This window comes from Oceanospirillum sediminis, assembly GCF_014164585.1.
Lineage (GTDB): Bacteria > Pseudomonadota > Gammaproteobacteria > Pseudomonadales > Halomonadaceae > Oceanospirillum > Oceanospirillum sediminis.
This window is the reverse complement of record NZ_JACJFM010000034.1, coordinates 1-50468: the sequence shown is the minus strand read 5'-3', so window position 1 is coordinate 50468 and position 50468 is coordinate 1. Positions and strand designations below refer to the sequence as shown.

Here is a 50468-nt window from a genome sequence, read left to right as displayed (position 1 = left end):
CGTTAAAAAGCAAATCCCCTGCACAATCAGCGGCCGTTCAACAGACGGTTATAGCTATGGCTCCGCCATCCGTATAACCGCTTAATAGTTACACGTATAGATGGAGTCCAAGTATTGAAGCTTTATGAGAACGTAGTTATTGGAAATTTTTTGTATGGTTTGGGGCACTCTATTGGGAATGCTATCAAAGGAAAACAGCAGCTATCAGTTATAAATCTGTTACAGCAGACCCCAGCAGACAAGGAGCTTGGGGATATGTTATTGGAGTTTCCTGGGGTGGTAAGGCTAATTGAGTTTAAGAATCGAACAAGCTCACTTAGTAAAGAAAAAGATAGATGTGAGCAGCTCAGCATACAGATTGGTGATAATGATGAACTACAAAAAATATCTAGGGATATCCATTGGTATGTTGAAACTGAGCCATTCAAAGAGTTGTGTTTAAACAACATCAATCCATACTTAGACGCCTTTTCTGGTAATGAATCAAAACATACGATTGAATCTTTTATCGAAAGTATCACAAAGTCGGTAATAGATCCTGAGATAAAAATATCATCCTCCAAACTTGAAGCATATCTTGCACTCGTGTCCACATGTCAAGGTGAAGGAGAAGTAGGTACAGGTGGCCTGATTGTGTCAGTTGGTGAAGAGGGACTGAGGTACCTACAGTTCGCAGATATAATGCAGTTAAGGTTGCAGCATAAAGATTACGTTTTGCAAGTTAAAAATGAGTACGATTCGATAATGCGAAGGCGTCCTGAAAAAGAAAAAAAATTAGATAGAGGACATTCTATGGGGATGAGTAGATAGATGGAAAAATTTCACTGCCTTGTAGATTCCTCCTTCAATCTTTTGAAAGCTAGCGAAAGAAATCAATCGGAACTTCAAGGCGCAATAAAAGAAATTGAAAGTAGCACGAAAAGCTTAAATAGTACCGCACAAGATATCGAGAGTAGGGTTGCTAGTGCAGTGACCGCATCCAGTCGTGAGGCGACCGAATATATCGTAAAAAAAGTACTTTCAAATTTGCGCGAGGCAGAAAAAAACGCAGATAGAGCATCAACTAGATTTGAAAAGGCGGCAAAGTTTTCGGTTCTAAAAATTGGGGTAATGTTCTTCCTCTTCTTCTTAATGGCAGGTGCGCTCCTTTGGTTTATGTTCATAAAAAATATACCGACAATTGATGAGATTAACCGACTAAAAAATGAGAAAAGTATCTTGGTGGGTGAAATAGCTTCATTGAAACAGTACGGTGAAGTTTCCCGCTGTGACGGTAAGCCTTGTATACAAGTTGATAATTCTACCTGGTACGGCGGTGAAGAAATGCCTTACTACATAATTATCCGTAAGCAATAAATGTGTAACAAAGCATTTCAGCGGACAAGCCGCTGAATGCGGCGTTATGCATTGCCAGATCGGACGCAGGCCATCTACAAAGATGATAAAATGACGGCAAAATCCTAGCCAAATGTGGGTTGATATGAAAGCAAGAAGTGTACTACTCGCATCAAGTTTAGATGAATTAAGGGGACTAGGGTCCTATCTCGAAATTAAGAACAGCCTTGAAAAAGAAATTGACAACAAGCTTGGGGTTAGAGGTTGGAAATCGCTTTTTCATAAGATTCAGTTTATTAAAGAATCTGTTCTTACCAATAAAATAATTATAACAAAAATGGATCAAGGGAAATCGTTTAAAGAATCAAAGAGCGATATTTCCAAAGCTCTTGGCATAAACCTTACGGCAAAAGGTTGGGAAGACTTTAATAGAAAGATAAACTTGATAATTTCTGTTTTCTATTCAGAATCATTCGATCCTTACTCGTATTATGAGAAAACAAAGCTAAAAAAATTTAAGGATAGCTCCAAACTTGAAGGTATAGATATCGAACTTTCTGATAAGAGCGCGTCTTTGGAAAGTGTTCTAGAAAAATACAAAAGGTAGTATTATGGATAAGTATGATGCAGTCAATGATATCTACTGCTATCAAGGTACAAGCATATTGAAAAATAAGCTTAATATTAAAAATATGGACGAGCTTGAAGACGCAGAAAGAGAGATTACAGCGATAACAGCCAGAAATATAGATTTCAGTCACCCTCCATATGACCTGGAGTACATGAAGAGTCTGCATTATAAGCTTTTCTCGGAGCTATATGATTGGGCTGGTGACATACGCAGCATAGATATCTCGAAAGGTGGTACGCGATTTTGTAACTGTGGCAGAGTTGTACCAGAGTCAGAAAAATTATTCGGCCACTTGGAGAATGAGAATTGGCTGCGGAATCTTCACCAAGAGGAGTTTTGCAATAAGCTTGCTGAGTATTATTGTGAAATCAATATGATACACCCCTTCCGTGAGGGTAATGGTAGGGTCCAAAGGCTGTTATTCGAGCATCTTTCTCTTGCGGCTGGTTACGACCTTGACTGGGGTGATGTAGCACAGGATGAATGGATTCAGGCTAACATTGATGGCGTTAACGTGAACTACGAGCCGATGTCAGAAATATTCAAACGTATAGTCATCCGTTGTGCTTGATAAGCATAACAATCGGCTGCACAGCGACCGATTTTCCGCCGCTTCGCGGCTCCAAACCGGCGCGTGAGCCGGGCGTTATAAGGCATAGAAATGGACAGTAGATATTCTAAGCTTGAAGAAGAACTAAAAGAACTCGTGACGCAAGGTGAGGTGTTGCAAATATCCATTGCTCTCGATCTAGGTCTTTTGAATGACAAGCAAACCGAAGAATTTAAAGATTTAAAATTGCCCAACATCAAGGATTCTTATCAGAAGTGGTACTCACTCGCTCTTCAAGTTGTAAGACAAATTCTTCCAGATCGTTTAGATGATTTCGTACTTCAATATAAAAATGAAAAGCGAAAGAATACTGATTTTCTTACATATACGATTTCCGACTATCTTATAGGCTTGAGAACTACAAGGGGATACGAAACGGTAGTCGATGGCTCAGCAGCTTATCCTAAATTTGAAACGCAACTAGGAATTCTAAAATCTGCAAAAACAAGATTTAAAAACGCGATATTTGATATTTCCGAGGTTTTACAAGCTGACATATTCGATTCCGAGATTGAAGCCGCAAAAGAGCTAAACAAAAAAGGTTTTGTACGTGCCTCTGGAGCCATTGGGGGAGTTGTTCTAGAAAAGCATTTGGGTAAGGTATGCGCGCACCACGGCCTAAAATCTAGGAAAAAGAACCCATCCATCAGTGATTTTTATCAGCTTCTTAAAGAAAATGGCACCATCGATACGGCGCAATGGAGGTTTATCCAGCACTTGGGTGATATTCGTAACCTATGTGATCACCCTAAAGAAAAAGAGCCTACTAAAGATGAAATAGTGGATTTTTTAGTTGGTGTAGAAAAGGTAATCAAAACGGTGTACTAGATGCCTTATAACAAGCCGCTCAAATTCGTTCCGGCCACAAAAGACGTGGCCTCCACCGGACTCGCTAACGCTCGCCGTTTAGCGGAGCGTCATACAATAGAAAAACTCAAAACAACCAATAAAAATCGAAACCGCTAAAGCCTCAGATACTCCGTCCTATATTGCCTATTTGAATTCTTATTCAGTCAGGAAGCTGAATTTAAATCTGATCGGGACGGGGATATTTTAGTCACTCGGGATAGCGGTTCTGATCTTTCTACTGTAATGTTTTTTGCCAATCGCGACAAATAATGTCAGATGATCATTTATCTTCAACAAGATCCCCACAAAAACATCAGTTAGCGATTGCTTTAAGCCGCTGACTGATGTTTCAATATTCGCTAATTAACCAGATCAAAAAGAAGGAGGTGTCTATCGTAATCATTTAAATCATAAATTAAGTCGCTACCCCTGAGTGTTTCCGACGCACCCAGAGGCAGCTAACCATCACCGATATCAGAGGTATCAATAAATGGCTGACACCGATTTTACGCCAGAGCTTCGCTCGGCTAAAGAAAAATTTCTTTATTTTCATGATCTTACGGCCTGTAATCGCGTTTGCGGCGCCAGGTTTTTTTACGCCTTCAATTCTTTCCAGCTTTCGGGCTTGGACCTTCATTTTCCGACGTTTTTTCATTATCGGGGTATTTTATCCCGAGGTGTTTTGACGTCCGGATGCTTGTCTCGTATCTCTGAACAGGTTCTTGTTTTATCCGATTCGCGGTGTGCTTCGCCTTTAATGCACGGGGCTTTCACCCGGCTTAAATCAGTCGTGGTGAATACTGCCGTCAATCTGTTTAAACCCATGAATCTTTCAGTAAACAAGATAACTATCTTGAAAACTACCGGAGGTTTACGTTATGAACCCGACTCACAATGTCTCTGATATTAAAGACGGAGAGAAAAAAGAAGGTGTTGATCCACTGGATATGCATCAGCTCAGCCAGGCCTTTGAGTGTTTCAGGCATCGCAGCGCATTTGTGATGACGGCACTGGAGCATATGGCCTTTAAAAATGAGCGCTCTTTGCATCAGAAAGATGTGGCTTATGGCGCGGGCTATTTTGTCTCTGACCTGATGGATGAGCTGCAGCTGATCCAGAAAATGGTGGATAAAGATCTGAAAACTGGCGATTAAACTTTAACCCTGTTTCTGAATGGCAGGGTATTGAGTGATTTAAATGCTTTGCCGGTAGAGACGTCACCGGTGCCGTATTCTGTGGAGGGAATACGGCATGCCCGGTGTAGTGCGTCGCTATCGGAATGATATGACAACCACCCATCCGATAGAACAGGTCGGGTCGATTCAGCCATCTGTATCAGGCTGATCGTATCCTTTGGTTCTGTGATGTGGTGAACTGGTAACGAGGGATTGTATGATGTTACCCAGAGGCTGGTATAAAACCAGTGAGATTAGCGTCTGGTTACTGAGCGATAAATTAGACCAGGCCATAGGAAAAAATCACGTCTTATACGGTCGATCACTTCGGATTATTGCCCACGAGGATCTGGTCAACAGTGGTCGGTTACTATGCTGGCACCCGGATGAAGAGAATCTGTATACATTGCTGCAACTCAGCTGGGTGCGAACCTCATCTGAGCTGTGTCATGCCCCGCCTATTGTAGAAATGCAGGGCAGTTTTCAGGATTTTCTGGATTATACCGAAGCAGAACAACTGAGCGACTGAGCCGATTTGGCAGATTGGCATCCGCGGTAGTTTTAAATCTGCTGTGTCAGGATAGCCCGCTGTGTCAGGATAGTTGTCCAGCACATTATCCGGGGCCGGGCTGGTTTCAGGCTGAGCCTGGTCTTTATCGCGAATAACCGATCGCTGCTGGCCGGAGAGGAAAATGGTATAAATACCGAACAAAGTTTGTGCAGGTGCTTACTATATGTCAAAAAACTTAATCATCGATCATCTGGATCAGCCTGAAACGCTGGAGGCTTTGTATCGCCAGTCGCCGGACGAGTTTTATCCTATGCTCCAGCAGGCAATGGAAAAGAAAGTCGATTCTGAAACATTAAAAGTCTGGCATGCAAGGTTAACGTATTCAGCGCCGGAAACGGTGGCAAAAATATCAATTGTTACGCTGGTTCTGTTGTGCCTTGCTACCGGTTTTTTTACCAAAATACCGGCATTTTTCTCTGTAGAAGATGAGTGGTTTTACCCCAGGTTTATGCCTTTAATTGTGGTTTATGCGCTGACAGCGTATTTTTTGTTATCAACCACGGTAAAATCAAAAATTAAAACGACCATTCTGGCCGCGATTGCAGGCGGTACGGTTGTCGCGTTTGCTTTGCCGGATAGCTCTGATTCTGATTCAGTTACGATGGCATTGATCCATTTGCCATTAGCGTCATTGAGTTTATTAGCGCTCAGTTTTATGTCTGATCGTTGGCAAAGTACAAAAGAGCGCCTGAACTTCATTCGCTATATTGGTGAGATGGGGATATATACTGCCCTGATTCTGCTGGGCGGAATGGTTCTGACAGGTATTACTCTAAGCTTGTTTGATCTGATTGGCCTCTCGATTGAGAGGTGGTATACGGATTATATCGTGGTGTTGGGTCTGGTATCTGCTCCGATTGTTGCGACGTATTTATTCGATACAGTACAAAACCGTCAGAGTAAGTTCGCACCGATTTTATCTAATGTGTTCAGCCCATTATTTCTGATCACTGTACTGGCGTATCTGGTTGCAACCTTTTATCAGGGGCGTAGTCCTTATACCGACAGAGAGTTTCTTATCCTGTTTAATGGCCTGCTGCTGATTATTCTCGCGCTGACCATTTTTTCTATATCTGGTAAGAAGCAGCGACCGGGCGTTCAGCTATCAGACTATATTAATGTTTCTTTAGTCAGTGCAACGCTATTTGTTAATGTTATTGCTCTGTCAGCAATAATATTTCGATGGGCAGAGTATGGCATAACCCTGAATCGCCTGGTTGTGACCGGAGCAAATCTGCTGATTTTTGCTCATCTTATTTTGTTACTCCGGCAATATATCAGACACCTGCGACAAGGAGAGGGTATAGACAATCTGGAAGCCATTATTGGAAAGTATTTACCTGTTTATACTGGATGGTCTCTGATCGTGGTTGTTATTTTGCCTCTGATCTTCCAGTTCAGATAGGTGATCATGGAAGTAGCCGCGACTCTGAATGATTCATCTCCTGACTTTGTTCGAAGTACTGGAATTTTTTCACAAGAAAATCAACCAATAGTCTGATCCTGCCAGGTTGCAATTGTTTCTGAACATAGATCAGTTGCAGAGGTGCGTTCAGGCTGCTCCATTCCGGTAAAACCCGGATTAGTTTTTTTGTCTGAATATCCTGGCAGACATCCGTCCATGACTTCAAAGCAATACCAGCGCCTTGCAAAGCCCATAAACGAATCAGATTGCCGTCGTCTGATTGCAGAGAGTTTCTGATAGCCACTTTTCTTTTACCATGCTCCGGGTGTTGCAGTTGCCAGTGTTGATTAAAGCTGCTTTTAGCAGAAATGGTCAGGCATTGATGATTAATCAATTCATCCGGTGTGGTGGGGATGCCATGGTGTTGCAGATAATCTGCTGACGCACAAAGCACCCTTTGATTATGCAGTAACAAGCGACTGATAAGAGAAGAGTCTGATAATTGTCCATAGCGAATGGCTAAATCAATACTGTCATCGATCAGATCTACAGGCCGGTCACTTACTGACAGATGCAGGCGAATATCAGGGTATTGCTGATGAAACTCCATAATCCATAGGGCTATCAGGCTGCGTCCCAGATCTGATGGAATACTGAGGCGAATATCACCTTTAGGCGTATTTTGCTGTTCCTGAATATAAAGTCTGGCTTCATCCAGTTGCTCCAGTGCCGGAGCAATCATCGACAGGTATTCTTCACCAGCCGAGGTCAGACTAAGAGAACGTGTTGATCGTTCAAGCAGACGTACGCCCAGATTTTTTTCCAGGCGTTTAATGGCTGCAGAGGCCGCAGCAGGGCTGAGTCCAAGCACACGGCCACCTGCGGAAATAGATCCCCGGTGGGCACTTTCGACAAAAAGTGTTAGTAATTCATGTTGCATATTGTGTCTGTTTTGTCTGCGTTGCCATTCTCTTATATATGGCAACAGTCTATCTGTAACCAATCTATATTCAAATTTAATTTGAATCTGATTGAATACTCAGGCTAATTATCAAAATTCTACAATAAAAAGATAATGATGTGGTCAACGACTTAACTGAAGAGGCTTTGTCATGTCATTACCTGACTTATTTACAAACTACACACTGGCAGAGAAAACCCTGAAAAACAGAATAGTGTTACCTCCCATGACCCGGTCGAGAACCGATCAACCCGGTGATATTCCCGGAACACTGATGAAAGAATATTACCGGCAGCGTTCAGGAGCAGGGTTATTGATTACTGAAGCCACTCAGATCTCTCAGCAAGGTAAGGGTTATGCCGCTACACCAGGAATTTATACTCAGGAGCAAATTCAGGGCTGGCGAAATATTACCGATGCCGTTCATGAAGAGAATAGCGTGATTTATGTCCAGTTATGGCATGTCGGGCGAGTCTCTGCTGCGCGTTTTCAACCCGATTTGCAAGCTCCGGTAGCACCTTCAGCCGTAGTGGCCAAAGATACTTGGGTTTATGATCGAACCGCATCGGGCGTAGTTGAAAAGATTCCGGCAGAGCAACCACGGGCACTGACAGAGTCCGACATAAAACAGATTATTCTGGATTACCGGCAAGCCGCGTTAAATGCTGTTGAAGCAGGTTTCGATGGTGTAGAAATACATGCTGCTAATGGCTACTTACTGGATCAATTTTTCAGAACCGGGAGTAATCAACGCAATGATCAGTGGGGAGGTAATCTGACTAATCGAAGCCGTTTATTAAGAGATATTTTGCTGGCTGTGTCTGAAGTAATCCCTCCAGGGAAGATTGGCGTACGTATTTCTCCCTTTAATGATCTGAAAGATATGCAGGATGACGATCCACTGATGACATTCAGTTATATCATTTCTGTGTTGCAGGAGTTGGGAATTGGTTATCTGCATCTGGCCGAGGCCGATTGGGATAATGCACCAGAATACAGTGACAATTTCCGAGCCCTGGTCAGACAGCTGTATAAAGGGACGATTATCTGTGCCGGTGGTTATGATGGTAAAAAAACCGAGCATGTGTTGATGAATCATTATGCTGATCTGATTGGTTTCGGCCGAGCATTTATTGCCAACCCGGATTTACCTGAAAGAATGAAGCAGGGGTATCCGATAAACACTTTTGACGCAGAGACCCTGTTTTCCTCAGATAAAACCGGGTATACCGATTATCCGGTATACCCGGAATAAATATTCTGTGGGCAGGAAGCAGGAAGCAGGAAGCAGGAAGCAGGAAGCAGGAAGCAGGAAGCGTATTGTTGCTGTTAACATGTTTTATACAATTCTTCATTGACATAAAATGCTCTATCCTTCACTGTAATCTGATGAATATGAATCCTGCACATCAGAACCAGATCGTACGAATTATCATCATTCCTTAGGAATGGTGGGATTTCTGATGTTTATAATCTGATCAAACCCGCCGACAGGCGGGTTTTTTCGTTTCCGCCTCCCGGGTTTTAGTTTCCATTCATGGAGGTAATATGAAAAAAGTGGCTGTATTCGGCAAGCCTGGCAGTGGTAAATCTACTCTGAGTAAAAAACTGGCAGCGGTTTCCGGTATACCTTTGCATCAATTAGACTCGATTGTATTTAAGGCAAACGGTGAGCGAGTTGAGCGGGAGGTATATGACCAGGCGCATGATGAAATACTGATGTCCGATCATTGGATCATAGATGGTTTTGGCCCAATCGGTTCTTTTTACAAGCGGTTAAACGCTGCTGATACCCTGATCTATATTGATCTGCCATATTCAACCAGCTATTGGCTAGTGACCAAAAGATTGGTGAAGGGCTTATTTGTAAAACCAGAAGGCTGGCCGGATGGTAGCTCTGTCATAAAAGGCAGTATCGAAAGCTATAAAACCTTAAAGCTTTGCCCTCAATTCTGGAATGATGATTTCTCTGAAAAATTACAAGAGTTGTCAGCAGGGAAAGAGCTACATGTTATCCGCTCTGTTGCCGAGCTGAATAATTTTGTCTTATCCAGAAAAAGCGATCTATCATAACAGCATATGGCATGCGGGTAGGGGACTTGTTTTCTCTGTACTAATCCAGGCTTGATCTGGCAGTTACCGGTTTTTCAGGACGGTGTCTGTCAGATCCGATTCAGTTTATAAAACTCTTCAGTTACGAAGAGTTAATACCGAAACAGCATTGTGCCAATATACTCGCTCAGATGTATTAGCTCAGATATATCTGGTGATTTACTGTAAGGATACTCTCAAAATGAAAAAGCCGCTGCTTGGCATTCTGATCTCGGTCATTTTTGCCATGGCCCCATTATTACTGACTGCACTGGCTACTTTGATAGCAGACGCGAACGGCTGCAGGCTTCATGAAGGTTTTACATATCCCTGTGAGGTTTCAGGATATGATATTGGTGAACTACTGCACCGCCTGGGGATTCTTTTCTGGTTTGCTTTTTTTACTATACCAGTAGGAGCGTTGGCTTGTGTGGGTTGTATTATATGGCTGGCGGTTATTTTCTTCAGACAAAAAAAGAACAAGTAAAACTTCAGGCCACAATCGGGGTGGAATAAGGCATTCAATATATTGCCCGTTTATGAACCAGAGCCGATGGTTATCAATTTCCCGCACAGAATCAGGTTAGGTCTGGATTAGTACCTTGAAAACTACCGATACAGCTGAGCCAATAAATAAAATAAGCTAATATGCGCAGTTTAAGGTAATTTTTTCATTGAAAGCCTCTATTTTCGAGAGCTTAAGCATCATTCGACACTTTTTTCCCTGGCGGCAGGCAAATAACCCTGCTGAATGGTCTTCAGGATAGCCTTTTGGCCGGTCTTTTCTGATCAAAAAACAACCAGCTTGCTGTCTCTATGTAAAATCTGCAGAGCTACCACCCTGATAAATTCTCAGATTTAAATGTCAGCGCTATCTCTTGATATTTAAAGTTCTTATTTTATAGGGTTTTAATGAATTTTAATTATATTTTCTAAGATTTTGACTGATTTTTTTGAAATCAATACTCTTGTATCTGATATTTTAAAGCCTCTCAAGGGCATGCTTTATCCTGTTTATGGTTGCTATTCGCTCTGCAGGCTGGACAAGTATCCTGAAAACTATCGATCGGGCATCAACAAGCATTTCAGTTTCAGATGACACTTTATATCCAGCCTGCATTTTCTCAAAGGGGCTGACTCTGTATTTTAAATCGTTTTAATTATCCGATTTTGTTTGCCAGTTTACTGACCACAGCCAGTGGGGTTTCTGCTGTATATCCGTTAATTGATGCTGCATCAGTTGTAACTGATTATCCAGCGTTCCGGTTAGTTCTTGCTGAGCTGTCATTTGATTCTGCAGCTGTGTTTCCAGTTCGGATACAGATTCAGTCAGGTTTTTACCATTTTTCTCTATAGCTGTATTTATATACAGTTCTTGATCTTGCTTTAACTGTTGCAGTTGTTTTTCCAGTTTATCGCCAAATCCTGCCAGTTTTTGCTGGATATCTTTGGTTGAACTCAGCAGATCGGTGAGTTGCTTGTTTTTCTGTCGTTCGCTATCTAACTGAGATAACCAGTGTTGCTCGCTTTGCTCAGAGCGCTTTCTCTCTTCAGAGAGTTGTTGCTGGAATCCTTTGCTGATTTCTGCAACAGCATCTTTTTGTTCATCCAGAGCTTGTTGTAATTCAGATTCTTTTTCCAGATGAGCATCCTGCTGCTCTTTGGCTGTTTTCTTAACGGCTTCCAGTTGCTTTCCGGCTAACTCAACTTCTTCTGTTAATGCCTGATTCTGCTCCTGCAGTTGTCCGGTCAGGCGTTCTGATTCTGAGATGCGATTTTGCAGTTCAGTATTTTTATCTTCCAGCCAGCTATTTTTCTTCTCGGTTTCTAATGCTGACTCCAGCGCTTTTTGTTTTTCTTCCAGAGCAGACTTCACTTCCTGGTCGATTTTTTCTTTGTACTGTTCCAGTTCTTTATTGGCTTCTTCCCGGGCTTGTTGCCAGAGACTTTGCATCATTCCACTCAATGTTTCCGGAGCAGGGGTGCCCGTGGCGGCAACCGGTTTTTCCTGCCTTTCGCCACGCCAGCGTTTCAGATGTTCCGAGATTGTAGTAAAGCTGCCGGTCCCCAGTTTTTCTCGCAGACCTGCGATAGTTGGGTTCAGCCCTTCCGCCAGCATCTCGTCGATCGCCAGCTTCACCTCGTCATAACTAATGCCACTTCTCGCCATTTTCAGCTTGTCCCACTTATTACAGGTTTAGGATATTACGTCGTTTATTATATTACATAAAACGTAATACGTTAAATAAAATATCGTAAGATGTAATAATTCACGGTAACGGATATAACCATGAATTTTTGAAATTACAGTGTTACACTATAGGCCAAGATAGCCCTCTATGCAGGAAACAAGCTCTGTAAGCTTCAAAATCAGTCTGAGAGATAGGAAAAGAGGCAAAAAGCGAGGTAATAGGGTTTTAAAATGTCAGTCAGCGACATCCATCGTTCAATAAAAGCGGCTTATTTCTAATAAAATATAGTTATTAAGCTGCTATTTTCTTAAAAAATAAAAATATTGAAAAAATGAAGTATCGCTGAGATTAAAATCTGAAACCTGATCAGGGTAATACCCCTGAATATTTCACACAGAGACGCCTGGTTGATCGTTTTTTGATCAGCAGAGTACCGCTATGACGGACCATCAGTTGCAGAATAATGCCAATAAAGGCCTGAAAAGTCACTTTTTAAGAGGATTGAGCGCTATGAGCTCCGGAAGGGACCTGGTTTTACCGGAAAATGAAGCTCCGCAACAAGAATTAAGCTCAGAAATCAGTATTGCGGATCTTCGCCCAATAGAATACATGCCCGCGATTATTCAGGATCTGCCCGAACAGCTCTCCGGTCGCTGGGGTGTTAATCGTCTGGATCATGAACCTCAGATTCGGGCGGATAATGATCTTGAAGCCGTTCAATCCTGGTTGATGGAATTTCAGAATTCAGATGAAACATTCCGCAGTTACCGAAGGGAAGCGGAGCGCTTGTTACTCTGGTGCTGGCATCAGCAAGGCAAAGCCTTATCTGATCTGAATCGTCAGGATATTGCGGATTATCAGAATTTTATCAAAGATCCGCAACCCGCCAGTTTCTGGTGTGGTGGCAGGGCTCCAAGGCATTCCGAAAAATGGAAGCCTTTCCAGAAAGGTTTAAGTCAGGCAAGCCAGAAGCAGACACTGACCATTCTTAAAGGCTTATTCAATTATCTGAGAGATGCTGATTATCTGAGAGGAAATCCTCTGGCTCTGATTAAAGCCGTCAAAAAAGAAAGCACCCCTCAAAAAACGGAACGCTATCTGGAGCTGGAAGATATACAGTTACTATTCAATCAGTTACCAGAAGGTTATGATGATCAGCGTAGCCATGATGAATGGATGAGACAGCATACTTTGCTGTATTTTCTCTATTATCTGGCCCCTCGTGCTAGTGAAGTCGCTCAATGCCGGATGAATGACTTTTTTCAGAGGCGAGGGCGCTGGTGGTGGCGGGTACTGGGTAAAGGGAAAAAATATGCAGAGGTTCCTGTGCCAGATCCTTTAATGGAGAAAGTCACAGAATATCGCAGACACCTGGGGTTATCAGCCTTGCCGGAAGCGGATGATGATTCTCCTTTTATTCGTTCGGTAAAAGGTAAGCGCGGTATCAGTCCGAATATGGTTTACCGACTTAGTAAAAAAATGCTACAGGATGCCGCAGAAAAAGTGGCAAACGAAAACCCGGAACAGGCCTGGCGCTTACGAACAGCATCCACTCACTGGTTTCGACATACGGCCATTACTCACCTGGCCGATCAGGGAGTGGATCTCCGACTGGTCAGTAAAACGGCCAGACATAGTAAGCTTGAAACAACAGCGATTTATTTCCACGCTGAAGATGAAGCCTGGCATGATGCTGTTAATCAAAGATCGACAAAGGATACAGACAGATGAGCCAAACTGCAGAACAATTTATAGCGAATCAATCGGAGCGTCATCTGGAAATGATTGGTTGGCGAAGACAAATTCATGCTCATCCTGAGCTGGCATTTATGGAGAAAATGACATCAGACCTGGTAGCCAATAAGCTGGAAGAATGGGGGATTCCTTTTACCAGAAACTGGGCCGAAACCGGAGTTGTTGGAAAAATCAAAGGCAACAAAGGTTCTGGACCCGTTATTGCCTTAAGGGCGGACATGGATGCATTAGCACTGGATGAGCAGAATTGCTTTGAGCATAAATCAAAGCATCCGGGAAAAATGCATGCTTGTGGCCATGACGGTCACACCACTATGTTATTGGGAGCCGCACGTTACCTGGCTGAAAACCCGAATTTTGCCGGTGAAGTGGTACTGTTATTCCAGCCAGCGGAAGAAGGGGAAGGCGGGGCCAGGGAAATGGTCGAACAGGGCGTTTTTAAAGAATATCCTGTTGATTATGTTTACGGTCTGCACAACTGGCCCGGCCTGAATGCTGGCGAAGTTGCTGTTCATGATGGCCCGGTAATGGCTGGAATGGATACCTTTGAAATCGAAATTACAGGCGAAGGTACGCACGGCGCCATGCCTCATATGGGGGTTGATCCAATGATCGCCGCGGCCCATATGATTACGGCATTTCAGAGTATCATCAGCCGGAACCTGAGTCCGCTGGAATCTGGTGTTGTTAGTGTCACGCAGATGGATGCCGGAACTATGGCTACCATCATTCCGGATAAAGTGACATTAAAAGGTACAACCAGAGCATTGGACAATGATACCCATCAGTACCTTCATGATCGTATGACTGCCATTGTTGAGCATATATCTGCCTCCTTTGAAGTAAAAGGAAATATCCGTTTTTCAGGTCGCTATCCGGCAACCGTCAATGATGAAAAAGCGACAAAAATAATGGAAACTGTCGCTAAAAGCATGCTTGGAGGCGGTAAAGTACACAATAAACTTCCACCCAGTATGGGCGCGGAAGACTTCTCATTTTTCCTGACCGAAGTACCAGGTTGTTATTTCTGGCTGGGGAATGGCTCAACGGAAGGCAGCTGTACTTTACATAGCCCGCACTATGATTTTAATGATGATATTCTGGCTGTCGGTGCCAGCTTATGGATTAACCTGGTATATCAGCACGCCTGAAAAAGTGCGCCGTTTCAGGTACCGGCTGCTGAAAATATAGCGGGCCTTTGTTAACTAACCACTGGTATTGAGAGAATCAAAGCAGGCTGTGATTATAAGTTTGCTTTGCAAAGCGCAGGTCAGAAAAGTAATGACCTGCTATAATTGCCTGAAGTTTAAACATTTTTTGGAGCGTATCTTGTTATGTCTATTGAAAATGCTCAGCAGGAACTGGTAGAAGAGTTTGATTTTTTCGATGACTGGATGGACAAATATCAGTACATCATCGACCTGGGTAAGCAACTGCCAGAGTTTCCTGAAGAGTGGAAAACAGACGAAAATAAGATTAATGGTTGTCAGTCTCAGGTCTGGATTCACCATGAATTTGCCGACGGTGAACTGAAACTGAATGCGATCAGTGATGCTGCAATTGTGTCGGGCCTGATTGCTCTGCTGATGAAAATTTACAATCAGCGTACTCCAGCTGAGATCCTGACCACTCAGCCAACTTTCCTGGCAGATCTGGGGTTGGATAAGCACCTGAGTCCGACTCGTAGCAATGGTTTACATGCCATGCTGAAGCGTATTTCTGAGTTAGCGGTTAAATATTCTTAATCTGCTTAACGTTGCCTGATTAATATTTTCATCAGATCAGCTGAGTTAACTATAAGCTTGTTCTGGAAACCAGTTTTCTGCTGGTTTCCTTTATTTTCCCCTGTTTTATCTGCATAATGGCTACATTTCAAGCCTATTCAATCTCTATAAAGTCTGATGATACCAGCTGATAAAACAGACATAGCCTTACAGCCAGACTGAGTAAACTCTTTACACCAGTTATGCCAATCATGGTCAGAAAGAGCGTGAAAATTATGCCATCAAAGGGGTAGCGGCTATCTGCAATAACTATTTCTACTGAATTATATTCAGATAATTTAAGGAAAAAATATTTCTTAAATATCAGGGAAATATTTCAGCATCACTGTTTTAATTTTGCCCTGGGACTCCAGATGTTCATACGCGGTTTTAAATTTAAAAACCAGCTTGTCATCCGTTTCTGCCCCAAAACCAAACCACCTTACCGTTTCTTCTGTCAGGTCAGCGTATTTAGTGATATCAGAGAACCTGATTTCATGGCCATGATTTTGTTTATTAAATAGCCTGATGGAGTGATAGAAAACACCCACATCATCTACAACAAACTGAACACGTCCCTTATTCAGAAGCCTTATGGCATGTATGGGGGTATCTGTTTCAATGATTTTTTTAAAACCCTGGCGTTCAAGATTTTTAACATATGCTGCGCCTCTTAAACCGGCAATAACATGCTCTTTAAGGCTATCTGAATTTCCGTCATATTTTGCTATCTTATTCGATGAGGCCAGTTTAAACAGGCTGATCTGCCGCGGGCCTGCACTTCCCAGCCAATGAAACTTGTTCTCGCGCTCTTTACTTCTGGAAAAAGGATACAAAAGAGTATTCTTTTTGCTTTCAGCACTCAGGAAAGCGCGTTTCCAGGGTAAATATATGACCTCATAATTCTGATAGTTGATTTCATTAAGTACCAGATTCAGTATATCCGTTGCCATTCCAGAAGGTTCGCCATTCTCTAAGTAGGAAAATGGAGGGTAGTGGTGAGTTAAAATAGTCAGCTTTTCCTGATCAGACTCAGCAAAACTAACAGGACTGATGCCCATCAGTATGTAAAGTAAGAACCATGTCCATGAACGATTTTGCTTTAGAGATGGAATAACTGTCATGATGAAATCCATAATTCTTAGAACAAAGGTACTTGAACAAAAGCATTCTGCTATACGCCAGCAGCTTGCCGGATAATACGGCAAAATTGTTAGATAAAGCTTTTGTTCAAAGGCTTAGTTGTCAGGATAGCATAAGCGCCATCTGATGCTTATTTTACGTTGAATTCCTTAGCAGAAACGGTTTCTCCTTTCGCTCAACAAAAACCTGAACACTCCTTGCTCTATGTAACAGCGGGGTTACTGCTCGTCGATATACAATGGCTGTAGATTAAAGAGGTATTAATCATTAGTAATGCATAATGCGAGTTAATAAAAGCCCATATATTATGCTGTTCTGAACTATTACAGATATACAAGGGCCTTCTTAGCTCAATAATCAACAGTCAGAATATGAACACACCCTATCAGCAGGGTTGTTCAGCAGAATCCACTGAAGTCTGAATACAACTATAAACGTCGTTATAAACCGGAATAGCGCGATTTATTCTTAATAGTGTCGTCAGCTCTTTTGGCTGGCCATTTAATCCTGCCAGGATCAGCTTACGATTTTGTTCTCTCAAGCGTTTGAACAGAAACACAAGAGCACCAATACCGGATGAATCCATAAAGGTCACTTTACTCAGGTCACAGAGGATGTGTTGCTGGAATTTTTCAGGAATACGTTCCATTTTGTCTTTGTTTTCAGCAATCGTCACGCAATCCAGTTCACCGGAAATTTCCAGGACTTCAAATTCATTCAGTGTGTAATGTGATTGATACATGGTCATTCTCCTTGAGGAATAAATCTCTTACCAGTACATATACACTTAACGTGCCAGATAATTTTATTACTATTTTTCAATGAGTTATTGGATTATTGATAGCTTTCGGCGCTGTTTCTTATTTATTTTTTTGCAATTTGCTAATCCAGTCAGGCAAATTGCATGATCTGAATTCTGAAAGTGCAAAAAACGGAACCATAAACTAAGAGCAGAGGAAGCCCACTGCAGAGTCATTTCACCTGACCGATATACAAATAGCCTCACGATACCGTTTATGCTGATATAACTGGCTTCTTCACCAGCCTTCAGACTTGACAGGTTTCCCTCTGGCATCAATTCTGCTTACTCTTTATTAACGCCAGAGATAATGGAGGGCTGCATCATGAACAGAATCTTTTCTCTTTCTTTTACCTTTAAGCCGGAACTGCCCAGAGTCGCAAGAAGATCAGTGGAGAATGTTCTGATGCACAGCCCGTTATCACTGAGTCAGAGAAATAAAGTTGCACTGGCAGTTTCTGAATTAACGGCCAATATGATCCGTCACAGCAATCCTAAGCCCGAGAAGGTTGATATAGAGTGCAGCTGGTGTGATCAGCATTTTAATCTGAAGTTACGGGATAATGGCTCTGTTTATACTGCCAGCCACCCCCTGGATACTCTGGAATCTCTGCTTGAATCTGAGCCTGATTGCAGTGGCTACGGGATGGCTTTGCTGGAAAATCAGTTTGATTATTTCAATCATAGCCTGACACCAGCAGGCTGGAATCAATGGTTGTTGCGGCTGTATCTGGAACAGCTGCAAACCAGATACCGGATTCTGATTGTCGATGACGACGCCATTCAACTGCAAATGCTGCAGATGTACCTTGATCCCCACGAATCCATCACATTTTCCTCTGCTATTGAAGCTGTCGACTGGCTGAAGCATGAACAACCTGACCTGATTATATCTGACATCTGTATGCCGGATATGGATGGCCTGCGCTTCAGGGAAAGAATCCGCGAGTTTAAACACCTTCAGTTAACGCCCTTTATTTTTATCACCGGAGATAGTGACGAGGGACTGGCCCGACAAGCCACAGATAATGACATTGATGATTTTGTGCTGAAGCCAGTGACCAAAAGTCAGGTTAGTCATATCACTGAACGGGTTATGCAAAGAAGCCAGGGTCTGCTTAGCAGGGCCAGGGCGATGATCGATCAGGAGCTGCGTCATCATCTGCGAAAGATACCTTCTGAAGAGATTATTCCGGGTTACAGGGTACAAACGTTATCACGCAGTGCCACACTGGGAGGAGGGGATTACTGGTTGTTTGAGGCTTCAGAAAAGTCAGTAAGTCATCTGGTTCTGGGGGACGTAATGGGACATGATATCTCATCCTGCTTTATGGCCGGAAGGCAACAGGGCGTTATACAAACACTGTTTGAAACGACAACAAACAGTCACTCATCGTTATCTCAGAGTCAGGCATTTTTGACCGGATTCAGTCATTGGCTGGACAAGCGACACCCGGATATCCTGACCACATTGCAACTGTTCTCGTTTAGTCATGACAGCATCCTGTTTCAGAATGCGGGGGCCATTCCCCCCTGGATCATTCATACCGATGGCACGTGCGCCTCTGTACCTCACACGGGTCCCTTACCGGGTATGGGAGGGATGACAACGGATCAGCCTTTTGAAATAGTACTGAACCCCGGAGAACAGTTGCTGATTTTCTCTGATGGCCTGATCGAAGTGGATAGCCGCAGTCATATCCAGACCGAACGCATAATCAATTTACTGGAGATGATCCGGGATATGAGCCTGGAGAATTCAGGCTCACTGATCGATGGTTTGCAAGAAGCGGTTAATTGCTATCCGGTGAATGATGATATCAGTATCATCCTTATCAAAAAGCAATAGAACCTACAACAGGTTTCGATAAATTAGAAAGATGTCAGTGCGTGAGAGAAAGCAGCATTACCACTTCCCAGTAAAGAACAATCGGGACAGATATTATCCCCACGGGTCTATTGCACTTAGGAATGACCAATCATCTACCCCCGTCAGCCGGAGATCTGGTGAGTCAATTGTATGAGACATTTGTTTCTTTGCATGATCATCAGGCCTGGATATATTTTGCTGGAAACTATTGGCCGAAAAAGTGGTTACGGAGCCATCAGAGTTGACATTGGCTGAGCCACCTTCACTCGTGCCGGAGGTGGGTACATCTACACCTAATACATCCGAAACAAAGCTGGCAAAGCTTTTATCGACACCTTCCGTTCCGCTAAGCGGATCACCGCCCAGTCTATAAGACATATCGCTGGCTCCCAGTATCGTCACAACAGCATCATTGCTTAGTGTCAACAAGAGGGCATCAGAGGCGACAGTTGAACTACTGATACTTAAACCTCCGGCAAACTGGAGACTATTACTGCCTTGAGTATCTGTGATAGTAATTTGCGCGTTATTATCTATCAGGTTTGTGGAGAATATGTAAACGTCATCTCCTTTCCCTTTGCTGATAAAGCCTCGCTGTACCAGGTAAGTATCATTGTTCTCGAAATCACCTGTCGTATTATCTGTGGTATTAGTGGTGTTGCTGTCTGGAGAAGTACCGGCAATATCATCAATCCAGTCAGCAAAGTAAGACACCCGCGTATCATGAGAGACTTCGCCAAAAGAAGAGTTGATACCTGTAATGGCGTCGTAACTTGCTCCCAGATTATTACCACCGGTAACAATGCCTGCAATCTGTAACTGGCCATCGACGGTGATAAAGTTAGGCCCACCGCTATCACCGCCCGTAGAAGTCACTTCTAAAGCACCTAATCCTGTGTCAACTTTGCCAATCAGCCCTCCCAAAGCATCCCGTTTCTGAGTACCATTATCAAAATCGTAAAATAGCATGGAGCCATCAGGAGTATCTCCGAACGAAAAGTTAAAATCTTCATCCAGAGCTTCATAGGTATTCATACCGGTGCGTTTGATTAAGCCCAGTTCCGGATCATAATCCCATACCCCGGTATTGCCTGTTCCTTTTATGCCATAACCCACCAGGCGGAAATCACTATCAATCTCTGAGTTACCCCGATAAATCTCATAACCGGTTGTCGGTGCATCTTCAGCCAGCTCAATAATGGCAATGTCGTAGCCCCAGTCTTCGTTCCAATTGGAATGAATATGGACCTGGCTTGCCGAGAGCGTCTGACGGCCTGAGGTAAGATCGAAAGAAATGGCTATATCAGACAGCTTCATATCATCAACAACATGAGCTGCCGTTAAAATATGGCGCCCGGTACTCAGTAATGCCCCTGTTCCCGTATAATAACCATCTTCAATTTGCACCACTCCATCATATTGCCCTCCGGGGCTAACAATGTAGTCGGCGTCATTTGGATTTGATGACGGTACGGCCACTTTAGGAGTGTAAGTTACAGTAGCCGTGTCATGAATCTTCATTGTATTTTCCTTATTGCTCCAGGGCGGCCATTGCCATGAAAGAGCAAACAATATCTGTTAGAGCTTTGCTGGATATCTGCACTGAGAATCCTGAATTATGACTTTCGATAAAAAGTATTATTCACAGAATACAGAGATATTAAATAGCATATTAATCGCGGCTATAGACCTGGTCAGCAAGATTACTCCCAGTCCTGCAATTGCTGAAAATCCTTAATACGATCCCGTTGAAGAAGAACGGCCTGGAATACATCATCAAAACTGTCGTTTTGCGACGATAAAGAGGGCAAGGCAAGGTTTGCCTGAGTAAAAAATTCTCGACGTTCTTTATCCCAGGCCTGTTCCCACCAATGGATAATTTCCTCTTTAGAATCTGTTAGCTTTTTATTGGTTGGTAGTCTGTCTGATTTCTGGAAGTTTATTTTGTCTTTTACTGGCAGCAGATTCCACAAGTCATTATTTGGCCAACGCGCAAAAGGAAAGGTGTGATCAACAGCCATTTCTTTTTCGATCAATTTCTTAGCGGACCAACAGCACAGCATATCATTATCAACTGCTAACTCTTTAAATCGTTTACGTACCTGATCGGTCTTATGCACTGGATCATCCCACTGCAGAGCAGATAAGTAGCACAGCTTGTTAAACTTTTTTTCCTTATTAAGTTTGTAGCTGCTCATAATGCTTGCCCATTCATTGATCAGTACAGGCTCAATCCAGATGCTATAACGAAATAACGAGTCCCAAATTGCTCTTGGCACATAGAAGCTTCCGAAAGATTGGAAAAATGCCATATCCAGACAAATTGTATCGTCTGGCCTGGATTGTCTCTGCAGATCTACAAAAAACACCCGTTCTTTACTATTGGGAAGGGAGATATGCTTCACAGGCATATCTCGTATTGTTCTCGAAATGTCTTTTAACGCCTGAAACAGATAATCCGCTTTTTCTTCCTGGGTAAAAACAGCACCGATAGAAATATCCATCAAAGACATATCTGTTAATTGCCCCCAACCTTCGGGTTTAACGAACCCCAGCCCTATGCGACCATTATTACTTTGCTGCATGCCATAGGTATCAAGCAGTGGCTTATAAAGTTTCAGCCAATATAGTGCTACCAGCCCTAAGGGCAAAACAACATAATCATCATCCTGATCACAAACGGCTCCGGGATGGCCTTCTGCAATCCGAAGTAAGGAGCGGAGCAATGCTATTTTATAGGTTGATGACTTACTGTCATTAACGATGATGTTGCGAATTAACGGGAAGGAGCCTTTACCATCATCTGGAAATGTGAAGGCAACGGTATCCCATGAAACATCTTGCCTACCTAATTGATCCTGCTGTTTTTGCTCTGTCAGGACTTCAAATAATAAGCCGAATTTTCGGGCATATTGCGATAGTTCCGCAACGGAGGTTTCGTAAGCTGACCGGCCATCTGAAAAGTTACCATAACGCAACGTAAAAATAGCTTTACCACCTGGTTTTAGCAGGTTTGATATTTTTCTGAAAGCCCTTTCTCGATTCGATAGAGGAATGTGCATCCATACGGCACTAAGTAAAATCAGATCGAACTTAATATGCAGTGAAAAGACTTTGCTCAGTTCTGGGAGCTGATCATTTATCCAGTGAATATTGAAAGGCAAGCTATTATTTCTGGCAATATTAAGAAGTGCTTTTGATGGCTCTACAGCAACAACTTTTAAGCCTTTTTCAGCTAAAAAACGAGCATCACGGCCTGAACCTGCACCAATATCCAGAACAACACCATCATCAGGGAGCATTGATAACCAGCTATGATGGACAGCTTTAAAATCCAAGGCATCGTATTGTTTCGAGAAAATTTCAGCATTATCTGAATAAAATTTAATGTCGTCCTGATCCATTATTCATTTTTCCCGAAAACGGCTACTCAGTTGGTAACTCTATGTATTGCGGGAAATTATAGCAGGATAAAGGCATTTGAGTTTAGCCTGAATATTGTAAATAACGACAGTAATCATCTGTTGAAGGATTCAGAGCACCTATAAGACACTCTGAGTCCATTCTGGCTGGTTGTGCTCTTTAAGCTTTTTGCGCCATCATAATCCGTTAGTTTTCAGGATAGCTGTCCAATAACCTGGTTCAGCCATTCAGTTGTGACGTATTGGTATAATTCAAAAAATCCTGAAAACTGCCCTGCATTTCCACGATAGGTGGAGCATGGCAAAGCTCAGATGAAGTTCGCACCCAGCTGAGTTGTAGTAGGGTATACAGGTTTTCTTCATGCGGGTGCCAGCACAGTAATCGGCCGCTGGTCACCAGATCCTCATGAGCAATAATCCGAAGTGACTGGCCATACAAGACATGATTTTTTCCTATGGCCTGGTCTAACTTATCGCTCAGTAACCAAACGCTTATTTCACTGGTTTTATACCAGCCTCTGGGCAACATCATACAATCCCTCGTTAACTGACACCGCATAACAAAACGATAAGACTCGACCCGTTCAATACCGTCAAATCAATCTGTTTTGTTCAAATCGGTGGTTTTAATATCAATCCGATAGCGACGTATCTCACCGGGAGTGCCGTATTTCCTCCACAGAATACGGCACCGGTGACGTCTCTACCGGCAAAGCATTTAAATCACTCAATACCCTGCCATTCAGAAACAGGGTTGAGTTTTAATCGCCAGTTTTCAGATCTTTATCCACCATTTTTTGGATCAGTGTCAGCTCATCCATCAGGTCAGAGATAAAATAGCCTGCACCATAAGACGCATCTTTCTGATGTAAAGAGGACTCATTTTTAAAGGCTATATGTTCCAGTGCAGTCATCACAAACGCGCTGCGATGCCGGAAACATTCAAAGGCCTGACTGAGCTGGTACATATCCAGTGGATCGACACCTTCTTTTTTCTCTCCGTCTTTAATGTCAGAGATATTGTTACTCTGGCTCATAGCGCAAATCTCCCTATTGTCCCGCGTGATAAATCTGAAAAGGGCAGGTTCAGCCGCTGCTTCGACAGACGAACGACCTGTTCAGAGATACGAGAAAATATTTCAGACGTTAAAACATTCCGGAAGACAGTATTCCGGTAGTGAAAAAACGACAGAAAGTGAAGATTAAAGCCCGTGGAAGAGAGAAAATTAAGGGCGTAAAAAACCCTGGCGCCGCAAATGCGATTACAGGCCGTAAGATCATGAAAATAAAGAAATTTTTCTTTAGCCGAGCGAAGCTCTGGCGTAATATTGTTCGAAGCCATAATTGATATCCTACTTATCAGTGATGGTTAGCTGCCTCTGGGTGGGTCTCAAGCACTCAGGGGTAGCGACTTTGTTTAAGATTTAAATGCCTTTCAGATAGACACCTCCTGTTTCTGGTTAATTAGCAAGTATTGAAACATTAGTAAGCGGTTTAAAGCAATCGTTAACTGGTGCGTATTCCGGGTTGTCGGGTTTGTCTTTTTCCTGTCGTGGATGAGCAGCAGATTATTGAGTCTGTTACCTGTGTGGAAACCCCTGTCGCTTTTGTTATCCCTTGCGGCTGTTCTGGCGAAGCAGGATAATCAGTGCAAATCGCTAGTTAATGGCCTGACAATGAAAGATAAGTACATCAACCTGTTTACCGATTTTGGCTTTAAGAAAGCTTTTGGTGAAGAGGCCAGCAAGGAACATCTGATCAGTTTTCTGAATACTCTGTTGCCCGAACGTCATCAGATTCAGGAGCTGCAGTTCAGCGCTAACGAGCATCAGGGTGCAACAGCGCTGGATCGTAAAGCGATTTTTGATCTGAACTGCGTCAGTTCGACCGGTGAGTTTTTTGTGGTTGAGCTGCAAAAAGCAAAACAGAACTTTTTTAAAGACCGTAGTGTGTTTTATGCCACCTTTCCTATCCAGCAACAGGCCCAGCGGGGTGAATGGAACTTTAAACTGTCTGCTGTTTATACCATCGGCATTCTGGACTTTGTGTTTGATGATGAAGATAGCAGCACCCGTCAGGATGTGGTTCATCAGGTTCAGTTAAAGAATCAGTGCAATCAGGTCTTTTATGACAAGCTGACGTTTATTTATCTTACTCTGCCAAATTTTGCTAAATCGGAAGATGAGCTGGAAACCCTACAGGACAAATGGTTCTTTCTGTTTCGGCACCTGCATGAACTGGATGATATTCCGCCGCGTTTGCGTGAGAGAGTTTTTTTAAGTCTGTTTGAAAAAGCCAGTATTGCCCGTTTCCAGCCTGAAGAACGCCAGGCGTATGAATCCAGTCTTAAATATTATCGTGATCTGAAAAATGTCATTGATACCGCCAGAGAAGAGGGCATTGAGGAAGGGATTGAGGTTGGTCTGGAACAAGGGCGAGAGCAAGGTTATCAGCAGGCAAAAGCGGAGGCCGTGGTAAAAATGCTCGGTCGGGGTATGACTGTGGAGGATATATCGGAACTTCTGGGACTCACTGTTGAACAGGTCCGGTATATTCAGGCAGACCATAAAATCAGTCAGTAGCGTTCTGACTTAACAGGTTTTGTGGCTAGGTTCCACTTCTGGCTTGTACGATTGAGCAATTCTCTTGCGGCTGTTCTGGCGAAGCAGGATAATCAGTGCAAATCGCTAGTTAATGGCCTGACAATGAAAGATAAGTACATCAACCTGTTTACCGATTTTGGCTTTAAGAAAGCTTTTGGTGAAGAGGCCAGCAAGGAGCATCTGATCAGCTTTCTGAATACTCTGTTGCCCGAACGTCATCAGATTCAGGAGCTGCAGTTCAGCGCTAACGAGCATCAGGGTGCAACAGCGCTGGATCGTAAAGCGATTTTTGATCTGAACTGTGTCAGTTCGACCGGTGAGTTTTTTGTGGTTGAGCTGCAAAAAGCAAAACAGAACTTTTTCAAAGATCGCAGTGTATTTTATGCCACCTTTCCTATCCAGCAACAGGCCCAGCGGGGTGAATGGAACTTTAAACTGTCTGCTGTTTATACCATCGGCATTCTGGACTTTGTGTTTGATGATGAAGATAGCAGCACCCGTCAGGATGTGGTTCATCAGGTTCAGTTAAAGAATCAGTGCAATCAGGTCTTTTATGACAAACTGACGTTTATTTATCTTACCCTGCCTAACTTTGCCAAGTCGGAAAATGAGCTGGAAACCCTACAGGATAAATGGTTCTTTCTGTTTCGGCACCTGCATGAACTGGATGATATTCCGCCGCGCTTGCGTGAGCGAGTTTTTTTAAGCCTGTTTGAAAAAGCCAGTATTGCTCGTTTCCAGCCTGAAGAACGTCAGGCGTATGAATCCAGCCTTAAATATTATCGTGACCTGAAAAATGTCATTGATACCGCCAGAGAAGAGGGCGTTGAGGAAGGGATTGAGGTTGGTCGGGAACAAGGGCGAGAAGAGGGACGAGAACAAGGCTATCAGCAGGCAAAAGCGGAGGCCGTGGTAAAAATGCTCGGTCGGGGTATGACTGTGGAGGATATATCGGAACTTCTGGGACTCACTGTTGAACAGGTCCGGTATATTCAGGCAGACCATAAAGCCAGTCAGTAGCGTTCTGACTTAACAGGTTTTGTGGCTAGGTTCCACTTCTGGCTTGTACGATTGAGCAATTCTCTTGCGGCTGTTCTGGCGAAGCAGGATAATCAGTGCAAATCGCTAGTTAATGGCCTGACAATGAAAGATAAGTACATCAACCTGTTTACCGATTTTGGCTTTAAGAAAGCTTTTGGTGAAGAGGCCAGCAGGGAGCATCTGATCAGCTTTCTGAATACTTTGTTGCCTGAACGCCATCAGATTCAGGAGCTGCAGTTCAGCGCTAACGAGCATCAGGGCGCAACAGCGCTGGATCGTAAAGCGATTTTTGATCTGAACTGTGTCAGTTCGACCGGTGAGTTTTTTGTGGTTGAGCTGCAAAAAGCAAAACAGAACTTTTTTAAAGATCGCAGTGTGTTTTATGCCACCTTTCCTATCCAGCAGCAGGCCCAGCGGGGTGAATGGAACTTTAAACTGTCTGCTGTTTATACCATCGGCATTCTGGACTTTGTGTTTGATGATGAAGATAGCAGCACCCGTCAGGATGTGGTTCATCAGGTTCAGTTAAAGAATCAGTGCAATCAGGTCTTTTATGACAAACTGACGTTTATTTATCTTACCCTGCCTAACTTTGCCAAGTCGGAAGATGAGCTGGAAACCCTACAGGATAAATGGTTCTTTCTGTTTCGGCACCTGCATGAACTGGATGATATTCCGCCGCGCTTGCGTGAGCGAGTTTTTTTAAGCCTGTTTGAAAAAGCCAGTATTGCCCGTTTCCAGCCTGAAGAACGCCAGGCGTATGAATCCAGTCTTAAATATTATCGTGATCTGAAAAATGTCATTGCTACCGCCAGAGAAGAGGGCGTTGAGGAAGGGATTGAGGTTGGTCTGGAACAAGGGCGAGAAGAGGGGCGAGAAGAAGGCTATCAGCAGGCTAAAGCCGAAGCTGATAAAAGGGATATTCTGACGGTGATTAAAATGCTGGAAAGGGGCATGAACGCAGAAGAAATATCAGATATTCTGGGTTTAACAATCACGCAGGTTCAGGCTATTCAGAAAGGTTATTAGCACCGCCGTTGCAGTATCTGGATGTTAAATGGCCATTCCTATTCATAATTAGCTGCCTGCTTTCTTCAGGGATGATCACACCAAAACAGTTGAAACTCTGTTAAAAGGGCTTCTGCTCAATGATGCGTTTTTAACAGACAGCTAAAAAAACAGCCTTTGGCTTTCTGAAACCAAAGGCCGTTTTATTTCACCCTGGGCAGAGGGTGATAAGCTGTACTCTGATGGACCTGTTGACATAAATGCCATCATCAGAATACACACTTTCTGTATCCGTCAGATCTGGTCAGGCCAGATCATTCAGCAATAAATATATCACTGAGCCTGACGGATAAAATTCACAATCCAGCGGGTTGCCGTCAGATCATCCACATCTGCATTCAGGGAATTAAACGCTTCACGAACACGATTTGCGGGAATACGATCCCGACGTGTCTCTGTCAGTGCAGCAGAATAAGCCCGTGAAAACTCCGGATGCCCCTGAATGCCCAGCATGTGCTGGCCGACCTGAATCATGTACTGAGGGCAGAACTGACTTGCAGCGAGCACTTCAGCATCTTCTGGTAGCTTACAGATCTGATCCTGATGGCTCACCACCAGGTCCAGTGCTGTTTGCTCTGGCTGCATCCAGCTTTTCTGTTCTTTTACTTCGTTAAAAGAAACACCGGCCCCCCAGCCTTTGGGCGACTTTTCAACCGCACCGCCCAGCGCTTTTGCCAATAACTGATGGCCAAAGCAGATACCGACGAAAGGTTTGCCTGCTTTGTAGAGTTCTCGAACAAACTCTTCCAGCCGGTCGACCCAGGCCAGGCCATCGTTGACACCATATCGGCTACCGGTTGTGATGTAGCCGTCGCATTCATTGATATTTTCAGGATACTGACCAATGCGGACATCATAAGTCTGATAACTCAGATCATCTGCCACCTGATCCAGCAGTTGCTGAAACATCTGCGGATAGTTACCAAACTCAGGTTGCAGTTGCTCCAGTACATCGTCACATTGCAGAATGCCTATTTTCATATGTCTGCCCTCCATGGGAATCAGAGCACACCCTGTACAGCATTAGTGAAGATGTTGCTGTACTCCTGTGCTGTAAACGGAATAGGGTTTCCACCCGCACTTGGATCTTCTGTGGCCATAACACCGACTTTTTCGGCCTGACTGGCATCAATACTGATCTCTGCCAGGGTATGAGGAATGCCCAGTTCTTCACGCAGTGCCAGAACCCAGTTCAGGAAGCCATCAAAACTGCTGTCTTCCAGACCGATATAACGTGCTGTGCGTTCGATACGTTCGCTGATTACTTCTCGATTGGCTTTAAGCACGTAAGGCATCAGGATGGCATTCAGCAGACCGTGATGAGCGTCATACAATGCACCCAGAGGGTGGGCCAGAGCGTGCATACCTCCAAGGCCTTTCTGGAAAGCTGTCGCGCCCATTGCAGAGGCCACAATCATCTGCATACGGGCATCAATGTTATTGCCGTCGGCAACCGCTGTTGGCAGGTACTCTTTTACCAGGCGAATACCTTCAACGGCGATACCTTCACCCATCGGGTGATAAAAAGGTGAGCACAACGCCTCCAGGTTATGAGACAGCGCATCCATACCCGTGGCTGCCGTCACTTTAGCAGGCAGACCGGTGGTCAGTTCCGGGTCCAGAATGACCAGTGCTGGCAGCATTTTCGGATGGAAAATAATTTTCTTAACATGGTTGGCTTCGTCGGTAATCACCGAGGCACGACCCACTTCGGAACCCGTTCCTGCCGTTGTCGGCACCGCAACGATAGGGGCGACACCTGCTTCGTTGACACGGGTCCAGTTATCACCCACATCTTCAAAGTCCCACAGAGGACGATCCTGACCCACCATCAGAGCAACGGCTTTAGCCGCATCCAGACCTGAACCGCCGCCAAAGGCGATCACGCCATCATGGCTGCCTTCTTTATAGGCCGCTACGCCATCCATTACGTTGTCGCCGTTCGGATTGCCTTTAATATTGCTGAACAGACCGCAATTCAGACCGGCATCATTACAGGATTGTACGGCTTCACTCACCATAGGTAGTTCCGCCAGTCCCGGATCGGTGATCAGCAGAGGTGCCTTCATACCCAGCTGCTTACAGCAATCCGCCAGTTCACGGATACGGCCTGCACCGGCACGGATGCTGTTCGGGTAATTCCAGTTGCCTGTCAGATTTTCATAGGCCATCGGTGGTTCTCCTCAAAGGCCTGCCTCACAGGGCAGGCTCTGGTTATTCATTATTCGTTGTCAGATAAAGGGGTTTGCTGCCATCAAAGCTCAGTTTTCAGGTGGAATGACTTAGCACGGGTCAGTTGCTCGTAACCCAACGCTGACAGCGTGCAGCCACGACCGGAGTTTTTAACACCCACCCAGGCCAGCGCCGGATCCAGGTAATCACAGCGGTTAAGGAAGAAAGTACCGGTTTCAACCTGCTCTCCGATAGTCAGACCGGTCTCGATATCTTTTGTGAATACGGAAGCCGTCAGACCAAACTCTGAATCATTCATCAGCTCGATCGCTTCTTCGTCACTGCTGACTTTCTGAATACCTACAACAGGGCCAAAGCTTTCTTCCGTCATCACGCGCATGCTGTGATTCACATTGGTCAGAACCTGAGGCGCCAGGTAGGCGGTTCCTGCTTCATTCATCGGGAAGCTGGCCGGATCAATATGCGCAATAGCACCTTGTTCTACTGCTTCTGCAACCTGACCACGAACAAACTCTGCCGCAGAGGCCCGTACGACCGGCCCCAGAGTGGTTTCAGGATCATCAGAGCGGCCCAGTTGATACTGACTGACCAGGGCAACGGCTTTTTCGACAAAGGCATCATGAACAGACTCATGAACATAGATACGCTCAATACCGCAGCAGGACTGACCTGAGTTGAAGAAGGCACCATCAATGGTGGTTTCTACCGCATGATCCAGATCTGCATCGGCGCGAACGTAAGCCGGGTCCTTACCACCCAGTTCCAGACCGATACCGATAAAGCGACCGGCGGCCGCTTTTTCAACCATCTCTCCGCCAGGTACAGAACCTGTGAAGCAGATATGGTTAACTTCGGGTGCCTGAATAACACCTTCTGTATCGGCATGAGACAGGTGCAGGTACTGGAACAGACCTTCCGGCAGGCCTGCTGCTTCAAAGGCTTCTGCAATACGCTCCGCACACAGCGGGGTTTGAGCCGAGTGCTTAAGTACCACCGCATTACCGGCCATCAGTGCCGGAACAATGGCATTAACTGAGGTCAGATAAGGGTAGTTCCATGGTGCGATAACAAAAACCACACCAACCGCTTCACGCTTGATGTATCGGGTAAAACCGGATTTTTCTTCCACCTGTACCGGAGCCAGAGCGCCTTCTGCGGCGGCAATCATGTGGCGGGCGCGCTCTTCAAATCCAGCCACTTCACCGGCACCATAACGAATAGGGCGACCCATCATCCAGCACAGCTCTTCGGCAATCTGGTCCTTCTTCGCGATAAACGCATCTACCATAGCGCTACAGATACGAGCACGCTCAGCGACAGGCAGTTGACGCCAGGTTTTCTGAGCCTGTTGAGCTTTTTCCAGTGCAGATCGGATCTGTGACTGGCTGGCATAATCCCGGATGACATAAACAGAGTTGTCGATAGGGGAGATGGTGTTCAGTTGGTTACTCATGGATGTTCTCACCAGAATAAAAAGTATGTCAAAAGGTTATGCGGCAAATATAACGGTGCTTGCAGAAACGAAAGTGTCTGTAGCTGATATTTGTCGCGATATTCTGAAAAATATCCCCGGTGCAATCTCCCACCGGGGGGAATCTATAAGTCATTCTACGTAGCGGAGCAGACTGGTAAGGATATGTCTGTTCTGGCACGTCATGTTAATAAATCAGATGATTTCGAAGTAACGTTGCAATTCCCAGTCGGTAATATGTTTACGGAACTCACGACCTTCCCATTCGCGTGTAGCGGCATAGTGCTCAACAAAAGCATCGCCGAATAAATCACGAGCCGCTTCCGATTTTTTCAGATTTTCTGCTGCATCAACCAGAGTCTGAGGCAGCGCCAGATGTGCCGGGTGCTCCTGATCATAAGCATTACCGGTAATCATCTCTTCCGGTTCCATCTCATGCTCAATGCCGTACAGGCCTGCCCCCAGTGCTGCTGCCAGTGCAATATAAGGGTTAGCATCGGCAGAACCCAGGCGGTATTCCACACGCTGAGACTTATCGCTACCAGGAATAACACGCAGCGCCGTGGTGCGGTTTTCACAACCCCAGGTAGCGTCAATCGGCGCCCAGAAGCCTGGAATCATGCGAGAATAGCTATTGACCGTCTGAGCAATCATCACCAGCATCTGCGGCATCAGTTTTTGCTGACCGGCAATAAAGTGGCGTTGTGCCTTACTCATGCACATCGGTTGTTCAGGATCAAAGAACACGGACTTGTTATCAGATTTGTTGCGCAACGACATATGGATATGGCCGGACTGTCCCGGATAGTCGTTGGACCATTTAGCCATAAAGGTGGCCATCATATCCCGGCGTTCAGCCCAGACTTTAGTGAAGGTTTTGAACAATGCCGCTTTGTCTGCCGCAGCCTGAGCGCTGTCTACGGCCAGTGCCGCTTCCAGAACACCCGGCCCTGTCTCGGTATGAAGCCCTTCAATTGGGAAATCCATATCTTCACCGAGTTGCAGCAGCTCATGGTAAAGATCAGAGTGTACTGAGCTGCGTAGCATGGAGTAACCGAAATACCCCGGAGTGATGGGCTGCAGATTACGATAGCCTTTTTCACGGGCGGAATCCGGCGTTTCGTTAAACATAAAAAATTCGTATTCGAAGGCGGCATAGGCATCAAAGCCCATATCTTCTGCGCGCTTCAGCACCCGACTCAGAACATTTCGAGGGCAGACTTCAGCCGCTTTATCTTCAAAGTCACACAGAAATAGCAACATACCATCTTCAAAAGGTATATCCCGGCACGTTTCCGGCAAAACTCTGACCGGTGCATCCGGGTAACCGGTATGCCAGCCTGTCAGTTTGATATCGACGTTTTCATACAGCTGATCATTTGAATCCCAGCCCAGAACTACATCGCAGAATGCAAAGCCACCTTCCAGGGCAGAAAAAAACTTTGATTTGCTCATGTATTTACCGCGCATTACGCCATCGATGTCAAACAGACCCACTTTTACGTGGCTCAGGTTACGCTCTTCGACAATACGCTTGGCGTCTTCAACGGTTTTTACGTCTCTTGGATTCATCATGTTGTTGCCCTTTTGTTCTTGTATTCTTATATCTACAGGAGTTAAGTGTCTGTAGTTCCTGGTAAAAAGTCGGTTCAGGTAAATCCACTCTATGAATCAATTTACCTCAAGCAATTCTTATATTCTTTTAATTCTATTCACTTATTTGTCGTTTCAGGATTGGAGTAGCCCGTGTCAGGCTACTCCCGAATCGGCTCTGTTAAGAGCGCTGATTCGTGTCCTGATCAGTTCAGCTCTGCCTCCGCTTTAGCAATCGCTTCAAACTCTTCTTCAGGAGCCTGTGCCACAATATGGTGTCGACTGTAGAAGGCGAACCAGGCGACCATTACTGCGTAGAAGAGAGCACTCCACATCGCAGCTTCCTGACTCACGACAAAGGTTGATGCGAAGGCAATGATCGACAGAATGAAGGCCACACCAGAGGTAAAAGTACCACCAGGTGTTTTATACGGGCGCTCCAGATCCGGTTCGCTCTTACGCAGCAGAATGTGTGACAGCGTCATCATGGCGTAAGAGATGGTTGCACCGAATACCGCCATAGTGATCATCAGATCACCTTCACCGGTCAGTGACAGCAGGAAACCGATGATACCCGGAATAATCAGTGCCATTGTGGGTACTTTATTCTTGCTGGTCACTGACAGGAAGCGTGGAATGTAACCTGCGCGGGATAATGCAAAGACCTGACGAGAGTAGGCGTAGATGATCGAGAAGAATGACGCAATCAGGCCTGCCAGTCCTACCAGGTTAACAAACGTTGCTGCGGTGGAGTCTTCACCGTATACGGCTTGCAGAGCACCTACCAGAGGCGCGCCATGCGCTTTCATCGCTTCTGCACCTGCGATACCCGGCGCCAGGAAGAGTACGCCAGTACCAAAGATCAGCAGGATAATCATGGCGGTAATGATGCCACGAGGCATATCTCTTGCCGGGTTTTCAGTTTCTTCTGCTGCCAGAGGAACCCCCTCTACCGCCAGGAACAGCCACATTGCAAATGGCAGAGCAGCCCAGATACCGATATAACCTTCAGGAAGGAAAGTGCTGGCTCCTGCTGCTTCGCTGTTCACAGCAATATCAAACAGGTTAGCACTGTCAAAGTGTGGAATCGCACCAAAAATAAAGACCAGCAGGGCCGCGGCCGCGATGGCTGTAATCACCATCATAATTTTCAGTGCTTCACCAGCACCCCACAGATGGATACCTACAAATACCGCATAAAAAGCAGCGTATACAATCGGACCGTCAATACCGAACAGTTCGTTGACATAACCGCCAATAAAGATCGCAATCGCAGCCGGAGCAATCGCGTATTCCAGTAGAATAGCGGTACCGGTCAGGTAGCCTCCCCAAGGCCCCATAGCACGACGGGCAAAGGAGTAACCACCACCAGCGGTTGGTAATGAGGAAGAAAGTTCTGCCAGAGTCAGTACTTTAAAGGTATACATGATAGCCATAGCAATGGTTGCAATCAGCATACCGCCGAAGCCACCCTGCTCAAGACCAAAGTTCCAGCCAGCGAAGTCGCCTGAAATCACATAGGAAACCCCAAGACTTGCCAGCAGTATCCAGCCAACGGCACCTTTTTTCAGCTGACGCTGTTCAAGGTAGTCGCTGGACACTTTTTCAAACTCGACAGAGCTGTTTGTATCTGTCATTGCTGTGTCCTCTTGTTCTATTTGTTGTTTTATACAGAATCAATTCTGATTACTGGACTCAATATGCACTCTCAATCCAGTGCCTGCCGTGTCAACTTAATAACGCTCAGTGTCATAAGAGCCACGTTGTCACACTTTCAGCGGGATTATTGCAACCGCTGTTTTAGCGCCAAATCACTATACGAAGGTCATATTAAACCTGACAAATCGGTATTACTTTAGCAATTGAGTTGTATTATTATATTTTTTAATAGTAATTGTAAGCTATTGTTTTTGAAAATTATTTCCTATAGGAAACGAAGTTTACGATAAGGTAATTGCACAATAAATGAGCATTTATTTATCTTTTTGTACTTTTTTTGAGCAATCTGATGCACAAAAAGATACAAAGTATTGGTTTGATTAATAGTGTCTTGCGGAACGACTGGCAGGGAAATCATTTTCACTTAACCCTGGTTAATTATTACCAGACGGCAGGTCTGTACACTGGATATATATTCTGATGGAGGGTAAATATCATGAACCAGCAGGCAGCATCTGTAAGCGTTATAAACAGCCTGAACCAGGCCGGAAATCATATTCAGGAGGAATCACCAGTGAAGGATAGAGTCGAGATAAGTCATAGAGCTTTTCATGTCAGAACACAGGCTTACCTGCAAAATCTGGGGCTGGTATTTAAAGGACAGTCTGTTGATTTTCTGAGGCAAATGCAGGCAGCTCATATTAAACGGTATACCTTTAACAATCTGGCGGTCATTCTGGGACAGGAACTACCACTGGATTCAGATTCTGTATTTAACAAAATTGTTGATCAGGGGCGGGGCGGTTACTGCTTTGAGCACAATAAGCTCAGCTTTGATGTGCTGAAAGACCTGGGGTTTACTGTGCGCCTGTTGCTGGCCAGAGTGCTGTACAATCAGGAAAAGGATGTACCCAGAACACATCGTATTACATTACTGACACTGGGGGATAAAGACTACATTGTTGATACCGGTTTTGGTCATAACTGCCCAAGACATCCCGTTGAGCTGACTCCTGGTAAGGTTCAGCACATTGGCAATGAGACTTTTCGCATTCAGCTGCATACTCTCGCGGATACCCGAACCACTGAAGAGCAACGTAAAAATCCGGCTCGTCGGGAATACAATCTGCAGATTGTTAAAGATGGCGAATTTTTCACTCTGTATCGTTTCGACCTGGGGAGTTACACCGATGCGGATTGTCTGACTGGGCACTTCTTTTCTCACCGTTACCCGGAAGCCGGATTTGTGAATAATCTGGTGGTATGTCAGAAAAATGAAGCTCATGTGATTTCACTTAGAAATCATGAACTGCATGAGTTTAACGGCGACAAGACCGATATTACCTGTTTAACCAGCGCAGAACATTTGCATCAGCTGTTGAATAACACCTTTGAACTGGAAACTGATATTGCGGTCGCTGAGCACCTGTTTGCCCGTTTCTCTCTGCCAAAGTTACAGGAAAGTGAATCGGATCACTGAACTGACTGACAAAAAAGCGAAATGAGGCAAGAAACATGAAAAATTATCTGTTACTGGTGTTATGGGCCTGGCTGATGGCCTCATCATTTATGATCTCTGGCAAGGTGGTACCTTATGCTAATCCTCTGGTGACCACTGAACTCAGATTTTTACTGGCAGCGATGATCTTTCTTCCTTTTCTGCTACTGGATGGTAAAAAGGGCAGTTTAACAGGGTTATTGCGTAAAGAAATTATCGGGCCCTATCTGATCATCAGTGGGACGCTAGTCACTTTTTTTATCGGCATGTTCTGGGCATTGCAAACCACGACAGCGCTGAATACTTCTGTGATTTACACTCTGGTGCCCCTGATCGGAGTGATTGTCTCCTGGTTCTGGCTGAAACAGACAACTTCTTTGATTCGATTATCTGGTTTTATTCTGGGCAGTATCGGGGCAATCATTGTTCTGTTCAGTAGCCGCTGGCAGCAGGCGTCGGGCTGGGAGTTTCAGTCTGGTGATCTGATATTTCTGGGGGCCAGTTTTTTTCTGGCCACTCATATTGTTTCTGTTCAGAAATGGGGTGGACGGACAGAGCCACTACAGGGCGCTTTTCTGATTGTGGTGCTGGGCAGCGTGGTGCTATTGCCTCTCAGTCTGTTATTCGGAGATCTGCCAGAGGTACAGTGGGATCAGCCAGCTTTCTGGAGTGCGCTTATCTATCTGGCCATTTTTACAACTGCAATGACATTCCTGTTGCAACAGACGCTGGTCAGTCGGGTAGGCGCTGGTTTTATTCTGGCATTTTCTTATACCATTCCTGTCTGGGTCGCTACGTTTACTCCTGTGTTGAAATTTACCGAAAGCCTGCTTTCAGAACGTTTCTGGCAGCAGATTTATCGGATATGGCAGGATTGGGCGGAAGTGCTGAGTGACTATATTTTTTATGGTCATCTTTCAGGGTATACCCTGGTTGGATTCTGGGCAGGAACGGTACTGATTTTATTTGCACTTATCCTGATTTCCGGACTGGGGGAGAGATGGCTGGAAGGGGTTCGAAACGGTGAACCAGCATCTTCACTACACTCGTCCTCCGGGCAAGCACAGATCGTGAAATCAGCCTGAAAAACAAGCAGAACACTGCTGGCTCTGGAAACGATATAAAACCATAAACATAGGGCAGAGAAGCCAGTGCTCTTTGCCTCAGTAGCAGGTTAACAACTTGTTTTATTTGTGGTTTTTATCTTTATCAAAACGCGCTATGTTATTCCCTGTTATCACCCATTGTCAGGGATAGTTCAGATGAAAAACAATGTGCTGGAACAAAGTTTCAGAAAATATTTTGCCGGACTTGCTCCTGAAGGTATGGAGATCAATTGGTCTTTTCTTAAGCAGGAAGCCGAAGTGCGGCATTTTGCAAAAGGTGACTTTTTATTCCGGCAAGGTGATGAGGCTCCGGATCTGTTTTTCCTGCATAATGGCCTGGCCCGATACGTCAGTGTATCAGATGAAGGTAAAGAGTTTACGCAATCTTTTGCTATGGGCCCCAGGCTGGCAGGGTCAACCCGAGCGATGGCTGGCCGATGTCCGGTACTATTTGGTATTGAAATTATGGAAGATGCTCTGGTGCTGAGCTGGCCATGGCAGGTGTTCTTCCAGCAAATGAGTGCCTGCCCGGTATTTTTACGGGCTTATATTCAAATGCTGGAAGCGCTCTTTATCGGAAAGGAGGAAAGAGAGAATGCACTGGCCAAACATACTGCTGAGCAGAGATATCTTGATTTTGTTACCGGTCAGCCAGAACTGGCAGAACGTATTCCACTGCAATTTATAGCATCTTACATTGGGGTAACGCCCGTGGCCCTTAGCCGGATTCGTCACAGATTGAAAGCAGGTTAAGCGACAAGCTACTGTATACCCACCATCACAACCTGTGTCAGGGAAAGTTATGAGCGAAATTAAGTTCTCAAAAGATGAAATGGAACAAATTGTCAGCAGGATCAAGCAATACTTTAATGATGAGCTGGATCAGGACATTGGTGGCTTTGAAGCCGAGTTTCTGACGGATTTTTTTGCAAAAGAGATTGGACCTCATTTTTATAATCAGGGCCTGGCAGATGCACTGGCTCTGTTTAATGAAAAATCGGAAGAAATCAGTTATTCGATTCAGGAAATGGAGCAACAGACCCGCTAGTCTTTTTATCTCATCTTCAGTCTCTGTTATCTGCAAATAAAAACCGTGTTTGTCGGACTGAAGCGGGTTGCTGATCCATGAATTCAGTCCTCTGCAGGCTTAGTCTGGTTGAATTTTTTACGATCAATCCCTCTGTGTCGGGCCAGCATTTCATCAACGGCATCAGTATTCAGCGGGTCATTACCTCGCAGGAAAACCTCCAGGTGTGGCAACTGATCATGTCCCCAGAAAAGTTCTCCATCGAGAATAAATGTGGGTACGCCAAACACTCCGGATTCAATAGCCTGCCGGGTTTCATCATGGAGCATCTGTTTGACATCGTTCCGTTGAGTTCGCGCTAATAACTCAGTTCCATTCAGGTCGATGTTATCCAGTATTGACTTGAGTTGTACTTCAGAAGCCAGGTCTGCACCCTGAGTCCATCCGGCATTAAAGATAGCGTCAATGACATCGTGTTGCCTGTTTTTTGCAACCTGAGGTAGCGATAAGCGCAGAGCTGGCAAAGGGTTAAAGGGGTGGCTTGCCGGAGGATTGAAGATAAACTGATTCAGTTGTGCATAACGATAACAAAATCGATACAACGCTGCTTTTTTAGGTGGAATTTCCGCTGGTCCCAGCTGCCCCCAGTGATCCAGCAGTTTACCAAATACTACGGGGTGTGATTCCAGTTGCAGATTGTAGCTCTTGCATAAACTGCTGAGTTCCCGCCAGCTGAAGAAGGCGTAGGGAGAAAGATAATCAAAATAAAAGTGCAGTACTCGCTGTGTCATTGTAAGTCATCCGTTGGCTGAGCATCTGATACTGTTAACATACAATGATAGCCTGAGTCTTCGCTGTTCCATGACTACCAGGTCTGTTGCGCTCTCTGTTCTGAAGCACTCTGGGAGTTGTTGTCTTGACGAATAAGACGACATTGCCGGTCAGTGCAAGAAGCACGTCCCGTGTAAACGAGCCTCTGATCCAGTCCTTATGTTCAGAATAAGTGACCAACATAAGGACTGACCCTGTTTGATATAAGTGGGTTGCCGGAGGTGATGTCAGAGGCTGTTTGTTTTAATGAGGATTATAGATACCTGCTGTAATCACAAAAACAGGACCTCGTTCGCTAACTTCCGCATGGCCCGTAATCCCATAAGCGCCTCTTTGATAAACCTTCGTTTTGCTGCTATTACAATCAAGTTGCTTAAGGATATCTGACCCTCTGACAATGATAGGGCAGGCTGGATATGTTGGATCATCCGGGCAGGATATCACCAGAGTAATGGATGTCTGGTGAATATCATCTTCTGGCAGCAGAAACCAGCTGGCTTTACTGTCAGGAGAGATATCTGTAACAGGGATTGAGATGTCAGTAGCTGATGAGCCATCAGCCAGAAAGCCACCATTGTAATTCAGTAAACTGCAGGTCAGGCGGGAAGAATATCGTGTGCCCGGATCATTCTGGCTAAGTACAGATAAGGTCAGAACAGGATTGGTAACCATAAATGAACTCCACTCTAAAACAGGCAGGTCCATTGCGCATAAGTATCAGGAAATAAAATGAATTTCTTATACAGACAATAATGGCTGATATTCAATTACATCTCTATTACACTCGATTACAGGTTTTCACATTGCTATGCAAAAATCCCCCTGCATTTTCAGTATGTGGCTGCAAGCAACACCACCGACAGATGCACTTCTGTTCAATCACTTATTGTGGGGGTAAAAAAAGAGCTGACAGTTTAAACTGCCAGCTCCCGGATCAGGCTACAGCATTTATTATCGCTGATCGAAGTCGAGAACCACTTCGTCAGTGATCGGGTGTGCCTGACAGCTCAGTACATAACCCGCATCAATTTCATGCTGTTCCAGGCCGTGAGAAATATCCATCTCAACCTGACCTTTAGTCAGCTTACACTTACAGGTAGAGCAGACACCGCCTTTACAGGAGTAAGGCAGATCCATACCGTTTTCGATACCTGCATCCAGGATGTTTTCACCTACGGTAGCCAGATCGAAAGAAACCGCACGCCCATCGGAAATAACGGTTACTTTACTGGTTTTCTCTTCGCCATATTCTGCCACACGCTGTTGTGCACGCTTCAGCGCTTCTTCAGAGTCAGCAGAGGAGCTGGAGAACAGTTCGTAATGGATCTGATCATCACTCAGACCTTCCATGCGGAAGCCGCGCGATACTTCAGACATCATCGCTTCAGGACCACAGATGAAAGCTTCATCGGTGTTCTTGATATTAATCAGGCCGCTTTTCTGCAGCTGATAACCTTTCTTGTTATCGATACGACCATTCAGCAGATCCGCACCCTGATCTTCGTAATCCATAATATTGATCCACTGGAAGCGGTTCATATAACGGTTTTTAACGAAGTTCAGTTCATCTTTGAACATCACTGTGTTGCTTCGCTGGTTACCGTAAATCAGAGTTACGGTACTGTTCGGCTCAATATCCAATACAGATTTCATGATAGAAATCATTGGCGTGATACCAGAACCTGCAGCGATGCACATATAGTTCTTAGCATTCTCCGGGTTCAGTTCCGTATAGAAACTGCCCTGAGGCGGCATAACTTCAACTTCAACGCCGGGTTTGAAGTTGTCGTTTGCGTAGTTAGAAAACTTACCGCCTTTAACACGCTTGATGCCAACACGCATATGCCCATCAGTCACACCGGAGCAGATGGAGTAGGAGCGGCGTACATCTTCGCCATCAATCATAGCGCGCAGAGTCAGGAATTGACCCTGAATAAAGTTAAACTTGTCCTGCAGCTCGGCAGGAACATCGAAACTAACACAGATTGCTGTATCGGTTTCTGGCTGAACATCAGAAATTTTCAGCGTGTAGAAACTGGTGTCAGACATTGCTTCACCTATCTGTCCTTATAAGACCAGCATAGCTGGTCAAAGAGCTGATGCAGCCGGATTACTCCGGCCAGTATCTGTTCGCAGATACAATCATCAGATCTTCTTGAAATAATCAAAAGGCTCGTTGCAATCGTTGCACTGAAACAGTGCCTTGCAAGCCGTGGATCCGAACTCACTGACCCGGCGGGTATTCCGCGAGCTGCAGTGTGGGCACTGGGCATGAGCATCAGGTGTCAGGCCATCTTCATCCAGTTCAGCATCTTCCGGAGGAGCGATACCATACTCACGAAGCTTTTTGCGGCCATCTCTGGACATCCATTCGGAACTCCAGGCCGGTGCCAGGCTGGTCTTGACTTTAACCCGGTTATAACCGGCATCATTCAGCGCCTGTTTGATGTCACTTGTGATGTTGTCCATTGCAGGACAGCCAGAATACGTAGGGGTGATAGTCACGATAATCTGGCCATCATCCTCACGGACAACATCTCTCAGCACACCCAGATCCCAGATAGTCAGTACAGGGACTTCAGGGTCTTTTACTTCATCGAGAAGATCCCATAGTTCCTTTACATCTTCCGCGCTGCGTTGTTGCAGGCGCTGATATTCCTCAACGGGCATCAGTGGGATAGCATTCATTCGGGTCACCACTTCAGTGTTTTACCATTTACAACCAGGATGAGAGCGATGAACGATCTGCATCTCGGTCAGCATGTGGCCCAGATTTTCGGTGTGATAACCGATACGGCCACCTTTAACTTCCCAGGAATCTTCTGGAACAGTCAGAGTCGCTTCAGTCAGAATGTCAGTGACCCGCTTCAACCACGCATCACGTAATTGAGACACATCAACACCGATACCTTCATCCGCCAGTAGCTGCTCAGTTTCATCCATGTCAAACAGCTCATGGGTATAACCCCACAGCGCATCCACGGCTTTCTGAGTACGCTTATGACTCTCTTCAGTACCATCACCCAGGCGCAGAACCCAGTCACGACTGCGACGCAGATGGTACTTGGTTTCTTTGATCGCCTTGGAAGCAATGGCTGCCAGAGTTTCATCTTTCGACTGTACCAGCTCAGGCAGCAGTACGGTGTAGTAAACATCCGCAAACAGCTGACGCACCTGAGAGTAGGCAAAATCACCTTTTGGCATTTCAAATAACAGCAGGTTGCGATACTCACGATCATTACGCATGTAAGCGAAATCATCTTCATCGCGACCATCGCTGGCCAGCTCTGCTGCGTAGGTGTAGAACATACGGGCGCGTCCAATGTAGTCCAGAGACACATTACCGTATGCGATATCTTCTTCCAGGAATGGACCAAAACTGATCCACTCAGAAATACGGTGACCCAGTACTACAGAGTCATCACCCAGACGGGTCGCGTATTCAAGCGTCGCCGCTTTAATTGCATCACTCATTATTATCTCTCCTCACCAAATCCGATTACATGTTGTTAACAGGATCGGGCAGGACATAATAAGTCGCATGACGATATGGCTTATCATCACTTGGGTCGTAGAAACAATCCGCATCATCTTCCTGCGATGCACAGATATCAGCAGACTTAACAACCCAGATGCTTACGCCTTCGCTACGACGAGTGTAGCAATCACGGGCATATTCCAGAGCTTGTTCATGATCTTCAGCGTGCAGACTGCCAACATGCTTGTGGTCCAGGCCACGTTTTGAACGCACAAATACTTCAAATAATTCCAGTTTTTCTGTTACAGACATGTCAGTTCTCCCCATTACGCTGCGTTCTGAGCTTTTTTAGCTCTTTTCTTTTCATTGTATGCAGTGATTGCGTCACGCACCCACTCACCTTCATCGTGAGCGGCAATATGGTGTTCCAGGCGCTGGCGGTTACAATGGCCGTTACCGTTGATCACACTCCAGAATTCATCCCAGTTCAGGTCTGAGCTGTCATAGTGACCACGCTCTTCGTTCCACTTAAGTGCTTTATCAGGGTGTTCCAGACCCAGTACTTCAATCTGAGGTACAGTCTGATCGATAAACTTCTGACGCAGATCGTCATTAGTTTCACGCTTGATTTTCCACTCCATAGACTTCTGAGAGTGAGCAGATTCAGAATCGTGTGGACCAAACATCATCAGAGCAGGCCAGTAGAAGCGGTTCAGTGCATCCTGAGCCATCGCTTTCTGCTCTGGAGAACCTTTAGCCAGTGCCAGCATTGCTTCGTAGCCCTGGCGCTGGTGGAAGCTTTCTTCCTTACAGATACGGATCATACCGCGAGAGTAGGGGCCATAAGAGGTACGCTGCAGTGAAACCTGATTCACAATCGCCGCACCATCAACCAGCCAGCCAATTGCCGCAATATCAGCCCAGGTCAGTACCGGATAGTTGAAGATAGAAGAATACTTAGCCTTACCGGTTTGTAACGCTTCAATCATTTCTGAGCGTGAAATACCCAGAGTCTCAGCGGCACTGTACAGATACAGACCATGACCGGCTTCGTCCTGTACTTTAGAGATCAGAACCGCTTTACGGCGCAGAGATGGAGCACGAGTGATGTAGTTGCCTTCAGGCTGCATACCAATCACTTCAGAGTGTGCGTGCTGAGAAATCTGTCGGATCAGGTTCTTACGGTAAGTATCGGGCATCCAGTCTTTTGGCTCGATCTTTTCTTCCGCTTCGATCTTACGCATGAAATTTTCTTCAGGCGTCATAGTTATGCTCTCCGATCTTTGTTATTGGATTTGCACCGTGTAACTGTTTCATTGGTTAACGGTACATTTTTTGTATCGTACCCCATATATTAGGCAGTAAACCGGAACAATGGGGGCTTCACATATCCTGGATACGCAAAACAGCATAGCTCAGTTCAGGTGCATCATCAGGCTATGGCTAGATATGATACATAACAATAAATAAAAATAAAGTCTTTCGTATCATTTGTTATGATACCAGTGACCATGCTTAAACAAAGGTCTTTCACAAACCCTCCTCTCTGACATCAAAAGATAGCGTTATTAATAATGCCCTCTAGTATGCTTCTGTATGGGAACGAGATAATTTTCTGCTTGTGTAAAAGATGCTTCGGTGCGTTGAAATATTCTGGCTCAGCTATCTGCAAAGATAGCGCCAGAACTCAGGATTTACAGAGACGGCAGGGCTTATATTATTCTCGATGATATGTTTATCTGGTACTGCGCTTGTTGTTACAAAAAAGATACGGACAACAGCCAATAAAAAACTTTAATGTCATAATCTGACATAAGTTGGTTTTCAGAACTATCTTTAATAAAGTTGTTGTTAATTTAGAGGAGTCCGCAGTGAATAAAGGGATATACCATTTATGGAAATTGTTTCTGTTGTTTACTCCTTTATTTCTTGTCGGGTGCTTATACAGCTCAGAGCCGCCGGCAAAAATGGCCAGTGGGAAAACCATGTATAATGATTACTGCTCCGGATGCCACAGAGCGACTGGTACGGGTAATTTTTTTCTTGGTGTGCCACCTGTTTTTTCCAGCGGTATGAAAAGAAGGGAGCTGGTCCAGCTGATTCGTGTGGGAAACCCGGATTATGACCGCATGCCCGTTTTCCCCCAGATAAGCTTTACTCAGACTCATAAAATTGTCGATTATCTGTATGAATTGGAATCTTCCCGGACAGACTAAAATACGATAAAGACACAGTAACTCTGTGTTCCGGGCTTATCTCTTAAGGCCTGCAGCTGATATACTGCCTGAAAATTTATAACTATCTGATAAATCAGGCTGAAATTAGCGGAGTTCCAAACTATGAGTTACATTCCAATGGAAGAATATTCCCGCCGTTGGATCTTCAGACACAAAGATGTTCCGGTCTCACCTGAAGATCTCCCCTTGATTAAACCCATGACTGAATCCCGCTCCACTCAATTATGGAAGTCTCAAATCAGCGAAAAAAGCCTGGATCATAGCTTTTTTCAGAAAGATGACTGGGCCGGTAACAGTAAAAGCTGGTTAGAGCAGGATAGCTGGCAGTCTGCCTGGGATAGCAATAATAAAGAGCTGCCAGAATTGCTGTTACAACATTTGCAGTGGGAAAATAACACCGTGGTTTATTTTTGTTATGACAGCGATCATGTCATAGAAACCACCTGGGAAGTCTTTCTGCGTTGCTGGAAAAATTTTCTGTTTTTTGATGATGGACCAATCCTTATTGGTCGTAAACGTAAACAGGTTGCTCAGTTCTTTGACAATGGTCAGTTCCGTGTTGGTCTGCGCCCTTAACTCATCGCCGTTAATATTTACCTGTACCTGATCCCTGTATTTTACTTAATTCACGGAAATGCCTGATGCGAATACTTCATACTTCTGATTGGCACCTTGGACAACACTTTTATGGAAAAAGCCGTGAAAAAGAACAGGAAGCATTCCTGAACTGGATGGTTGGTCAGGTTCAATCCCGGCAAGCAGATGCACTTATTGTTGCCGGAGATCTGTTTGATACCGGAGCACCGCCCAGTTACGCTCGCAGATTGTATAATCGTTTTATCACTCGTATGGTGCAAACGGGTTGTCAGTTGATTCTCTTAGCCGGTAATCATGATTCCGTAGCGGTGCTAAATGAATCAACAGAACTGCTGGCTTGTCTGAATGTGCACATTATTGCAGGAAAACCTGCCTCTCTTAGCGACCGTATTATTTATCTGAAGAATAAAGCAGGGGAACCGGCAGCTATTCTCGCTGCGATACCTTTTTTGCGTCCCAGAGATCTGTTGCTAAGTCAATCCGGTCAGGCCATCAGTGAGAAACAGCGTAATCTGCAGCTGGAAATCAGTCAGCATTATCAGGGTTTATATCAGCTGGCATCAGAAGAAGCTCGCAAGCTGGCTGATCAACAAGGACAAGACAAACCTTTCCCCGTTGTAATGACCGGGCATTTAACAACGGTTGGGGCTAAATCCAGTGATTCGGTCAGAGATATTTATATCGGTTCTCTGGAAGCTTTTCCGGCGAATCAGTTTCCTGCTGCAGATTATATTGCTCTGGGACATATACATAGCAGTCAGAAGGTTGCCGGAACAGAACATATTCGCTATAGCGGATCGCCAATAGCACTGAGCTTTGATGAAGCGGCAAAACAGAAAAGTATTCTGTGTGTTGATCTGCCGGAATATGACGCTGCAGAAACCGGACTGAAAGTTCAGCCTGTGCCAGTCCCTGTTTTTCAGCCTATGTTGTCTCTGAAAGGCGATCTGGCAAGCCTGGAGCAACAACTGGAAAAATACTTTCACGATCAGAGCAATATTATTTCCGAACCTGATCATCATGGTGGCAAAAAAACAGTCAGAGAAGAGGGGGAGAACAACGAAGATAGCAGCACGTTATTGTGGCTGGATATTGAACTTAAATCTCAGGGCTATTTATCAGACCTGCAACCTCGTATTGAAGCAATATGCCAGGGCAAGCCTGTTGAAGTGGTGTTAATTCGACGAGAAAAAAGTCCGACTCGAACACTTAAACATTCTGGTAATGAGCAGCTTCATGAATTAACAGCTAAAGATGTTTTCCTGCGTCGGTTACAAGCCGACATGGATATTAATGGTCCAGAAAAAACAGAGGCAATATCGGATAAAACATTGGATGCTGATCGTATTATTCAGCATTTTGATACCGTGCTGGATAAGATCACCCGACCCGGACTGACATCTGAAGACAGTTCAGAGGAGCAGACATCATGAGAATTCTCAGTATTCGTCTGAAAAACCTGAACTCGCTGAAAGGGGAGTGGAAAATTGATTTCAGCCAGGAACCCTTTGCCAATAATGGTCTTTTTGCCATTACCGGTGCGACCGGCGCAGGCAAAACCACGCTATTAGATGCTTTGTGCCTGGCTCTTTACCATCAAACCCCCCGATTAAAGAAGCCTCAGGGTGGTGATAACCAGTTAATGACTCATCACACCGCGGAATGCCTGGCTGAAGTTGAGTTTGATGTGAATGGTCAGTATTACCGGGCGTTCTGGAGTCAGCGCCGTGCTCGCGGTAAAGCGGATGGTAAAGTTCAACCTCCCAAAGTGGAGCTGGCAGATGATCAGGGCAATATTCTTGCGGATAAAGTGAACGAAAAACTATCCCGAACTGAAAGTATCACGGGTCTGGATTTCGAGCGTTTCACTAAGTCCATTCTGCTGTCCCAGGGGCAATTTGCGGCATTTCTGAATGCATCAGCATCAGACCGGGCCGGGCTGCTGGAAAAACTGACTGGTACTGAAATTTACGGTCATATCTCTCAACAGGTCTTTCTGCGCCAGAAAGAAGAAAAAGATATTCTGGAAAAACTTTGTATCCGACTGGAAGGCACCGAACTGTTATCAGATACAGAAATTACAGCTCTGGAGCAGTCTCTGACTGAGCTGAAAGACAGTATCGCTACAGTACAAGCAGAGGTTACTCAACAGCAGCAACAGATGAACGCTGTTAAAGAAAGAGAAAAACTGCGCAGTCAGATTGATAAACATAAATCTGCCGTTAAAGAAGCAAAAGAGCAGCTAAAACAGCATAAAGAGCAGTTAAATCGATTAGAGAAACATGGTCCGGCTATTCAGATCCAGGATGTGTTTCAGCAATGGCAGAATACACAACAACAACTTGAGCTGTGGCAATCTCAGTTGAATGAGTATGAACGTAAAGCTTCTGACGCAGCCGTGGCCTGCGATCTGGAAAAGAAACGTACCGAGCATGCCGAACAGGCACTGAATGCAGATCGTAAGCATAAAGACGATGCAGAAGTGCGTATCATCAATGAAATGATCCCGATGGATCAAAAGATCTTGCAGTGTGAGGAAAAAGTAAAATCTTTACAGGCGTCACAAGCCGAGCAGCAAAGTCTCTATGATACATGCCTTCAGTCCTACCTGAAGCAAAATGAAGCGGTTAATCAACAGCGCAAACAGATCTCTGAACTGGATAGTTTTCTGCAGAAAAACCTGAAACGAGCAGAGCTGAAAGAGCATTTATCCGGCTGGAGTGGCCTGTTTGAACAACGCCAGGGGTATTATAAGGCGCTGGAGGAGATATCACAGAACCACCAACAAGCAGAGCAACAGGCTGTGAGCTTACAGCAAAAGCTTGAACCATTGATTCCTGAACAGGACAAGTTGAAAGCAGATCTGTCGCCTGTAAATGAACGACTTGAGCAGCTAAAGCAACAGATAACAGGCCATATTATTCAGAATGATAACCAGGCCAATGAACAGATCGGCCAGGCCCATAAAAGGCTGCAAGCTCTGATACAGGCTCAGAACATTTCTGAACAGTGGCGGACTCTGATTAAAGATAAATGTAGCACTGAAGCACTGCTGGCTGACATTGATCCTCAAATATTACAACTGGAACAACAGATAACCCAACTACGGGAAAGTTATAAGCTGCATAAGACAAACCTTAATAGTCTGGAAACCATCTGGCAGCAACAATTGCAAATTCATCAGCTGCAACATGAGCGTGAAAAGCTGCTGGCTGGTGAACCCTGTCCGTTATGCGGTTCTCTGGAGCATCCCGCTGTAGAACGTTATAAACAGATCTCTCCGTCGGAAACAGAGCTACAGATTCAACAGGCAAAGCATCAGCTTGAGCAGTTGGAGATTCAGGGAAAAGAACTTAATCGGCAAAGCGATGAGGCCAGATTCCGACAGCAGGAGCATCAGAAACAGCTCAACCAGCAACTGAAACAGCTCGACGCATTTCAGCAGCAGTGGACTTCATTGAATATCAGCCCGGAACAGCCTGTTAATATCGATAACCAGGATGAGCTACAGCAGCTATATCAGGAAACAGAACACTTTATTAATCAGCAGCAGCAACTTCTGAACGGTAAGCATCAACTCCAGCAGGAATATACCGAGCTGTCAGAACACCAGCGACAGGCGGAAACCAGGTTGCATCAGTTAACCGAAGATATCAGCCAGTGTCGCAATAACCTTGCAGTTCAACAGCAGAAAGCCGCTGAGCTACAGGATAAAAGGGTAAAAACAGTCAATGAATTATCCGATCTGGAAAATAAATTGATGTTAAATACCAGAGCATTTCTGACAGAGCTGCCAGCAATCGATGAGCAGAATGATCTTCTGGATACATTCCGTCAGCAAGCAGAGGAATATGAAGAAAAGCAGCATCAATGGCAGGAGTTAAGACCTGTGCTATCGGGAGCGGAACAACAATTAAACCAGCTGGCTGTTCAGAAAGAACAACAGTATGAAGGCTTGCAATCTATTCAGAAAGAGCGACAAGAGGCTGAAAAATCACTGGCAGAGCACCGTCAGCAGCGCCAGATGATTTTTGGCATGGCCACCGTTGAAGAAGAAAGAAACCGTTTACAGCAACAAATCATCCGCTCAGAACAAGCCCTTGAAAAACAGCGTCAGTTGCTCGCAGAAAAACGCAGCCAGGTTGACGATACAAAGGCTCGATGGGAACAGCATGTACAACAAATTTCGGACTGTAAGAAAACCTGTCAGCAACAGGAGACTCAATGGCTGACTGTGCTGAAGAATAGCCCGTTTTCAGGTCAGAAAGCATTCGAAAATGCTTTGTTGTCACATGAGGAAGCGAAAAAGCTGGAAACACTCAGAGCAGAACTTAATAAAGCGTTATACCAGGCTGAAGCAAGGCAGGAAAGTGATTCTGAAAAGCTGGTTCAGCATCTGGAATTATTTGGAAAACTGCCAGATCTTAGTACGATAGAGCACACACTGGATGATCAACTCGTTAAACTGGATGAGCTGAAAGCTCATCAGGTTAAAGATCACCACAGACTGGAACAGGATAAAGCCCACAGAGTCAATCATCAGACGCTGGCTGACCAGATTTCAGAACAACAGAATATTCTGGCTGAGTGGGATTACCTTAATCATCTGATTGGTTCCGCAGACGGCGCTAAATTCCGGCGTTTTGCACAGGGGCTTACACTGGATTACCTGATTGAGCTAGCAAACCGCCAGTTGACGAATCTGCATGACCGATACCAGCTACGCCGGAAAAATAGTGAAGAGCTGGGATTGGAAGTACTGGATACCTGGCAGGCTGATTCTGTAAGGGACACACGAACATTATCTGGTGGAGAAAGTTTTCTGGTCAGTCTGGCTCTGGCGTTGGGTTTATCAGATCTTGTCAGTCATAAAACAGGGATCGATTCGCTATTTCTGGATGAAGGTTTTGGCACCCTGGACAGTGAAACACTGGAAGTTGCTCTGGACGCTCTGGATCATCTGAACTCATCGGGAAAGATGGTCGGAGTCATCAGCCACATAGAAGCGATGAAGGAGCGCATTCCTGTGCAGATTAAAGTCACAAAAATGAATGGTCTTGGTATTAGCCAGCTGGAATCCTGCTATCGACTGAGCTGAAAAGGCCTTTGGAATGAAGACAGTATTCCGGGGTAGGACAATCTGAAGATATAGTGCTCCCAAATATTTTACTGCAACAGTTTGGGAGCAGAAGCACCTGAAAGTATGTTTCTGCCCACTATTTTATTTGATGAACTATTAATGGCATAATGTATATTATGTTAAATAAGAGATTATTTTAAAAAATTATATGTGATCTATCTGCTGTTTCAGTCATTGTTTGCAGTAAGAAGTATCAGAGCTGAAATTATCCAGCCCTGATAAAGACAAAAGATTACAGATAATATTCAGCTCGCATTGTTACCTAGTCAGCCCTGAAAAGCCCTTAATAGACTGTTTTTAAAACAAATTAGCTATTCAGGCATGGATCATTTCGACCAGGAGCGGTAAGCTGTG

Annotated in this window: 47 protein-coding genes; 26 read left to right on the top strand and 21 right to left on the bottom strand. The window is 44.9% G+C overall.

What is annotated here, in order from left to right:
* Positions 1 to 114: 114 nt before the first annotated feature.
* The 8 genes from H4O21_RS19335 to H4O21_RS19300 all read left to right on the top strand — a co-directional run bounded on the left by H4O21_RS19335 (position 115) and on the right by H4O21_RS19300 (position 6576).
* The gene (locus H4O21_RS19335) at positions 115 to 810 is read left to right on the top strand and encodes a hypothetical protein (RefSeq protein ID WP_182810534.1); all 696 of its coding nucleotides are present in this window, start codon (positions 115 to 117) and stop codon (positions 808 to 810) included.
* Positions 811 to 1356, top strand: a complete 546-nt coding sequence (locus tag H4O21_RS19330; RefSeq protein ID WP_182810533.1) for a hypothetical protein — start codon at positions 811 to 813, stop codon at positions 1354 to 1356.
* A gap of 124 nt (positions 1357 to 1480) precedes the next feature.
* A complete protein-coding gene (locus H4O21_RS19325) occupies positions 1481 to 1942 on the top strand; it encodes a YhfG family protein (protein WP_182810532.1) in 462 nt (153 codons plus the stop codon).
* A 4-nt stretch (positions 1943 to 1946) separates the two neighbouring features.
* The gene (locus H4O21_RS19320; RefSeq protein ID WP_182810531.1) at positions 1947 to 2537 is read left to right on the top strand and encodes a putative adenosine monophosphate-protein transferase Fic; all 591 of its coding nucleotides are present in this window, start codon (positions 1947 to 1949) and stop codon (positions 2535 to 2537) included.
* Between the two features lie 90 nt (positions 2538 to 2627).
* On the top strand, positions 2628 to 3404 hold the full coding sequence (locus H4O21_RS19315) for a hypothetical protein (protein ID WP_182810530.1): 777 nt from the start codon (positions 2628 to 2630) through the stop codon (positions 3402 to 3404).
* Positions 3405 to 4303: 899 nt separating this feature from the next.
* Positions 4304 to 4579 carry a hypothetical protein gene (locus H4O21_RS19310; RefSeq protein WP_182810529.1) on the top strand — a complete coding sequence of 92 codons (276 nt, stop codon included), beginning with the start codon at positions 4304 to 4306 and terminating at the stop codon, positions 4577 to 4579.
* A gap of 238 nt (positions 4580 to 4817) precedes the next feature.
* Complete coding sequence (locus H4O21_RS19305; protein WP_182810528.1) at positions 4818 to 5129, top strand: hypothetical protein; 312 nt, start codon at positions 4818 to 4820, stop codon at positions 5127 to 5129.
* 205 nt (positions 5130 to 5334) lie between these two features.
* Complete coding sequence (locus tag H4O21_RS19300; RefSeq protein ID WP_182810527.1) at positions 5335 to 6576, top strand: hypothetical protein; 1242 nt, start codon at positions 5335 to 5337, stop codon at positions 6574 to 6576.
* A 4-nt stretch (positions 6577 to 6580) separates the two neighbouring features.
* On the opposite strand, the gene H4O21_RS19295 is transcribed toward H4O21_RS19300, so the two are convergent.
* Positions 6581 to 7516, bottom strand: a complete 936-nt coding sequence (locus tag H4O21_RS19295) for a LysR family transcriptional regulator (protein ID WP_182810526.1) — start codon at positions 7514 to 7516, stop codon at positions 6581 to 6583.
* A 172-nt stretch (positions 7517 to 7688) separates the two neighbouring features.
* On the opposite strand from H4O21_RS19295, the gene H4O21_RS19290 reads away from it, so the two are divergent.
* The 3 genes from H4O21_RS19290 to H4O21_RS19280 all read left to right on the top strand — a co-directional run bounded on the left by H4O21_RS19290 (position 7689) and on the right by H4O21_RS19280 (position 10115).
* Positions 7689 to 8792: an alkene reductase gene (locus tag H4O21_RS19290; RefSeq protein ID WP_182810525.1), complete on the top strand. Its 1104-nt coding sequence runs from the start codon at positions 7689 to 7691 to the stop codon at positions 8790 to 8792.
* A gap of 293 nt (positions 8793 to 9085) precedes the next feature.
* On the top strand, positions 9086 to 9610 hold the full coding sequence (locus H4O21_RS19285; RefSeq protein WP_182810524.1) for a P-loop NTPase family protein: 525 nt from the start codon (positions 9086 to 9088) through the stop codon (positions 9608 to 9610).
* Positions 9611 to 9830: 220 nt separating this feature from the next.
* Complete coding sequence (locus H4O21_RS19280) at positions 9831 to 10115, top strand: hypothetical protein (RefSeq protein WP_182810523.1); 285 nt, start codon at positions 9831 to 9833, stop codon at positions 10113 to 10115.
* Between the two features lie 669 nt (positions 10116 to 10784).
* Here the strand turns inward: H4O21_RS19280 and H4O21_RS19275 are convergent.
* Positions 10785 to 11798 (bottom strand): DNA-binding protein, encoded by a 1014-nt coding sequence (locus H4O21_RS19275; protein WP_182810522.1) that lies wholly within the window; start codon positions 11796 to 11798, stop codon positions 10785 to 10787.
* A 460-nt stretch (positions 11799 to 12258) separates the two neighbouring features.
* Here H4O21_RS19275 and H4O21_RS19270 point away from each other — a divergent pair, with 460 nt between their 5' ends.
* The 3 genes from H4O21_RS19270 to H4O21_RS19260 all read left to right on the top strand — a co-directional run bounded on the left by H4O21_RS19270 (position 12259) and on the right by H4O21_RS19260 (position 15320).
* Complete coding sequence (locus H4O21_RS19270; RefSeq protein WP_182810521.1) at positions 12259 to 13551, top strand: tyrosine-type recombinase/integrase; 1293 nt, start codon at positions 12259 to 12261, stop codon at positions 13549 to 13551.
* Positions 13548 to 14726 (top strand): M20 aminoacylase family protein, encoded by a 1179-nt coding sequence (locus H4O21_RS19265; RefSeq protein ID WP_182810520.1) that lies wholly within the window; start codon positions 13548 to 13550, stop codon positions 14724 to 14726. Before H4O21_RS19270 ends, H4O21_RS19265 begins: the two co-directional genes overlap by 4 nt.
* 183 nt (positions 14727 to 14909) lie before the next feature.
* Positions 14910 to 15320 (top strand): SufE family protein, encoded by a 411-nt coding sequence (locus H4O21_RS19260; protein WP_182810519.1) that lies wholly within the window; start codon positions 14910 to 14912, stop codon positions 15318 to 15320.
* Positions 15321 to 15655: 335 nt separating this feature from the next.
* Here the strand turns inward: H4O21_RS19260 and H4O21_RS19255 are convergent, their stop codons facing one another.
* Positions 15656 to 16462, bottom strand: coding sequence for a substrate-binding periplasmic protein (locus H4O21_RS19255; RefSeq protein WP_182810518.1), 807 nt, complete (start codon positions 16460 to 16462; stop codon positions 15656 to 15658).
* 404 nt (positions 16463 to 16866) lie between these two features.
* A complete protein-coding gene (locus H4O21_RS19250) occupies positions 16867 to 17223 on the bottom strand; it encodes an STAS domain-containing protein (protein ID WP_182810517.1) in 357 nt (118 codons plus the stop codon).
* Between the two features lie 382 nt (positions 17224 to 17605).
* Between H4O21_RS19250 and H4O21_RS19245 the strand changes: the two genes are divergently transcribed.
* Entirely contained in the window at positions 17606 to 19129 is a 1524-nt protein-coding gene (locus H4O21_RS19245; protein ID WP_182810516.1) for a response regulator, read from the top strand.
* Positions 19130 to 19222: 93 nt separating this feature from the next.
* Here H4O21_RS19245 and H4O21_RS19240 read toward each other — a convergent pair whose 3' ends face one another.
* The 5 genes from H4O21_RS19240 to H4O21_RS19220 all read right to left on the bottom strand — a co-directional run bounded on the left by H4O21_RS19240 (position 19223) and on the right by H4O21_RS19220 (position 23914).
* Positions 19223 to 20671, bottom strand: coding sequence for a trypsin-like serine protease (locus H4O21_RS19240; RefSeq protein WP_182810515.1), 1449 nt, complete (start codon positions 20669 to 20671; stop codon positions 19223 to 19225).
* A gap of 182 nt (positions 20672 to 20853) precedes the next feature.
* Positions 20854 to 22554, bottom strand: a complete 1701-nt coding sequence (locus tag H4O21_RS19235; protein WP_182810514.1) for a class I SAM-dependent methyltransferase — start codon at positions 22552 to 22554, stop codon at positions 20854 to 20856.
* A gap of 238 nt (positions 22555 to 22792) precedes the next feature.
* Positions 22793 to 23104 (bottom strand): hypothetical protein, encoded by a 312-nt coding sequence (locus H4O21_RS19230; RefSeq protein WP_182810513.1) that lies wholly within the window; start codon positions 23102 to 23104, stop codon positions 22793 to 22795.
* 229 nt (positions 23105 to 23333) lie between these two features.
* Entirely contained in the window at positions 23334 to 23609 is a 276-nt protein-coding gene (locus tag H4O21_RS19225; RefSeq protein WP_182810512.1) for a hypothetical protein, read from the bottom strand.
* The gene (locus H4O21_RS19220) at positions 23606 to 23914 is read right to left on the bottom strand and encodes a hypothetical protein (protein ID WP_182810511.1); all 309 of its coding nucleotides are present in this window, start codon (positions 23912 to 23914) and stop codon (positions 23606 to 23608) included. Before H4O21_RS19220 ends, H4O21_RS19225 begins: the two co-directional genes overlap by 4 nt.
* A gap of 229 nt (positions 23915 to 24143) precedes the next feature.
* Between H4O21_RS19220 and H4O21_RS19215 the strand changes: the two genes are divergently transcribed.
* From H4O21_RS19215 to H4O21_RS19205, 3 genes are read left to right on the top strand one after another with little or no spacing between them, the layout of a single operon-like run.
* Positions 24144 to 25154, top strand: a complete 1011-nt coding sequence (locus tag H4O21_RS19215) for an Rpn family recombination-promoting nuclease/putative transposase (protein WP_220495751.1) — start codon at positions 24144 to 24146, stop codon at positions 25152 to 25154.
* Between the two features lie 51 nt (positions 25155 to 25205).
* Complete coding sequence (locus tag H4O21_RS19210) at positions 25206 to 26195, top strand: Rpn family recombination-promoting nuclease/putative transposase (RefSeq protein ID WP_220495750.1); 990 nt, start codon at positions 25206 to 25208, stop codon at positions 26193 to 26195.
* Positions 26196 to 26246: 51 nt separating this feature from the next.
* Positions 26247 to 27245: an Rpn family recombination-promoting nuclease/putative transposase gene (locus H4O21_RS19205; RefSeq protein WP_220495749.1), complete on the top strand. Its 999-nt coding sequence runs from the start codon at positions 26247 to 26249 to the stop codon at positions 27243 to 27245.
* A gap of 312 nt (positions 27246 to 27557) precedes the next feature.
* Here the strand turns inward: H4O21_RS19205 and H4O21_RS19200 are convergent, their stop codons facing one another.
* The 5 genes from H4O21_RS19200 to eat all read right to left on the bottom strand — a co-directional run bounded on the left by H4O21_RS19200 (position 27558) and on the right by eat (position 34178).
* A complete protein-coding gene (locus H4O21_RS19200) occupies positions 27558 to 28265 on the bottom strand; it encodes a glutamine amidotransferase-related protein (protein WP_182810510.1) in 708 nt (235 codons plus the stop codon).
* A 20-nt stretch (positions 28266 to 28285) separates the two neighbouring features.
* The gene (locus H4O21_RS19195; protein WP_182810509.1) at positions 28286 to 29455 is read right to left on the bottom strand and encodes an iron-containing alcohol dehydrogenase; all 1170 of its coding nucleotides are present in this window, start codon (positions 29453 to 29455) and stop codon (positions 28286 to 28288) included.
* Between the two features lie 83 nt (positions 29456 to 29538).
* On the bottom strand, positions 29539 to 30930 hold the full coding sequence (locus tag H4O21_RS19190; protein WP_182810508.1) for an aldehyde dehydrogenase family protein: 1392 nt from the start codon (positions 30928 to 30930) through the stop codon (positions 29539 to 29541).
* Between the two features lie 213 nt (positions 30931 to 31143).
* Positions 31144 to 32523 carry a glutamine synthetase family protein gene (locus H4O21_RS19185; RefSeq protein WP_182810507.1) on the bottom strand — a complete coding sequence of 460 codons (1380 nt, stop codon included), beginning with the start codon at positions 32521 to 32523 and terminating at the stop codon, positions 31144 to 31146.
* Between the two features lie 224 nt (positions 32524 to 32747).
* A complete protein-coding gene (eat, locus tag H4O21_RS19180) occupies positions 32748 to 34178 on the bottom strand; it encodes an ethanolamine permease (RefSeq protein ID WP_220495748.1) in 1431 nt (476 codons plus the stop codon).
* 518 nt (positions 34179 to 34696) lie between these two features.
* Between eat and H4O21_RS19175 the strand changes: the two genes are divergently transcribed.
* The 4 genes from H4O21_RS19175 to H4O21_RS19160 all read left to right on the top strand — a co-directional run bounded on the left by H4O21_RS19175 (position 34697) and on the right by H4O21_RS19160 (position 37852).
* Complete coding sequence (locus H4O21_RS19175) at positions 34697 to 35680, top strand: arylamine N-acetyltransferase family protein (RefSeq protein WP_182810506.1); 984 nt, start codon at positions 34697 to 34699, stop codon at positions 35678 to 35680.
* A gap of 35 nt (positions 35681 to 35715) precedes the next feature.
* Positions 35716 to 36783, top strand: coding sequence for a DMT family transporter (locus H4O21_RS19170; protein ID WP_182810505.1), 1068 nt, complete (start codon positions 35716 to 35718; stop codon positions 36781 to 36783).
* Between the two features lie 177 nt (positions 36784 to 36960).
* On the top strand, positions 36961 to 37557 hold the full coding sequence (locus tag H4O21_RS19165; protein WP_255487384.1) for a Crp/Fnr family transcriptional regulator: 597 nt from the start codon (positions 36961 to 36963) through the stop codon (positions 37555 to 37557).
* Between the two features lie 49 nt (positions 37558 to 37606).
* Positions 37607 to 37852 (top strand): DUF2164 domain-containing protein, encoded by a 246-nt coding sequence (locus H4O21_RS19160; RefSeq protein WP_182810504.1) that lies wholly within the window; start codon positions 37607 to 37609, stop codon positions 37850 to 37852.
* Between the two features lie 83 nt (positions 37853 to 37935).
* On the opposite strand, the gene H4O21_RS19155 is transcribed toward H4O21_RS19160, so the two are convergent.
* The 7 genes from H4O21_RS19155 to paaA all read right to left on the bottom strand — a co-directional run bounded on the left by H4O21_RS19155 (position 37936) and on the right by paaA (position 43405).
* A complete protein-coding gene (locus tag H4O21_RS19155) occupies positions 37936 to 38622 on the bottom strand; it encodes a 2-hydroxychromene-2-carboxylate isomerase (protein ID WP_182810503.1) in 687 nt (228 codons plus the stop codon).
* 283 nt (positions 38623 to 38905) lie between these two features.
* Entirely contained in the window at positions 38906 to 39334 is a 429-nt protein-coding gene (locus H4O21_RS19150; RefSeq protein ID WP_182810502.1) for a hypothetical protein, read from the bottom strand.
* Between the two features lie 279 nt (positions 39335 to 39613).
* Positions 39614 to 40711, bottom strand: coding sequence for a 1,2-phenylacetyl-CoA epoxidase subunit PaaE (gene paaE / locus H4O21_RS19145; protein ID WP_182810501.1), 1098 nt, complete (start codon positions 40709 to 40711; stop codon positions 39614 to 39616).
* 96 nt (positions 40712 to 40807) lie between these two features.
* Positions 40808 to 41350: a 1,2-phenylacetyl-CoA epoxidase subunit PaaD gene (paaD, locus tag H4O21_RS19140; protein WP_182810500.1), complete on the bottom strand. Its 543-nt coding sequence runs from the start codon at positions 41348 to 41350 to the stop codon at positions 40808 to 40810.
* 21 nt (positions 41351 to 41371) lie between these two features.
* Positions 41372 to 42136 carry a 1,2-phenylacetyl-CoA epoxidase subunit PaaC gene (gene paaC / locus H4O21_RS19135; protein WP_182810499.1) on the bottom strand — a complete coding sequence of 255 codons (765 nt, stop codon included), beginning with the start codon at positions 42134 to 42136 and terminating at the stop codon, positions 41372 to 41374.
* A 25-nt stretch (positions 42137 to 42161) separates the two neighbouring features.
* On the bottom strand, positions 42162 to 42452 hold the full coding sequence (paaB, locus tag H4O21_RS19130; RefSeq protein WP_182810498.1) for a 1,2-phenylacetyl-CoA epoxidase subunit PaaB: 291 nt from the start codon (positions 42450 to 42452) through the stop codon (positions 42162 to 42164).
* A gap of 14 nt (positions 42453 to 42466) precedes the next feature.
* A complete protein-coding gene (gene paaA, locus H4O21_RS19125; RefSeq protein ID WP_182810497.1) occupies positions 42467 to 43405 on the bottom strand; it encodes a 1,2-phenylacetyl-CoA epoxidase subunit PaaA in 939 nt (312 codons plus the stop codon).
* Between the two features lie 702 nt (positions 43406 to 44107).
* Between paaA and H4O21_RS19120 the strand changes: the two genes are divergently transcribed.
* From H4O21_RS19120 to H4O21_RS19105, 4 genes are all read left to right on the top strand, one after another.
* A complete protein-coding gene (locus tag H4O21_RS19120; protein ID WP_255487383.1) occupies positions 44108 to 44356 on the top strand; it encodes a c-type cytochrome in 249 nt (82 codons plus the stop codon).
* 123 nt (positions 44357 to 44479) lie between these two features.
* The gene (locus H4O21_RS19115; protein ID WP_182810495.1) at positions 44480 to 44953 is read left to right on the top strand and encodes a DUF2947 domain-containing protein; all 474 of its coding nucleotides are present in this window, start codon (positions 44480 to 44482) and stop codon (positions 44951 to 44953) included.
* Positions 44954 to 45018: 65 nt separating this feature from the next.
* Positions 45019 to 46407, top strand: a complete 1389-nt coding sequence (gene sbcD, locus H4O21_RS19110; protein WP_182810494.1) for an exonuclease subunit SbcD — start codon at positions 45019 to 45021, stop codon at positions 46405 to 46407.
* Complete coding sequence (locus tag H4O21_RS19105) at positions 46404 to 50072, top strand: AAA family ATPase (protein WP_182810493.1); 3669 nt, start codon at positions 46404 to 46406, stop codon at positions 50070 to 50072. The genes sbcD and H4O21_RS19105 overlap by 4 nt, the downstream gene beginning before the upstream one ends.
* Positions 50073 to 50468 lie beyond the last annotated feature (396 nt).

Bases quoted from the DNA above. Each gene is read 5' to 3' on its own strand.
- H4O21_RS19190 (WP_182810508.1), bottom strand. From the start codon at position 30,930: ATGAGTAACCAACTGAACACCATCTCCCCTATCGACAACTCTGTTTAT.
- H4O21_RS19320 (WP_182810531.1), top strand. From the start codon at position 1,947: ATGGATAAGTATGATGCAGTCAATGATATCTACTGCTATCAAGGTACA.
- H4O21_RS19300 (WP_182810527.1), top strand. From the start codon at position 5,335: ATGTCAAAAAACTTAATCATCGATCATCTGGATCAGCCTGAAACGCTG.
- eat (WP_220495748.1), bottom strand. From the start codon at position 34,178: ATGACAGATACAAACAGCTCTGTCGAGTTTGAAAAAGTGTCCAGCGAC.
- H4O21_RS19165 (WP_255487384.1), top strand. From the start codon at position 36,961: ATGAAAAACAATGTGCTGGAACAAAGTTTCAGAAAATATTTTGCCGGA.
- H4O21_RS19280 (WP_182810523.1), top strand. From the start codon at position 9,831: ATGAAAAAGCCGCTGCTTGGCATTCTGATCTCGGTCATTTTTGCCATG.
- H4O21_RS19235 (WP_182810514.1), bottom strand. From the start codon at position 22,554: ATGGATCAGGACGACATTAAATTTTATTCAGATAATGCTGAAATTTTC.
- paaC (WP_182810499.1), bottom strand. From the start codon at position 42,136: ATGAGTGATGCAATTAAAGCGGCGACGCTTGAATACGCGACCCGTCTG.
- H4O21_RS19265 (WP_182810520.1), top strand. From the start codon at position 13,548: ATGAGCCAAACTGCAGAACAATTTATAGCGAATCAATCGGAGCGTCAT.
- H4O21_RS19275 (WP_182810522.1), bottom strand. From the start codon at position 11,798: ATGGCGAGAAGTGGCATTAGTTATGACGAGGTGAAGCTGGCGATCGAC.
- H4O21_RS19240 (WP_182810515.1), bottom strand. From the start codon at position 20,671: ATGAAGATTCATGACACGGCTACTGTAACTTACACTCCTAAAGTGGCC.
- H4O21_RS19150 (WP_182810502.1), bottom strand. From the start codon at position 39,334: ATGGTTACCAATCCTGTTCTGACCTTATCTGTACTTAGCCAGAATGAT.
- H4O21_RS19250 (WP_182810517.1), bottom strand. From the start codon at position 17,223: ATGTATCAATCACATTACACACTGAATGAATTTGAAGTCCTGGAAATT.
- H4O21_RS19115 (WP_182810495.1), top strand. From the start codon at position 44,480: ATGAGTTACATTCCAATGGAAGAATATTCCCGCCGTTGGATCTTCAGA.
- H4O21_RS19225 (WP_182810512.1), bottom strand. From the start codon at position 23,609: ATGAGCCAGAGTAACAATATCTCTGACATTAAAGACGGAGAGAAAAAA.
- H4O21_RS19310 (WP_182810529.1), top strand. From the start codon at position 4,304: ATGAACCCGACTCACAATGTCTCTGATATTAAAGACGGAGAGAAAAAA.
- H4O21_RS19155 (WP_182810503.1), bottom strand. From the start codon at position 38,622: ATGACACAGCGAGTACTGCACTTTTATTTTGATTATCTTTCTCCCTAC.
- H4O21_RS19220 (WP_182810511.1), bottom strand. From the start codon at position 23,914: ATGGCTTCGAACAATATTACGCCAGAGCTTCGCTCGGCTAAAGAAAAA.
- H4O21_RS19315 (WP_182810530.1), top strand. From the start codon at position 2,628: ATGGACAGTAGATATTCTAAGCTTGAAGAAGAACTAAAAGAACTCGTG.
- paaB (WP_182810498.1), bottom strand. From the start codon at position 42,452: ATGTCTGTAACAGAAAAACTGGAATTATTTGAAGTATTTGTGCGTTCA.
- H4O21_RS19120 (WP_255487383.1), top strand. From the start codon at position 44,108: ATGGCCAGTGGGAAAACCATGTATAATGATTACTGCTCCGGATGCCAC.
- H4O21_RS19185 (WP_182810507.1), bottom strand. From the start codon at position 32,523: ATGATGAATCCAAGAGACGTAAAAACCGTTGAAGACGCCAAGCGTATT.
- H4O21_RS19305 (WP_182810528.1), top strand. From the start codon at position 4,818: ATGATGTTACCCAGAGGCTGGTATAAAACCAGTGAGATTAGCGTCTGG.
- paaD (WP_182810500.1), bottom strand. From the start codon at position 41,350: ATGAATGCTATCCCACTGATGCCCGTTGAGGAATATCAGCGCCTGCAA.
- H4O21_RS19260 (WP_182810519.1), top strand. From the start codon at position 14,910: ATGTCTATTGAAAATGCTCAGCAGGAACTGGTAGAAGAGTTTGATTTT.
- sbcD (WP_182810494.1), top strand. From the start codon at position 45,019: ATGCGAATACTTCATACTTCTGATTGGCACCTTGGACAACACTTTTAT.
- H4O21_RS19285 (WP_182810524.1), top strand. From the start codon at position 9,086: ATGAAAAAAGTGGCTGTATTCGGCAAGCCTGGCAGTGGTAAATCTACT.
- H4O21_RS19255 (WP_182810518.1), bottom strand. From the start codon at position 16,462: ATGACAGTTATTCCATCTCTAAAGCAAAATCGTTCATGGACATGGTTC.
- H4O21_RS19290 (WP_182810525.1), top strand. From the start codon at position 7,689: ATGTCATTACCTGACTTATTTACAAACTACACACTGGCAGAGAAAACC.
- H4O21_RS19200 (WP_182810510.1), bottom strand. From the start codon at position 28,265: ATGAAAATAGGCATTCTGCAATGTGACGATGTACTGGAGCAACTGCAA.
- paaA (WP_182810497.1), bottom strand. From the start codon at position 43,405: ATGACGCCTGAAGAAAATTTCATGCGTAAGATCGAAGCGGAAGAAAAG.
- H4O21_RS19160 (WP_182810504.1), top strand. From the start codon at position 37,607: ATGAGCGAAATTAAGTTCTCAAAAGATGAAATGGAACAAATTGTCAGC.
- H4O21_RS19170 (WP_182810505.1), top strand. From the start codon at position 35,716: ATGAAAAATTATCTGTTACTGGTGTTATGGGCCTGGCTGATGGCCTCA.
- H4O21_RS19270 (WP_182810521.1), top strand. From the start codon at position 12,259: ATGACGGACCATCAGTTGCAGAATAATGCCAATAAAGGCCTGAAAAGT.
- H4O21_RS19175 (WP_182810506.1), top strand. From the start codon at position 34,697: ATGAACCAGCAGGCAGCATCTGTAAGCGTTATAAACAGCCTGAACCAG.
- H4O21_RS19245 (WP_182810516.1), top strand. From the start codon at position 17,606: ATGAACAGAATCTTTTCTCTTTCTTTTACCTTTAAGCCGGAACTGCCC.
- H4O21_RS19330 (WP_182810533.1), top strand. From the start codon at position 811: ATGGAAAAATTTCACTGCCTTGTAGATTCCTCCTTCAATCTTTTGAAA.
- H4O21_RS19105 (WP_182810493.1), top strand. From the start codon at position 46,404: ATGAGAATTCTCAGTATTCGTCTGAAAAACCTGAACTCGCTGAAAGGG.
- H4O21_RS19230 (WP_182810513.1), bottom strand. From the start codon at position 23,104: ATGATGTTGCCCAGAGGCTGGTATAAAACCAGTGAAATAAGCGTTTGG.
- H4O21_RS19295 (WP_182810526.1), bottom strand. From the start codon at position 7,516: ATGCAACATGAATTACTAACACTTTTTGTCGAAAGTGCCCACCGGGGA.
- H4O21_RS19195 (WP_182810509.1), bottom strand. From the start codon at position 29,455: ATGGCCTATGAAAATCTGACAGGCAACTGGAATTACCCGAACAGCATC.
- paaE (WP_182810501.1), bottom strand. From the start codon at position 40,711: ATGTCTGACACCAGTTTCTACACGCTGAAAATTTCTGATGTTCAGCCA.
- H4O21_RS19325 (WP_182810532.1), top strand. From the start codon at position 1,481: ATGAAAGCAAGAAGTGTACTACTCGCATCAAGTTTAGATGAATTAAGG.